Genomic DNA, 57671 nt, shown 5'->3' with positions numbered 1-57671 from the left:
GACAGTTTTCATCGTAAATCTATTTATCCGACATTGGAAAGAGCATCTGAGAGAAACCTTAGAGCCTTTGCTGTCAGGTTACTCTAGCGGCATGGAGACAGGAGATTTAGAATATGCAGGCTATTGTCTACTCCAGTACTCCTGTTTAGCTTACTTTAGCGGTAAAGAACTGACTGTCCTTGAAAGAGAGATAGCAAGAAACAGAGATGCTATTCATAAAATCAAGCAAGAAACAGCGCTTAATTATATAGAAATCTATTGGCAGGCTACCTTAAATCTACTTGGAAAAAGTGAAAATCCCTGCCTTATCAAGGGTGAAGCCTGCGATGAACAGATAAGGTTGCCACTGCACCAGCAAGCAAACGACAATGCGGGAGTTGGCTACATATATCTAAACAAATTTTTGCTTTGTTATTGGTTTGAAAATTACTCGGAAGCGATTGAGAATCTCGCTATAGCAGAGAAGTATTTAGATGCAGTGGTAGGAATGCCCTTTGTTCCTCTATTCAATTTTTACGATTCTTTAGTACGGCTAGCGGTGTATCCCAACACCCAAGAATCAGAGCAAAAGGCCATCCTCGATCGCGTTCAAGCTAATCAAGAAAAAATCCAAAAATGGGCGGATTATGCCCCAATGAATCATTTACACAAATTCTATTTGGTAGAGGCAGAACGGCATCGGGTTTTAGGCGAAAAAATCGAAGCGATCGAGATGTATGAAAAAGCGATCGCACTTGCCAAACAAAACGAGTATATCAACGAAGAAGCGATCGCACACGAACTCACAGCCAAATTTTATTTGTCATGGGGTAAAGAAACGATTGCTCAAATCTACATGACTAATGCCTACTACGCCTATAGCCATTGGGGTGCTGTTGCTAAAGTCAAAGATTTAGCAGCACGCTATCCGCAATTAATTTTGCGGTCAAACACAGAAAAACTAGAAACGAATTACCTGCACACTATTCAAACAAGCTCTACGACTACTGGAGGCGCTCACATTCTCGACTTCATGACAGTGATGAAAGCTGCACAGGTGCTGTCAGAAGAAATGGTGCTAACTCACCTGCTCGAAAAATTGATGAAGATTGTTATCGAAAATGCTGGCGCTCAACAAGGTTACTTTATTGCCAAGCACGAAAATAGATGGCTGCTAGAAGCAATGGGAATAGTTGTAGGTAAAGAGGTTAGTGTTGTTATTAATGCAGAGGAGAAAACCAATTCCCTCTTACTCCCAGTTGCCTTATTAAATTATGTCGAAAGAACCAGAAACAATCTGGTTTTAGACAATGCTGTTAAAGACTCTCGTTTTGCGGCTGATGCTTATATCACCACTTACCAATCCAAGTCAATTTTGTGTTTGCCGCTAATTCACTCTGGCAAGTTTACTGGTATTATTTACCTGGAAAATAATCTCATTTCTGGTGCTTTTACCCCAGAACGGGTAAATGTGCTGAGTCTGTTGATAGCACAAATTTCGATTGCGATCGACAACGCCCGTCTTTACACCAACCTGCAAGCTTACTCGCAACAACTAGAAGCCAAATCACAAGAACTCGAAGCTAAAAATGAAGCTTTCCAAGCATCCGAAAAGCGCGAACGAGAAAAAGCTGAACAACTTGCACAATCCCTGCACAAACTCCAACAAACCCAGGCTCAACTTGTGCAAACCGAAAAAATGTCAAGCTTAGGGCAACTGGTAGCTGGGGTTGCTCACGAAATCAACAATCCAGTCAATTTTATCTTTGGCAACCTAACTCATGCCAACACCTATACCCAAGAGGTGCTGAGACTGCTGGAACTTTATCAGAAGCATTACCCATCTCCCCATCCAGAGATTCAGGAAGAAGTAGAGGCGATGGATCTAAAATTTCTGCTGGAAGACTTGCCCAAGCTACTGTCTTCTATGCGGGTTGGGGCAGACCGAATTCGCCAAATTGTCGCTTCTCTGCGAACTTTCTCACGTATGGACGAAGCCGAAATTAAAGCCGTTAATATTCATGAGGGCATTGAAAGTACCCTGATGATTCTGCAACATCGCTTCAAAGCAAAGTCAGATCGTCCGGGTATTGAGCTTATTAAACACTACGGCAATCTGCCCCAAGTGGAATGCTATGCAGGACAGCTAAATCAAGTGTTTATGAATGTGTTGAGTAATGCGATTGATGCTTTAGAAGAGTCATTAACAGACAATCAAGGACAAATAAAAATTCCAACTATTACTATTCACACTGAACAAATTAATGCTCATCAAGTCGAAATTCGGATTGCAGACAATGGGATGAGTATACCAGAACCTGTTCGCCGACGCTTGTTCGATCCTTTCTTCACCACAAAACCTGTGGGTAAAGGAACAGGTATGGGCTTGTCGATTAGCTACCAAATTGTCACCGAAAAACATGGTGGTTCACTGTCTTGCACTTCAGAACCCGGCGAGGGAGCGGAGTTTCAAATCCGTATTCCAGTTTGCCAGGAAGTTAGTAACTTTCCCCGGTAGTTTGAACACTGATAGTTTTTTAGTTTTTCTTGAGCAAATATTAATTGGTTTCATCATTGTGGTGTGTTTTCAGCCCTATTAGATAGCTCTTTCTGTGGCTGGTTTGTTCGCAAATAGCTGTAACGCCAAACCCGCTTGGTGAAAATGTTTTGCCCTCACCCCCAGCCCCTCTCCCCAAGAGAGAGGGGAGCTAGACATTCAATTCCCCTTCTCCTTTGGGAGAAGGGGTTAGGGGATGAGGGCGTGAGGGATTTGCAAAACGCGTGTCTGATATAGTTTTCACCTTAAGTTAACACGTATGAGCAATGCTGTGCCCCTACGATAGATGTGGTTCAAATACATAAAGACTGCTGTAAAATAGGTGTTCATCAATTAGTTTGTGACAAATGAAAAAATAAAATTAGCGATTTCCATCAACGCATCTTAGTTGATAGTTTTAAAACCGATAGGGCAGCTAAACTTAGCTTGCTTGAAAACAGGTTTGGGAGGTTTATCTAAAGTCTGTTTTTCGGAACGGCACATTATTGAAACAGTAGTTTTGTTTGTTTTATCGGAAGCAACTACACCTACAAAGCTGTTAAAACCCTTTTTTGTCAGACCTAATTTCAATAAATCAGTTGGTAGCTCTTTTGTAGGCGTTGCATATATAAATGACTTATTCTTACCCATTTCTACAGAATATCGATAGTAGGTTGTAGCTGCTGGTGCATCTCCATCTCCAAGCTCTAACAAACTATACGATTGAGCAAAAACTGATTTTTCAGAAAAATATGCTTGTTGTGCCCTGATAAAACTTCCAATTGTATTTTTACTGCTATTACTACAGCCACAGCTTGGTGGAACTTGAATAAAAATAGTTAAAATCCCAAGCGGTAATCCTCCAAGTCCAACAAGTAACAAGATTCTTTTAAAGTTAATTTTGGTACGGTCATTTTGTTTAGTCATATCTGATATATACGACTTGAGAAGGAGTTGATATAGCGGTTCTCGGTTAAGTGAGGTACAAGAACCCCACCCCCAACCCCCTCCCCGCTCTTCGAGAGGGGGCTAAGATGTACCTCATGTGATTAGGAAACGCTATACTTCAAGTTAGCATTATCAAGCAAAGCGATCTCTGCTTTTTTCTGCCTAGTTTGCGTTCGTAGCCGAGCTTGCAATTCATTAATAGTGTCACTCTGAGGAGCGATTTTTACTACTGAATTTTGAGTAGTTGCGATCGCTCCCTCACAACCCCAAATTTAGCATTAGCCTTTGAAAAGGATGTCATAAAGTGACAGTAAAACCTCTACCACAATCAAAATCACCACATACCACTCTACTCGCTGACTACTGCTATGCTGCATGAACTCCAGCACCGTTTGGGCGGTTTGGGCAATTAGCTCTAGTTTACGTTCCAGGGCATGGTGACGCTCACGGATTTCGTATTCATCTTCCAAGCGCAGATATAAGTTTTCTAGCTGTGGAGATTCCCAGAGTAACTCCGGCTTATCGATAATCTCTACTTGACCTACAATCTTATGTTGAACTAATAGGGTAGTCCCTAGTTGACGCAGTAATTCTCGGCTTTGTTGTCTACTCCTGTTTTCACGCTGAAGACTAGCTGCAAACGGTTCAATTTGATCGAATACAGTCGCTAGGCTGGTTTCATAGTGAGACAGTACAACACTTTTGGCGAGAATATCAGCCACTATTTGCAAGCGTTCTATACTCAATTCATGCAGTAAAATTTTTCCTTCCTTAGCTCGTTCACTCTCACTAATACTGAGATGGACTTCCACCTCTTCTGTTTCCGGGTCGGTAAAAGGGCCGCTTATTTGAGAGGATAGTTTGGTCAAAAAGGCTACCTTTTCTACAGGCTCAAGATTAAACAGGACAACTGCACCATAGCCCAAGAGTACTGCGTAGCCTTCTTCACCGGCTTTAACCAATACTGGCATACTCGCCAAGCAAACGTAATTCTCCAGCGTCTGTAAATTAATACCTTTACCAAGGAATAGGGCCTGCGCTCTAAATCTATCTTTGTCATTAAAAAGGAGTTTTTGCATTGTTGCCCGGAAGCTATATTCTGCCTGCTTTACTGCTCTGGTAGCGATAGTAATTTATGCCTGTTGTCAGAAATAACTACAATCTCAGCTTACCATTTCGTCTTTCCCCTACATCCCATACCCTGTTTTAGATACTCTTGCGCCCTGAATAAATTACAGCGCTTTTCAAGTAATTGAACGACACTCCCTCCAAAATTGTTAGAGTAAATAAAGTTATGAGGACGCAAATATGACTGACAAAAATCGTTCTCAATGGGACTTAGGCAGGTTTATCGAAACCCTGACTTACTTTGAGGTAATTCCTTTCCTTAACTGGGTACAGCAATTAATCCAAGGTCGTCCTAAGGATAATCAATATAGACCCAATGGAGGAAGCAACGTGGGTGTAATATTAGTAGCAGGTGCAACAGGTGGTGTCGGTAAACGAGTCGTGCAGCGATCGCTCCAACAAGGTTATAAAGTTCGCGCCCTAGTTCGAGATATTGACAAAGCGCGGTCAATTCTTGGTAATGATATCGATTTAGTAGTTGCGGATATCACGCAACCAGAAACTTTAACTCCTTTAGTTCTTTCTGATATCCAAGCTGTAATTTGTTGTACGGCAGTACGCGTACAACCAGTTGAGGGAGACACAGCAGATAGAGCCAAATATTATCAAGGTGTCAAATTTTACCAACCAGAAATTGTTGGCGACACTCCCGAAAATGTAGAATATCAAGGAGTCAAAAACTTAGTCGAAGCGGCGGCAAAATATCTACCTCAAGCAAAAGAAAAACTAATATTTGATTTCACCAAGCCATCAGCAGAATTAAAGGATAACTGGGGAGCGCTGGATGATGTCGTCATGGGTGGCGTGAGTGCCAGTAATATCCAATTAGTAGAAAATACAGCTTTATTTGCGGGTAATGTCTCCACCGCTAACTCTGGCGGATTTGTTTCTATCAGAACGAAGAATTTTGATCCACCCTTCAACTTATCTAGTTATGAAGGGGTGAAATTGCGCGTTAAAGGTGATGGTCAACGCTATAAAATATTTCTACGGACAGATACAAAATGGGATGGTGTTGGCTACAGCTATTCTTTTGACACCGTAGCTAATACCTGGATAGATGTTCATATTCCCTTTGCAGATTTGATTCCCGTCTTTCGGGCAAAAACTGTCAAAGATGCGCCGCCAATTGAGCAAAGTAGAATTTGTTCATTCCAACTGATGTTGAGCAAATTTGAACATGATGGCGCTTTAAATCCGAAATTTTCCCCAGGTAGTTTTACTTTCCAGATGGAATCAATTAAAGCTTATGGGGGGGCAACTTTACCACAATTTATCCTCGTCAGTTCAGCAGGTGTGACTCGTCCCGGTCGTCCTGGCATTAATTTAGATGAAGAACCGCCAGCAGTGAAATTAAATGACCAATTGGGAGGAATTCTAACTTGGAAGTTGAAGGGAGAAGATAGTTTAAGAGAAAGCGGAATTCCTTATACAATTATTAGACCGTGTGCTTTAACTGAAGAGGCAGGTGGTAAGGAATTAATATTTGAGCAAGGTGACAATATTAGAGGCAAAATCAGCCGTGAGGATGTGGCAGAACTTTGCGTACAGGCGCTAAAACTAGGAAAAGCGTCTAACGTCACATTTGAGGTTAAACAGGGAGAAAATACTGTCAATATCGATTGGCAGAGTTTATTTTCTAACTTACAACCTGATGAAAGATGAAATATCTACAGATTTTTAGTCTGTAAATTATTTCAACCAAGTCCGGTTAGATAGACTGTTCTAACAAGTCAGCTATTGGTATGAAAAAAATCAAGGTGCTAGTAATCGCCGGGATTTTAGTAACAATTATCTGGGGCAGTTTTTTTTCTAAAACTGCCTCATCGCAGCAAGTAGAGTCCCGCATCTACAATCTGGAAGCGGATTTGAATCGTGTTGAGTCGCGGTTAAATCAGCTAGAGTCTCAGCTAGGTAAAACTCGGCAGTCTCCATCCTCAAGAACAACACTTACCCCACGACAATCAACTCGTTCTAGAGGTAACTTATCACAGCAAGATCCGATGTTTGATCGGCTTGCAACTTTGGTGGTTGAATTGAAGCAACAAGTTAATAAATTAGAGGAGCGAGTTGCTAAATTAGAATCACGCTAAATATTTAATCAAATTTCAAAAGGGTAGTATCGCAAGGCGGAATTAAAAATTAAAAACCAACACATTAAGGCAAGAGACGCGATGAATCGCCGTCTCTACAATAATCAGTCTTTCGTATTGACGGCAATTTTCAACTTCAATTCTTGTAAAAGTTCAGTGCTAATGGGTGATTTTGCCAGAATTGGATGTTTAATACCTCCCCAGACACTTCCAGTACGGATACAATGGGAAACTAATATTTCAGGAATTTGGCTAGAAATTAAAACCTCTGGTGGTGCGAGTTGACCGAGCGATCGCGCTCTCTTGTAATGATATGATTCTGATAGAGCCAGATCGAGTTGTTGAGCAATAATTTCTGGGATTTCTTTTGCCGAATCTAGTAATAGAATGTAGTGTGGAGGATCGGCAATTGGCATCAAACTTTTAAAGTTAGTTTCTTGCAAGTTCAACAGAGCAAGAGCATTATTTACAAAGGTTTCTTGCAACTTTTCGCCCACCAAATCGCTAATGGCTTGATGTCGTCCGAGAAACTCTAAACAAGGAGTGTGGCGATAGTAATGAGTTACCCGGATGCGATCGCCAATTCGATAACGATACAATCCTCCTTTCTGCGATAAAATAATCGTGTATTCCTTGCCAATGTTGAGTTCATGTAAACTATGCAGGGAACCAGTATCGTCCTCGAACTCGAAAAATACTTCATCAAGAATTGGCACACATCCCCCAGCGACAATCAAGGGAATCGTTATTGGGGCTTCGGTTGCTAGTAGTCCTTTACCTTGAATTAATGCATCTGGAAATTGCGATCTTAATCCCTGAGCTTGATCTGCTGCATTGGCACTATCCCAGCAAGAAATTAGCTTTAAGTTTGGCCAGAGTTGCATCCAGGGAATATTACTTTCGCTGAGAAGTTGCAGACGATTATGTGAAATCCGGTTGTGTAATTCTTTTCGCAATAAATCCTGATTTTCTTGAATATATTTTAAATGTACTTGTAGAAAACTAGGACTCCAAATAGAAATAATTTCTAGTTTTTCAGCCTCTAATAATGCCAAAGCCAGTTGATGTTTAAACAAGTTCGCATCATGCAGCCGATTAAATTTATTTGGCATCACCAACCAAGGACGCAAAAACCAACGCAACCACCCATCTAAATAATCTAAATCGTTCTGTAAAGTTTGGTTATCGGCTACATTTAATTGCGGCGAGATACAAGCATAAATCTTGCCTGTGGAAAATTTCGGGCCATGTACAATCAAATCATGCGCCCATACACAGAACATTTGATTAAACGATCGCCGCAAAGATTGAGTATAAGGAATCCATTTTACTGCCCCACTACTACCAGAGGTTTTTTCGTAGAACAAAATGGGTTCGGGAGTGAGGGAAATTTGTTTAGGTTTTTGATTTAACCAGGGTTCGAGTGCATCATAATCTACTATTGGTACACGCTGCCAATCGTCTACAGAATGAATCCCCAGAGTTTTACCATACTCACTCTTGATTAGGCGATCGCAAATTTCTTTTTGTACAGATGTCTGCATTAACTCTGGGTTATCCAAAGCTTGATGAAATCGCCTCGCCGTTGGTGCGAGAATTTGCCCAAAAAGCTGAATAATCGGACGCATTATTGCACCTTTTGATTAGGATAAAGGTTACTGACTGCTGGTACATAAGAACCATCACCAATGACTACACCAGCAGCAAGATTAGATCCAGCACCGACAAAAACATTGCTGCCAATCTTGACTTTTTTGACATACAACATTAAATTTTGCTTGCGTGGTTTAATGATGTGAGAATAGATACCGACACCATGTCCGATAACGACGCGATCGCCAATTTCTAATAAACTGCGATCGGCAATCTCCAATCTTGTTGTCCAGTATACATCTTGCCCCACTTTAGCACCCCACAATCGCAACCAACAAGAAAACACCCCCGGAATCAGTCGCAGCACTGCTTCTAACACCGGAATAGCAATATAAATTACCTGGATTTGATGACTACCCCACCAGGGATTATATTCTTTATTTTGTAAATAACTAATACCTTCCCGCACAGGATAAAACCGTTCATGCAAGCGGTAAACTAGCACTGGTAGCCCATAAATAGAAAGGAACACCGCCAGAATGCTGAAGATGTTGGGTGAATAGGCGAGGTAGACTATTGCTGCCCCAGTTAGCAATAATATAAAAGTGGGAAAAAAGGAAAGAATTTTACTTAGAACTGTCATGAAAATGGGAATAAAAGTTTTTGGAACAAGTTTAATGAGCTAGGAATTCCGATTAGAGATGGCAATTTTTTGCTTTCATAATATGTTCCATGTAACTTATCCCAAATTTTTAGATTAGCCCCATAGTTATAATTGTAGATTTCGCGGCAATGATGCCAAGCATGATCCTGTGGTAAAATTAGCCAAGAAGATAAAAATTGATAAAGCCAGCTACTTTCAGGAATTATCAAGCGGCTATGTCGCCATAAATCTAAGGCAGAAGTTAGACTTACTCCAAGTAAATAACCTGTTGGATCGGCTAACAGATAGAAAAATAAAGTGTGTATCCATAAATAAATAATTAACAAACTTGTCCAAAGTGTGTTGCGAGAAGTTCCTAATACATCCATCTGAGTAACAGTATGATGGACTTGGTGAACCTTCCACAACAATTTAGTATGTAATAAACGATGATTCCAATAATATAAATAATCAACTACAACAAAACTGATAATAAAAGTCGGAATTAATGATATTTTTAAATATCCTTGTTGATTTAGTAATAAATGTTGATAAATCCAATAAACTAAAGTAGCTTGTAGTAAAGGAATCAAAATTCCTTGAATCGTTAATCCTATAGCATCTAGCAGCCAATCTTCACGACTTTTAACTTTGAGTTGAGTTCGTCCAACCTGATTGCTAATAGTCCAACCAACTAATCCGATAAAAGAGCCAAAAATTAGTAGTTGTGAAAAGTTTTGTATTTCCACTTCTGATTGCTCACACTGATATTGATTAATTACGAATTACATCATGTCTGCTTGATTACTTATTAAACCCGAAGAACCCCACCCCGCCAAAGCTGTGCTTTGTCTCCCCTCCCCGCTTGCGGGGAGGGGATTAAGGGGTGGGGTGCAATAACTGTGGGAATCATAGCTAATTTATGCGGAGATGATATTTTTTTTTAAACCCAAAATGTAACTTTTACTGATTGATTTGGCAATAAACGCGGATCTTCTCCACGAGATATAGCTGCCATAATTGACTCTACAAATATATGAATTGTGTCCGCAGAGGTATTATAAAATTGTGTCCCGTATTTAGCGATCGCTTCCCCCTGAATACCCAAAATTTCCACGTCTTGGCGGATAATGTGTTGAGCAGTCCACCGCACAAAGGGACGTGCTAACTTATTCCAAATACCATAGTTATAGGTGACATCGGTGTAAACCAGAGTTGAATTATCGGTTTCTGGAATAGATTGACTGGTAATGAACAAATGGCGATTATGTGCTATCTTATACTCTACAGAGGTAATGTTTGGCATATAAAAGCGATCGCTATGTTTAATCTCTGCACCCTGCAAATTCAGAAAACGGCTGTACCATCCTAAATTACTGTTTTCGTTGCGATACTCCACCAAAACCGAACCATCACACCGTTCTACAGTCATCTCTAACTTTTGTTGGCGGGAAGTACGGAAAACACCAGGATGAACAAAAGCCGTATGGGGAATATCAATAAAGTTCTCCGCACAATTAGTAATATTATTAGCAAAACGGTTAATTACCCGCACCGTCTCCCATCCTATTTGTCCGTAGTGAGGCATAGAAAAGGGTTCAAAATTAAGACTTGGGGCAACACTTGGGCTATCGGCTAACCGCACATAAACATAGCCATCCTGTTCTTTGGTAGCGTAACACTTGGCTCGACGCTGTGGGGAAGGTTTGAAGTCATCTCCTTCGGCTGGAACAGCAATCACGTTTCCAACCGCGTCATATACCCAACCATGATAGGGACATTGTAAAGTACCGTTACAGATTTTACCTGATGATAGACGGCTATTGCGGTGTAAACAGCGATCGCGCAAAGCTACGGGTTGTCCATCTTCACCGCGAAATATCGCTAACCATTCTCCTAAAACGGTGCGTGGTAATACCTTGTTAGGTTGTAGCTGTTCGCTGAGTGCGACAATGTACCAGAAATCTGCAAATTGCATGGCGGGTGGGAGCGATCGTATTTAAATTATGGCAATGTCTTGGGTAGAACTGCATTGCTGTATCTATCGAATTGCAAAAGAGCTAATTTACAATTAAAAATGAGATAACCTGAGATGGGAAAAGGATCGTGACATTAGAACAATTACAAAAGCAGGTATTAGAGTTACCAATTAGCGATCGCTGGACATTAGTGCAGATCCTTTTGGAGTCGCTACAGCAAGAAACTAATTCTGAATTGAAAAAGGGTAACTTGTCTCGACTGCGAGGGATTGCAAAAGGTACAGAAATATCAACTGAAAATGTTGAAGTAGATTATATTAACTATCTGACTGAAAAATATCAATAATGCGAGTTTTAATTGATACAAATGTTGTGCTTGATTTTTTACAAGAGCGAGAACCTTTTGTAGAGGATGCGGCAAAACTGTTTGCAAAAATTGATGCTGGTGAAATCGAGGGATTTATTGCAGCAACAACAATTACTAACATCTATTACATTGTCCGCAAAGCAGCGGGTGCGATTGCTGCTCAAGATGCAATTGCACAAATTTTGACAGATTTACATATTTGTGCAGTCGATAGAGGAATTTTGGAACGAGCGATCGCACTTAATTTTCAAGATTTTGAGGATGCGGTGCAGTGTGCTTGTGGAATAGCACATGGGGTTGATGCGATCGTAACTCGTGATACGTCTGGATTTGTCAGTGCAGGAATTTTAGTAATTGCACCAGGGGAGTTAGAAAATATAGGTAGTGAGTAAGTGAAGCGATGTCTACGATGGGCTACGCCTACGCGCAAAGCTACGGGTTGTCCATCTTCACCGCGAAATATCGCTAACCATTCTCCTAAAACGGTTCGTGGTAATACCTTGTTAGGTTGTAGCTGTTCGCTGAGTGCGACAATGTACCAGAAATCTGCAAATTGCATGATGGGTGGGAGAGAGCGATTACATTTAAATTATGGCTATATCTTAAGCAAAAGCTCATTCTTTGTTGGTTGCTGAAAACTTGTTTTAGGTCAAGTTAGATGTTTTACCTTGTAGTATGATGTCCAGGGAATCTTAAATGAAAACAGCTTATAAACTCGCAGGTAGGCTACGATCTAAGAGTATGTGCAACCAAGGCACTAATCTACTTAGCATAAATGTATAAATAACTTATGAACTACGATATAGAAACAACCGAAAGTCCAAGGCTTGAAGTAGAGTATTACGGTGCTGACTTTCCTGTGGATACATTAGTGAAACGCCTGGAAGAAGAAGAATTTATTATTCCAGGGTTTCAGAGAAAGTATGTTTGGGAAGAAGAAGAAGCATCACGCTTTATTGAAACCTTGCTACTTGGCCTTCCTAGCCCTGCACTCTTTCTCGCTAAAGATAAGTTTTCCAAAAAATATCTTGTTATAGATGGACAGCAACGGCTGAAAACTTTGCAGTATTTCTTTCAAGAATCTTTTCCAAATGGGAAAGTATTTAAGCTTAAAGGTGTCGTCCCACAGTTAGAAGGCTTAACTTATTCCAAATTACCTCTATCGGAGCGTCGTGAGCTTAATAATGCAATAATCCACTGCATAATCATATCTGAAAATTATGATCCACGTGGAATATTTTATCTATTTGAACGACTTAATACTACTGGAACTGCCTTAAAACCACAGGAGATTCGGAATGCTCTCTATCATGGTTCTTTTAGTGAATTGCTTCAAGATTTATCAAAAAATGAAACCTGGAAAGAGCTTTATAGAAAGGATGATATTCGGGCTGATGAACAAGAGCATATATTAAGATTTTTATCTCTATATTTCGATGGAGAAAATTATTCAGGCAATATGACCAATTTTCTCAATCAATTTATGTTAAAAAACAAAGATTTGGATATAATTACCGAAACTGAGATAAAAAATATATTTTTAAATACAATATATTTTCTTAAAAATTGTATAGGCTCTAAAGTTTTTTATGAGAGAAAAAAATTCCAAATTATTTTTGATAGCGTGATGGTTATAACTGCTCAAGAGTTGGATAAAGGTTTGGAATGTTCAAAATTTAAAAAGTTTTATGAATTGCTGATTAATGACAAGCATTTCTGGTCATTTGCTCAACCCTCTACCACAAGTAGAAAAAATCTAATTACGAGGCTGGAGTATGTTGAAGAGCTTTATAGAAATACGCAGTTATGAATCAATCTATATTAGCTCATCGTCAGAAAATAGATAATCTCTTTAAAAAATTTGCTTCTTTCACAGAACCAGAGATTCAAAGTGAATGGTCAAAATATCTATGTATCTTGATATCAGGATTCATTGAAGAATCTTTGAGAGTTTTATTAGAAAAATATTGTGAAAACAAAGCTTCACCAAACATTCAAAAATTTGTTACAAAACAGATACAAGATATAACAAACTGTAAAACAAGTAGAATTACAGAAATATTAGGCAAATTTAGCCCTATTTGGGAAAGCGAATTCACTAACAAAATTCAAGCTGAGAGTAAAATTGTTGATGAAATAAAAAACTCTATAGATAGTGTGGTTATTAATCGTCACAAAATAGCTCATGGTAAAAGTGTCGGTATGAGCTACAATAATGTATCGACTTGGTATAAGAATGTCAAAAAAGCTGTAGAAATTTTGGAAGAAATAATAAAGTAACTTTTACAGTTTCTATGATTTTATTAAACTAAGTCTCTAAACTGAGTTTAACTAATTCATCCTTCCATCTTCCGAATTTCAACATTACCTGTAACATCAAGCTGACAAGCTAACCGCGCATGAGGATGATTAGCTGCTAATGTCTCCAGCATTTCCTGTTCATCAGGTTGAGGTGGAGGAATATCACCAATAACCTCAACCAAACAAGTGCCACAAATACCAGTGCGACAACCAAACAAAACAGGTGAATTCTGAATCGTGAGATGTTCAGACAAACTTTGATGACATTCCAGAGTGATAGGAACAAAATCACTTCCCGGAAAAGATATCTTACAGTAGTCAGGCATAATCCACAACAATTTTACCTAAACAACACTCTTCCATTCCTCTCTGTGCCTCTGCGTCTCTGCGTGAGATAAAAATAAATCCTCTCGGAGTTTAAAACCTTTAAAAGCCCTTTGCTGAGTTGCCAAATATCGAGAAATTGAATTAGTAGCCATCAGTGACATATCCCGATTACGTTGCCAAAGATAATCGAGTTTTTCAACATACATCTGATAAGATTTCATCGCCTCCTGATGAGTTGAAAAACTGCGTTGCAATCCTTCCGACTCCTCCGTAAAACAACGGCGCATCATTTCTTTAGCATCGCTGTCACCCATCTCAAAAATGCGCGATCGCAACACCTGATAAATCTTGCCATACAACGCCGGATCGTACCAAAAAATCCCATTAATTGCCGCAGAAAAATGAAAATGATCGCGCTGACATCCCAGCAACCCTAAATTAGCTACCAGTCGCTCATAAGCAGTCGGTGGCTTAAGGCAAGTGATAACATCGTGAGATATAATTGTCGAACTATTGAAGTGAAAACTTTCATCCATAAAGTGATAATAAGAGACTTTAGCAGGAATTGGAGCAGCTTCAGGATGGGGATGTTTTTGATAATAATTGCTGAGTTTGTGCTGTACTAACTTGCCGTTTAGTGTCCGCACTCCCCGAACAGTAAAATACTGACAAGCCAAAAATGTATTATTCGCAGAAATCAGCCCAAAGTATTGAAGTTGAATTTTTTTCCACCAAGTTTTTAGGGCATTGGTGTCAGCATAAACCATCGTTTCTGTAAAGGGGCCACGCATGGGGTAGGTAAAGATAAGTTCCCCAAACAATGCTTGTTCAACCTGTTTGGCAATTGTGCGGAAGGCGTTAATGTGCGATCGCTCTTGGGCGGATTCCAAATCTAATGTATCGCAGATTAAGCGAAAATCTTCTTGAGCGTAAAGTCCGGCTGCACTGGTTTGATTGAAAAAGATAGTTGCAATTTCAGCAGAAACAATTTGTGAGTAGTAAGCTACCCAGTAAAGTTGGTTCAAAATTATACGCTGATGCTGACTGGACTGTTCCCATAAAGGTGTACCGTATAGCAGGGAAAATTCCTCTGGGTTCCAATACTCGTTTTGGCAATCCTCATAGCGAAAATTGATAACTGCTTCATCCATTAAAGCAGTATGATCTTGCTGTTTGTTACGGGTGTGGTTAATTTGTAATTTGCGATGAATTGTTTTTTCCATATCCGTTTTTATTTCACGCAGAGATAAGATTGATATTTATTACACACATTGATGGGCGGGGAGTGGTTCAAAGGCTCCGCGTTCTTCTAAATTTTGCAGGATAGACTGGGCTGATGTTCCTCCCATGAGCGATCGCAATATTTGTAATCGCGTTCCGCTGTGAGTCTCTGTATCTAGTTCTTCTAAAATTTGGATTTTTTGCGATCGCGTCAGATGTCCTTTCACTTGTTCGACTGCTGTTAGTACGCTTTGCGGCCCCACCCGTACCATAAATAAAAACTGTGCCAACACATCGAGAATTGTTGTTTGACTCAATGCTGAAACAGTAATTTGATTAAACAAGGTGGTTCCCGTAGCGTGATGACGGGATTCAGATTGTAAAAAACTGGAAAAAAGTTCTTCTAAAACTGGATAGCGGCATTCCTTCGCTAAACGCCGATAATGGCTTAAACCCCATCCTTCTAAAACGACTTGCAGCACAAATAACAAAACTGTTTTATCTGCACTTTCAACCACTTCTGATAGTAAGCGCACGAACGGATCGCCCGTGCTATTTACTTCTATTTCTGGTAAAAAATGGCTAATTTGGTGAAGGTGGGTAGCTTCATCAGCCGTAAACAATCCATAAAGCATTCGTTCTTCAACTGTTTCTGCTAACAGTACCATTTTTGCCATGTAGCCAACACCTGCTTTTTCTATGAAATATGATTCTTCTAATAAACTGCGGTTAGCAAGTTCCAGAATAGCTGATTGTTCATTAATATTAGATTGCTGAAAAATTTTGACTTGATGTAAATTGAAAAATTCCGCATCCCAATAATTTAATTGCGGGTAAGCAGCACAATTATTCTGATTGGGTAATGCTGCTGTTAATATCCGTCGCAAACGGTCATCAGAATCTGTGTGTGGTAGGTCAAAACCGACAATGTTATATTTTGAATCCATGTTCAGGGCTAGGTGTTGATAGGGTTTGAATATTTGGATAATTAACAGTGTCCCAAGTTCCCCAGGTTAAAGCTTTTTGTTGATTAACGTGCTGAATAAATTCCAGAATAGATTGATCTGCTTTAGTAGGAGTTTTTAAATCAAACTGAATTGTTTGAAATACCTGTGTATCCCCTTTGGCGAAGTAATTACCAACCTGCTGAGTTAACCATAACAAACCACGATTTAAAACCCATCCCCAAAATCCCGGACGCTTGGGAGTCACAAGAATTGTTTGCCCTTCAGTTTTACCGCCTTCGATCATTCGCAGTGTAAATATAATGTAGAAATGCAGAAAATCCGGGCCTAGCGTCACAGTGCCAGTACTGCCATACCAGTAACACATACTATAAGTAACTTCGTTGCGATATAGAGGACGAATCAGGTGAATTAACCAGGAATCATCCCCTCCCCGTGTAGTGTTGCTGAAGGTAATAGCGTTAGGATTGAGGTCTTGAGAATCAAACACAATCTCTAAAGGCAAATTGTGTACTGTATTGAAGTGGTGAGCATCAATCGCATTAATTAGTAAGACATTGGGATGGCAGTTTTTGACAAATTTAGTCCCCAATATATAATCACAATCTGCCTGTTCTAATTCTGGTACAAAAAGCAGCGAGCTTGGCTTTTCTTCTCCCACCCAAACCCAAATCATGCCGTATTTTTCTGCCGTGTGCCAAGTTTTAATACACACAGGTAGCGGTTTTCCCAGAGAAGGAACATCTACACAAATTCCGCGACTGTCATACTTCCAATTATGAAAAAAGCAGCGAATTCCATCACCTTCTACCTTCCCTTCTGCTAAATGAGCGCCCATGTGTGGACAATAAGCATCTATAGCTATTACCTGACCACTAACTCCGCGATAAATTGCCAGATTTCTACCTAGTAAAGTTATAGCTTTTACTTTGCCAAGCTTTAATTTTTTTGATGGTAATGTCCAGTACCATCCTTCTATAAATTGTGTTGGGTTATTAAAGTTTAAGTGTGAGTGGGTAGATGGCATAAAAGTTAAACAAGAACACAATCTTGCACAAATTTTAAAGATGATTCTGACTTCCACATCCGTTGTCCAGAACGGGTGAGATTGTCATAATTAATTTCAGTTAAACAAACTAATTCATCCCCTAACCGATAATCGGGATTTTTTTCCTCAAAAAATTGGATATGGGGATTAGTTTGTCGTCCTGATGGAATTTCAATCAGCCCTTCCCGTAAAATTTGGGGATGCGGAAACCGGACAATACCAGTTGCTTCTTGGTATAAGTTACCATAATATTCCTGTGCCAAATTCCCCATTAGATTTTTAACATCAGCAGGTGTTGTGACATCATAACGCGGGTAGAAATTTTGCCAAAAGGTAGGGAGAAAACGATAAGTACGAAAACCAGAGCAAATTAGCAACCAGTAAAGTTTATTTTCTGCATAATGTTGACGCAGAAAATTGATGGCAGCAATCCAACTTCGTGGTAGTGTTGTACTCGACCAAGCACTAGGATCAACAATAGTGTCGCCGGAATATACCACACTAATTTTTTCTCCCAAAAAAGTCTTTTGGCATAACATCAAAGTTGAAAATCCTTTGAGTGTGTTGGATGTTTCATCTTTCAATAACAAAACCCAGTTTTTACGCTCTAGATCAATTTCAAACCCATCCCAGGTTATACCTTGAAAGTGATTTTGCAGCAGCGCATACATGGCGGTGCGATCGCTTTGTTGCAAATTTTCAACAGGAATCAGTAAACTCTTCATTGCGCGGAAATTACCTAAACTCGATTTGTATTATATTTAATTAAAACTTTATCGACCATTATGGTAAATTTACGGTGTAATGTGACAGATTTCAGAATGGTTATTTACGCTACAATTCCGTATTCACATCTTATACCTTCTCAATAAGGGTTGATGGAAATCGCCTACTCTACAAAATAATTAAGATGTATTTAGATTGAGAAACAAAAGGCAACATTACCAAACCTTTTGTTGAGTTACGCGATCGCTAATCCAACCTACTATTCTACACCCCTATTTTTTGACCATCGAGACGGTTTTAGCTGATTCACATACTCCATATATTCAGCTAATGGCCGATCGATACTAAGGAGTAAATTCTGATTAAAGCGAATATTATCGTAAATTTTGCCATCTTCATCTCTAAGCATATAGTAAGCCAAGCGAGTACAGAATAGCAAAAACTGACTAAGCAGATACCCTAGAATACCTTGACGTTTTTCAGTTACATAAATCGGTTGAATTATCGTTCTTCCAGGCGCAATTGGAGTATAAGCATATATCATAAACAGTGGCGGAAAAAGCCTAACATCTTTCATCATTGTTAACAAGCCAATGCAACCATGAGCATAACGCATTGAATATTGATATGTAGAACCAAGAAATCTTTGACCTAACTTCTCTCGAAATGTAGTTTTGGGAAATTGTCCCCGCATTGTAAAGTCAATTTGTGTTCCTAATTCGCTGCGATGTAGCGACAAATCCATTTTGATGTCTAAATGATGAATTGTTTTTAAATGTTGAGCATCAATCCCATTCATCATACAAATATGGTGATGGCAACTTCTTGCAAATGCAATATCAGCTTTTGCAACAATTTCTTTTCCCTTCAATTCATCAAAATCAGCTACTCCCTCTGGTGCTTTAGCATCTGGATAAATCCAGATAAATCCATACTTTTCTTCTGTTGCATAAGCTTGTAATTTGGCTTGATTAGGAATTTCTGATTGACAGGGAATATTTTGACAAAACCCTGTTTCATCAAATGCCCAATGATGAAATGCACAACGAATCCAATTACCATCAACCTTGCCAATTCCTAAATCTGTCCCCAAATGAGGGCAGTAAGCATCTAAAGCGCGTACTTGCCCATCTTCACCTCTAAAAATGGCAATTTTTTGACCGCATACGTCTACAGATTTTGCTGTTTTTTTAGGGATTTCATAAATACTACAGGCAATATACCAACCTTTAGCAATTACATTCCAATTATTGAATACTTGCATAATTGTTTGATAGATAATTATTTAATATTTCTTGTCGTAGACGAATGTCATCTCGATATTTACCCGTCAAAATTCTAAATAACATTTTACCTAAACAAGAAGAAGCCCGCCAGGAAAATACAGCATCTTGCAAATCAATATGGCTACGTTCAAATAAAAAATGTCCGGTTAATCCCAACAATTGAGTTAACGGTAAGCCCAAGAGTAACCAAAAGTTTTGCAATTTCCAAGTATAAAAAAGTAAACTGTAAAAAAAGAATATTCCCAGAATGTGTAAAATAATATTAATTGGATGCTGATGTTTAAGAATAAAAATATCCCAATAGTCTGTAAAAGGATGATCTAGAATTTGATTATTAATCCGATTTCTCAAACTTTGTTGAGGATTATAATTCATATCAAAACCTTAGCAAATTTCACCTCGCTACATCACAAATTTTACTCAGAGATAGTATGAGCTTGTAGCTTTACAAACAATGGATCGAGACTGCTATCTTCATCGGCATATACGGCATCTAACTGTTTAGTAATTTTATCCGGTTTATGCGATCGCAAGTATTCTTTAAGTGCTACAGCATAAAGCTGACTACGGGATAACCCCATAAGTTTTGCAAATTCTTCAGCAGCTTCAAAGAGAGGATCAGGAATGGAAATCGCGGTTTTCATAGATTGGTATAACTAATGTTATACCTCATGCTATCGATTTTTTGTAATGAGGGCAATTATACAATCCCCTACTCACAGCAGGTACAATGATTGGTTATGTATCTTCAAAGTCAGACCACTCAATTCCTAGTTGTTTTATAGCTGCTCGTAATGTTCCTAGTTTTAGATCGCGGCCACTCCAGTCAGGAAGTACAGTTGCTTTCTGCGTAATTGGATTAAACCACTTCCTATGCGAGCCTCCACCACGTCTGGGAATTTCTTCACATCCAAGCCTAGATAATTTCTTGGCAACTTCTCTATAATTCATTTGGTAGAGATAATTGTTTCTATCAAGGCTGGTGAGTTTTGATCTACAGATTGTAGGTTGTGAGGAAGCTCTTTACCTAAATCTTCATACACTTCAAGAACCGCTTCAAATGCATCTCTAGCATTCACTAAAACTTCATCCACAGAGTTACCCTCAGTTATCAGTTCTGGCAAAAGCGGAGAAGTTACCGTAAACCCACCCTCTGGCTGAGGTGTAAGTAGTAGTGGAATTTTGTAGAGCATAACTAGATTTGTTTATTTACTGATTTCAGGTTAACAGCATCATAGCATTGCCAAAATCGTCGGGTTGTGTAGTGCATCAGATTTCGTTGCTATACCCTGTTTGAAACTCAGCGATGTCTACGACGGGCTACGCCTACGCACTTTATCCACCGTAGGCATTGCTTTCATAAAAATAGTGCTTTATATTTCGTTAACATAGCCTACAAGAACAAAGAACGATATAATTTATACCTTAATAGTCATTGTCAGCCACACAAATACCTTTACATTTAATACCGTTCGTAGCAGTGCGCTGACAATGAGAACATAGAATTTTTTCGTTTTCTATTTCTTCATTTATTTTTATACTAGTGCCTTCCTGTAGCTTGTCTTCGTCTGTCTGAAGTTTTACATTCATAAGAATAAAGGAATTTTTCACAGTTTAAATTTTACAAGTCATTACTCATTGTTCATATTTTTTCGCTTTTTTCTGGCCATTATTAAGCAGAGGTTTGCACCGAATCATACGGCTGGATCAGAATCTCAGCCGGAATACCTAGCTCTTGATTTAACTTCCGAATCATCTCTAAGGTCAAGGAGCGTTTACGAGATAGTATCTCAGATACCCTAGCTCGACTGCCAAGACATGACTCCAAATCACGATGAGACCAGCCACGGGTATCCATGTAGTATTGAATTGCTTCGATAGGATCGGGTTTTTCAATAGGAAAATGTGCCTTTTCGTAAGCTTCTACTAAGGTACTCAGGACATCTAATCGATCGCATTCAGGTGTATTAGGGACGGCATCAAACAGCAACTCAATTTCTCGAAGAGCTTCCTGATAGTCAGCTTGGGTTCTAATTGGACGTAATTCCATACATCAACCTCTATTTAGATAGTTTCTGCATCTACCTTGTCATACTCGATATGAGTGCCAATAAACCGGATAAAAACAATACCGATATCATAACGAATTGCAACAACGAGCCGATAAGTATTGCCTTTGATGTTGAATACGACACGGTTCTTAGCAATAATACTGGCATTACCATGAGCGGCTTTAACATCAACTGGACTTTGCCAATCGGCGTGAGACGCTTCATAGTACCAAGTTTTTAGTGCTTCTTCAGCATCTGGATGAGATTCCCAGAAATTTCGCAGGGCGCTGCGGGATAAAATACGCATAGCATTTATGATAATTTGATCCCAAAATGGGATCAAGAGTCACTTGAAGAGATGCTAACTTTTATCCCGAATTAAGCTTAACATTCCTAATCAGCGATCGCACTTTTTACCAAATTTAGAACTATTGGTTATTTTCCAATAATTGTGCTGCACTATAAAACGGTTCTCCTTCAAAATTTAAGCACTCCAACTTTTTCAAAAGTAAATCTTTCAAATCCAAGTTATTATGTTCGACAAGAACACATCGTAAATCATAACCATCCATTAAAATAATTGATTTATCGTAGTTCTGCTTTAGTAATGGACATACATTTTTTGACCAACCATTAATTGACAGAAACAAGCCTAATGTCTGCTTACCTGATCGACTAATTTTACCATAAAGGCTATCAAGTTGCCGTATATCTGTTAAACTTTGAGTCCATTTGCATTCAACTAAGTAGTACCAGCTTTCAAGCTTAAATGCACCGTCTATTTGTTCACCACCTTCATTCCTCTTAAAGCTCTTTTGAGTTGGGATCTCATAAAGAGAAAAAATACGTTCTAGTAAATCTTCAAGCAAGAATCCTCGTTTCTTTTTATCTTCCGTATTTGTTAAACCTGCAAACTTATCGAATTCTGACAATAGCTTAGAGAGAAGCAAATAAAATTCCTCTTTCTTTAAATAATCTTCATCACATTGTCTTGCAATACCTTCTTTTAATCTTTCAGCAACTTTTTGACATTCGTCAAACAAGTTTTTATTTTCATAACTAACAATTTGATGATCTATTAAGTTCTTCGTACTCCAATATTCTAATAATTTTTCTAGTAACTGTCCTACTATAGGGTTAGGTTCTTCTTTCCAAAGTTTTCTTAATCGATTTGCCTTTGAGCCACTTTGATAATTATATTTTTCATCATATATATCGATGTTCAAGCTTTCTAAGATAAATTCCTGAAAGGTTCTGTTTGAAAAATCTAGTACATAACCACCACCCATTTCGAGCAGCTTTTCTAACTTAAGTTTTTCAATACTTGTTAAATCTGACATTTTGTATCGAATCTAAAAGTAAACATGAAAGTTATTTATCTGTCTGCCTATGCTTTGTTTTTACCGATATACCTCGAAAAAGTTTTTGTCGGGTAAGTTTTGATTAGGCTTTTTTCTTGCTCAATTGAACTATAACCTAATTATCGAACCAGAACTAAAATTTTTAGCATAATGCTAAACTCTTAAACTTATCTTTGCGCCTCTGGTCTGTGCGTGACATACTTCAACAAGGAAACAAAACACTTCCCAACTTTTCACGCCCCAAGCGATCGCTCACTTTCCCCCGACAAACAACCTGAACCCCATTAATATAAACCCCTTGCACAATCTCATCCGAACCGCGCTTAACCATCCGAGGTTCACCATCTAAAACTGGATCTGATATCTGCACCTGCGGGCTAATTGGCTGATTTAAAGCATTAGGATCGAGTAAAACTATATCGGCTTTCGCACCAACTTTGAGAACTCCCGTATCAAGACCAAACCAACCAGCAGGTTCTCCGGTAACTCGGCAAATTGCAGCTTCAGGTGAAAGGAACTTCGTTGCAACTGCTTGTTTGAGCAAAGACAAAGCTCCATCATAGTAGCCCAGATTACGCACGTGAGCGCCAGCATCGGTAAAACCAGGCAAAATATGAGGATGTTGCATCATCGCTAAACGGGGTTTTAGGCGATCGTTTGCTCCTGTGGCCACCCAGCGTAAATCTGTATCATATTTTTGTAATCCGTGGATAAATAAATCTAGTGGTTCTTGTTGCTTTTGACGAGCAATCTCTGCAAAACTTAACCCTTGCCAACTTGCTTCGGGACAGTGAATAACTTCCATCAAATCTAACTGACGATGGAATGATTTACGCCGTTTACTGAGCCATTCTTGGCGAAACTGACGACGAAAAATTTCTGATGCCCATAGTTGTTGCCTTTCTTCTCGTGACTGACAACCATTGAGTTGTGCGCCTGTGGAAAATTCTTCAAATAAGGGAGTCACAGATCCATCAGAGTAAATAGTGAAGGGTTCAGTTAGGGTTTGAAAGCGCACATTACCATTTAGAAGCCGATTCCAAATAAAAAGTAGGGGGGAAAATATTCGCCATAGGTTGCGATCGTGTACGGCATCTAAGGCTGAGAGGACAGTTAGCCGCAGTGGTTTTTGTCCAATCCCTGAACCCATACGCAGAATATCTACAAAGGAAGCGAGTCGTTGTAAATTGGGTGTGACTTGAAAAACCCGTTGGCTACGCCGACATAAATCCGCCAACATTGCATATTCATTAAATTTCGCGTGTTGAGAAGGAATTGTGCAGCCTTGCCATTCTCCACTCATCCGATGCCAAGGAAACATATCAATAGAAATGCCAATAAAGCCAGCATCTATTGCATCTGTGGCTATGCGCTGCATAAGTTTTAGTTCAAATTTTGTCGGCTGAACGGTTAAGCTGCGTTCTAATCCCATCACATAAGCGCGTAAAGCACTGTGTCCAAACATTGGGGCAACATTGGGGCCAAGGGGTAACTGTTGCAAATGCTGTAAATATTCTGCTGGTGTCTGCCAGGAAACCGACTTTTGTAGCCATTTTGCAATCAGCCGATGGGAAAGTGTCTCTACTCTCTGAAAAATATCAGCCAGGATTTGGGGTTCTGCGATCGCAACAGACAAGCTACAGTTACCAATAACCACGCTGGTAACACCATGACGCACTGATTCGCTCAATCCTGGTGCAATTTCTAACTCTAAATCGTAGTGGGTATGAATGTCGATGAATCCAGGTGTTACCCATAAGCCAGAAGCATCAACCACTTCACGCGCTGGGGTAGTTAAGGAGGGTGCAAGGGTGATAATGCGCCCGTTTTGAATGCCGATATCTCTGCGAAGAGGTGGAGAGCCTAAGCCATCGAAAATTAACCCGTTTTGAATCAGCAAATCCAACATGGTTCTTTGTTGCCTTTTGGTTGTTATTGGATCTGTTTAGGGTCATTATAGGCTGGGAATTTATTGGAAATGGCGTAGCCCCTCGTAGAAATTGCTTTCAGAGACTCTTGTTCCAATATTCCAAACCGGTTACAATTACATCTTCTAACCACTGCTTAAAACGCTCTGTTAGATTACCCTCTTCATCAGCATAAGAGAACTGGAACGGAGAATCTGTTAGGGCTTGAATGTCACTAATATTGCGCTCACCATCTTCTGCATTGTCTCTGTGGTATGCACATGCGGAACAGACAAGCAAGCCACGATACTCATGTCCAAGAACATGAAAAGAAAGCAAAATTGTTGTTGATATTCCTATATTAATAACTAATTGTATCCAACTATGATAGTTATGATTACGAAGATTAGCAAAGTATCTTAACTGTTTAGCCGTCTCTACAATTTGGTAGCGGTGGTAATATGAACGACTATCACCAACAGGCGCACTAATTATAAAAGCATCAGCATCATCAAATAAATTTTGTACGGATAATTTTATTTCATTGGCAACATCTTGTGAGCGATTAGAGGCTATCTCAAATAACTTTGAAGCAAAATATTCAACTTTTCGACTGCGCTCTTGAATAGATGCTGATTGGTTTTGCTTCAGCTTTTCAGCAATGGAAGCAATAATAACCTGAGTCCGTCGGGATTCTGATAAGACTTGTTCTGATAAGCCAAGACTGCGGATGAAAGCAAGCTTTTGGCTCTTGGCAAACAGAGCAATCAATTTTGACAAATTGCCTTGGTCTGCCTGCTCTAAAGCTGCAATGTAATCTGCACGATCATCACGAGTAAGAACTAGGGGAAACCAACCAGCTTGAATAAAAACTAAGCTGGCAATACATCGAGCAACTCGGCCATTTCCATCTTGAAATGGATGAATCTGTGTAAATCGATGATGCAACCAAGCTGATTCAACTTCAGGAGGAATTTGCTGATTTCGATGTTGATGATGCAATTCAATCAACCTATCCATTTCAGATGCCACTTGTTCTGGAGGGCAGTATTCGTCAATAATGCCATCTGGTCTCATCGGATTGTTAGGTAGACGCTTCCAGTCACCCATTATGAGAGAAACACGAACAATTTCCCCTGTCGATGGAACTAAAGCCTCTGTATATTGTTGGTTCTGGGTTAGAACCTGATGTAACTGCTTTATATAGGAGGTTGATAAATTTCTTTGCCCACCCACAAAATCAAACAGTCCTTCAATCGCAGTTTCCTGATCCCTGATTAAAGAAACTACTTGTTTTACAGGACGATCCGTAGCTCCATGAGGAATCAGAGCTTCGTTAATTCCTTGTTCAATTAAAAGGCGAGTTATTCCTCGATCTATGTTGTATAATCGCTCAATAATTCCAGTTTCAATGGCTATTTCGCGGCGTAGTCTTTCCATGAAGACTTTAAACTCACCAGATGCGCGAAGCCGCTCTGCTTGCTCATTCCAAACAGTGACTAAAGGCGGTAATTCCGAACTAGCTAAACTTTGCCAACTTGATGATATATCTTCTATCGGTTGCCATGCCATAAGTCATTACTATTTGATAATCCTGTTAAATTTTACTTTATTTATTTTCACAATCAGTGTCAGCATTTCCACCATGATGTTCAGTTTTTATCCAGCGCGTAGTTTACCGCCGTAGGCATCGCTAATTATTCCGATTTTCTCCGTTAAACTTATGCAATACCATATCCCGTATATTGCCTGACATTCTGCGGGTGAAATCCTAAGACAATTTTATCTTTAGGAATTCCGGCAGCTTCTAATTCGTAGGTAACACCATCTTCTGTGTCATCCCGTTGTACCCAGATTTTGCCATCAATAATGTCAATATGAACTAAGCAACCATGAATTCTTTTAACACCGTCCCAACCAAAAGTTATCAGCAAATAGCTGTCATTTTCGCTATCAAAGACTGTTTTACACTCAATAGCTGCGTAGGAATAAGGAATTTGTGTATAAGGTACTAATACCTCTTTGATGATGCGTCGATAGTTATCTAAGGTATCCATTGGATAATCCTCTCAGTTTCAGGATTAAAAACAAGTAAATTTAGATTTTCACTTTCTATTAAAAGTGTACCAATTGGTTCTTGAAATAAAGCTGTGAATACGCTGTCGCGTACTGCGAGGTATAATATTCTATCAGGTTCTACGCGACTGATAACAGCACGATACAAAATAAATCCACCGATGGCATTTTTGAGGTCTGCCATTTCTGAAGGACTGACAAAACTTTTAATTTCTACTGCTATTTTTTTAGTTCCTTGTTCTGCGGCTAAAAGTTGTTTTGCTCCTAAATCTACATACATATCTTTTTGACCCCATTTTAAATGTAGGGGGTCATCTGTAATTATCCAACCTTCTTGAATTAAGGAATTTTTAACAGCATCGTGATAGATATCTTTTGCAGGCATATTAAATGTTATTTTATTTTTTGCCAGAATCACTATAAGAATTTTGACCGCGATGCTCAGTTTTAATCCAGCGCGATCGCTCCCTTTGCACACACATTTTTAAAGTTGTTACAATCATCACAGGAATCCAATGCACCATGTATAATGACCCTTGAATTGTTGCCCAAAACAAAGACCATCCTCGTAAACTTTGAAATTGGTAAAGTCCAGCTATAAAGGCAATTGTCAGAATGATGCTGAGTAGTGTTTGGAGGGGAAACAAAACTGGATGATGGCTATAAAATATAGTCCAAAATAAATCGGGAATTAACCCAATTGGCAGAATAAATTGCAATAGAAAAAACAATAGTAAATCAATTTCTTTCGCCCAACCTAAAGTAAGAATTTGCGGAAAATAATCTAGGTAACGCTGATAGCCACCTTCAGCCCAACGACAGCGTTGATTCCAAAGTTTTTCCCAAGTAGTTACACCTTCTTCTTGAATTGATGGAACTGTAACAAACTCAATTTCTGCACCTGCTAAATAAAGCTTGAAGCAAAGATCCAAATCATCGGTGACAGTGTTCTCATTCCAACCTTGACACTTTTCTAACAATTGCCGACGAACTAACATCCCATTACCCCGCAGTTCAGACATTCCACCAATAGCAATGCGATGGGTTTGCAAAAAGCTATCACAGTTCATTTCCATCTGCTGGCAACGGGTTAAGAAATTGGTATTAGCATTAGAAATCGCTTTTCGCACTTGCACTGCACCGATCGCTTGCTTCTGAAACAGAGGTACTGTTTGCCGGAGAAAATTGGCAGGTAACTGAGCATCCGCATCGCAGACTAGAATAATTTCCCCTTGGGTAAAGGGAAACACTGCATTCAACGCACCTGATTTACCACCTTTTGATTCCCGTCGATGAACTTGTAAAGCTGGAAATTTAGTTTGTAATTCTTTCAAAACCTGGGGGGTTTCATCGATACTGCCGTCATCAACGACCCAAATATCTAGGGAATCGCTGGGATAATTCAATTGGCATAGGCTGTAAACTAGATTAGCCAACACTGGACTTTCATTTTTAGCCGGAACTAAAATCGAGACTGGCGGTAAATAAATCTCACTCTCCATCACCCCCGCCTCTGGTTTGGCTAACAGCATCCGTAATGTTTGCACAGTCAGAACTGCCGTTAATCCCAGCATCAACCATTGTGTTTCTGGTAGCCAGTGCAGCAAACTCACGCTACCCCAAACTAATAAAACTACTATGGTTGCTTTGAGACGGCGATGAAAGCTAATATTTTTACTGGGCTGATAGGTACTTTTTCCCACTTTATTTGCTATATCCTTTCGGTTCGTGGCTTAGTCCTGCGACGTAATAATAGCATCGTCACTGCTCCCAGAAGAAAACCGCCCACACCTCCTGCAACTGCTAGAATCCGCCCCAATTGTTGAGCAGCATTCAACACCGGGTTATCCAACAGATTGGAGGATAAATGTAGCGATTGAATCGTCCATTTATCTTGGAGTTTTTGCAGCACTGCTGTCCATCGCAACGCCATATCAGCTGCTTTACCATCTTTGAAAGAGAAAGATGCGATCGCTTCTCCAGAGGCAACATCTATTTCTGGAGTAAGAAATGTTCTGAGAGTATCTCCCTTGAGTTGCATTTTGATATCTTTAATGGAACTGGAAAACTGCTGATTCCAGTACTTTTCAAACTCAGGAACTTTGTGAAAAATCTGATTATCAACTGTTGTGATTGTGAAATTTGGGTGCAAATAAGGCTGTATTTTGGCAAAATCACGGGTGTTTAGGGCTTGCAGGGCAATATCCCGCGTGCGAATAATTGCATTTATCTCCTGTGAGTTGACATCTGCTAGAGCGTATTGGGGTAGATTCCAAATTACCAACACTAACAAAAAACTCCAAAGTAGCTGAGTGCATTTGTATATGCTTGTCCATCTGTGTTTCATCATCTAAAAAACCTGTAGATTGGGTGACGCTTACCGATAATTGTTTTAATCTTAATACCCACATTCTGCCACTTCTGTTGACTGGCGCTGATTAAAAGAATTTTTGCAAAGATGTTTCGACTACGCTCAACAACCAGGCAGGAAGCAGTGTTTCGACTACGCTCAACAACCAGGCAGAAGGTTTCCGCAGATCCCACCGCAAATCTGGTACACTATGTTTTAGTTGGCGCTGTCGCAAAATCTCAACTCCCGCGACTGTCGCCACTCTATAAATTTTTTCCATATACACAAGCTTTAATTTGGTAGGGTGCGTTATGGAATTTATTCCTAACTCACCGAAAATAACTGACGGTGCGTTACGCGGACACGATACACACCCTACAAAACTACAAAATGAGATTATCGAGTTAGGAGGCTGAGAAATCTAAACTTTGCCGAAAAGAGATCAGCAATTTATTCAATACAGCCATGTCAATTAAAAATGCATCGTGTCCGTGGGTTGAATTCAGCCACGCCAGTTGAGCATTAGGGATTAAATTTGCCAATTCTTGTTGTTCTACTGGAGGATAGAGGATGTCAGAATCAATTGCGACAACTAAAGTCGGTTGCTGGATGCTTTGCAGAATATATTCATAATCTGACAAATCAGGACTGGTGCGATCGCGTGCAACATTGTGACGATCCATTGCGTGGGTGAGGGTAATGTAAGTATTGGCATCAAACCGTTCTGTCAGCTTTTGACCCTGATGCTGTAAGTAACTGGCTATAGTAAACTGCTCAGATGCATCATACTCGCGTCCAAAGCGGCTTGTAAAACTATCCCAAGAACGGTAAGTAGACATCGCCATCATTCGCGCTACTGCTAGTCCTTGGTTTGGCGGCGCATTGAGGGTGTAGTTCCCTCCTTGCCAGTTTGGATCGGCATAAATTGCCTGTCTTTGGGCTTCACTCAATCCAATACACCAAGCTGAATGTCTGCCAGAAACAGCAATGGGTACAATTCCTTTCACTTGGTGCTGATTGCCAAGAATTGCGCTGCTTGCCCACTAGCGGTTGCTAATGCTGCTACACCTCCTTCTAAGGCAGCAATCCGCTTTTCAAATACATCCGTCGTCGGGTTCATGATGCGGGTGTAAATGTTGCCAAATTCCTGGAGAGCAAATAACCGCGCTCCGTGGTCGGTGTCGTCAAAAACGTAGGAAGTCGTTTGGTAAATCGGTACAGCACGAGCATTCGTTCCAGGAGCCGGCTCTTGTCCAGCATGAACTTGCAGGGTTTCAAAACGATATTGTTCTGACATAAGCAGTTATTTGAGTTTCCAATTATACAAACAAGTAATAATAATTGAGCCTTGTTTTGGATAAATCAACGGTAATTGGCAAGGCTTACCGTATTTTAACTGGTTGCGCCCAGGATTCCTCATCTTTAGCACAACAAGTTTGGTATAACTTACTCACTCAGTTTTTTATTTTTAAGCAGAACTAAGGAATAAGAATTAAATAACATACAATTCATATCCCTGGCTTACCTCACCCTCAATCCCTCTCCGATATATTGGAGAGGGAAGCTAGAGACAGGATGAAGTTTTGCATCTTATTTAATCCACGTTCCTAATTTAGCGATCGCCACAGTGACAAGATAATTCAAATGGCTCAAGGCTGAATAGTCTTCGCCGACTGGTTAAATAACAATTCTCGTAACTTATTTGGATCGAGCGCTTCAGTTTTGAATGCTTCTGCTTTTTCGTAGGCGCGAATTGTTGCTGGACGCGCTTTTATTGTCTCAAACCAGCGTTTAACATGAGGAAAATCCTCTAGGTTTTGACTTTGGAGTTCATGCGGCACAATCCAGGGATAAGCAGCAATATCGGCAATGGAATAATCGCCAGCCACAAATTCTTTATCTGCTAGTTGCTTATTTAGCACTGCATATAAGCGTCCCGTCTCATTCACATAGCGGTTAATCGCATATTCAATCTTTTCGGGAGCATAAGTACTAAAGTGATGATTTTGTCCCGCCATTGGCCCTAATCCTGCCATTTGCCAGAACAACCATTCTAAAACTTGAGTACGATTACGTAAATCTTGGGGGATTAATTTCTCGGTTTTTTCTGCCAAATATAGCAAGATTGCCCCAGACTCAAATACCGAAATTGGCGCACCTCCATCTGCTGGCTCGCGGTCAATGATCGCAGGCATACGATTGTTAGGAGATATCTTCAGAAATTCCGGCTTAAATTGATCTCCAGCCGCAATATTCACAGGAATTATGGTGTATGGTAAGCCGACTTCTTCCAAGAAAATTGTGATTTTATGACCGTTTGGAGTTGCCCAATAGTAAAGTTCAATCATGGTTCTTTTCCTAAAATTGCGCGATTTTTTTGTAGGTTAATAGTGTGTTACAGACATCTCTTAATTACGAATTACGAATTACGAATTAGATTGTGGTGCTTTTGCGATCGCAGCCCAAACTCTATGGTGAACCTGAAGAATTGGTGTAGGATATTGTGTTTCGAGCAATGTTGCCAATTCCTGGTCAAATACTTCTACTTTTTCTGGTGTCAAACTGGCTCCCACACCAGCACTCGCCCGAATTCGTCCCCGCCAATCTTCGTGTGTATAAGAGACAAATACATCATAAGAAAATGTGCGGATTTCTCGGAATCCTCCTTCGCCAATATCTTGTAACCACAGGGGATACAATCCATTACCGCCGTCCAAATTCCACACAGGATTGTGAGCTTTGATCAGTTGTTCCGTTGCTTGAACTACATTACCTTTTAAGGGTATCCAATCAAAATGTGCGATCGCGAGCAAGCCATTTACTCTCAATATACGAGTAATTTCCTGGACAGCACGTGGACGGTCAAGCCAATGCCAACACTGTCCAGCTGTCACCACATCCGCACTGGCGTCTGGTAACTCGGTATCCTCGGCAGTTGCGACTCGATAATCTACTTTCAGTTGGACAGCTTCGCTTAACAGTCTCGCTTGTTCTAAAAGTGAGGCTGATGGATCTATGCCAATTACATAAGCACCTCTATCGGTAAAGCCCCGCGCTAGTGTTCCTGTTCCTGTGCCGAGATCAACAATATTCTGCCCTGGTAAACCTATACCATATTCAGAGAGTTTGTTAAATAATGAACTAGGAAACCCAGCGCGGTGTTTTGCATAATCAGTAGCAGTTGCACCGAAATCAATTTTCATACCTACAAAACTATTTTTGTAACAATTGTCTAGGCTAGAAGCTCTCTACCCACGGACGTAGTTCTACTTCCCATGTCCAAGCACTGCGGGGTTGGCGGAGAATGCTGAGATAAGTTTGAGCGATCGCATCCGGGTCAAGAGTACTATCAGGATTATCTACTGGATCTTGGCGGTCTGCGGATCGGATTGCACCATCAATCACGAAATGCGCCACATGGATATTCTTTGGTGCTAATTCTCTAGCAATACTCTGAGCCAAACCGCGTAGTGCAAATTTACCCATTGCAAAGGGAGCGGACAGAGGATAACCCTTAACACTGGCTGAGGCTCCAGTAAAAAATATAGCACCGCCACCAAGTTGTAAAAACCTTTTGGTAGCAGCTTGAGCCACAAGAAAGCCACCATAAGCAGTGACATCTAGGGTTTTTGCCACTTCACCAGGGTCTAGATCGACAAGAGGCCCCCGCACCCGGAAACTGGGATTGTAAATGACAATATTCAAAGAACCGACTTTATTCTCAATATCAATAAATAACTGTTCTACTTCATCTGGTTTTGAGGCATCAGCGGCGAAACTAACTGCGCCAATTTCACTACTCAATTGAGTTAGTTTTTCAATTTGGCGAGCCGCTAAAGCTATGGTGAATCCTTCTTTGGCAAATAGGCGAGCTAAAGAAGCGCTCAGTCCATTACCTGCACCGACAATTAAAGCTGTTGTTGCCATAAATTCAATTCTCCTTATCCTGCAAAATTTTAGTTCCCCTTCTCCCCAAGGTAGAAGGGGTTAGGGGATGAGGGCTTGAGCAATGCTATGTAAAACTAACTCGATATTATTAAATATTTGCTCATTACTAAAGCGAATCACAGTAAATTGATTAGATTTTAACCAGTTTTCTCTGATAAAATCTTGAGCCTGTTGATTTGCATGAATACTACCATCTAATTCAATAATTAGTAATTTTTCGTGACAATAAAAATCAGTGATATATCTACCAATATTATGTTGTCTGCAAAATTTTGTATTTAAAAAACGTCTATTTCTTAAACATTCCCATAATATTTATTCTGCTGGTGTTTGTTTTTTTCTTAACTTGCGGGCGCGTTCTAATAATAGTTTGGGAATTTATCGGTTGCTACCAGCTAATTTAGCGATTTCCGCCCTCACCCCTAGCCCCTCTCCCTCTGGGAGAGGGGAACAAGATTTATCTTGTTGATATATATTCTCTTCTTTCTCTTCTTCTTGACTCTCTCTCCCTTTGGGAGAGCAGGGCTGTTTCATCCCCTAAAAGACTCTGATTTACAAGCGTTTCAAGCAAAAAAGTCAGGTGACTAAAAAATCTGATTGGGCAATAAAATCGCGATTGCACTTAAATTTACTCGTTGAGGTGGTAGCTTTTCTTTTTCCCAATCAAGCAAATTTCTGACTGATACTCTTGACAAAATCTTTAAGAGATCGAATGAAACAGCCCTGCTTTGGGAGAGGGTTGGGGTGAGGGCTGATATTCCATAATTCTGCACCTACAACAAACTCATCTGTCCCCTTATCTTTCCCCTTTTTTATCCAGACTTAGAGCGGTTGTAAGTTTTGGTTAATCTTTCAGACAATGCAAATTATCAAAAAGTTGCTGCACATCTACACCCATTTGCGATCGCAACTTAATTTCCATACCTTTTTTAAGGTAACGTATACGATGGACGGCTTCTACCGCCAGCAACGGAGGCAGTAACCCAATGAGCAGCATTTTCAGCCGGAGAAACAAGATTTGAAAAGGGTTGGGGCTTAAGTATGACACTAATCCCCTTAACCCTTACCCGTTCTTAAGCGTTAAGCGCTTCTTCTTGATGGGTTTCGATAACGCAATCAGAAGTAGCGTAGGCAACGCAGGTGAGAACCCATCCTTCGTCAATTTGATCGTTGTCTAGGAAATTCTGATCGTCTTGGTTAACTGTACCTGAAATCAGCTTGCCGGTGCAGGTAGAGCAAGAACCAGCGTTACAGGAATAAGGCAAGTCCAGATGATATTCCTCGTTAGCGACCTCTAGGATGTACTCATCATCAGGGACTTCAATTACGTGTTCACCTGCGTGATCACCTTCTGGGATACGTAATGTAACTTTGTAACTTGCCATATAAAAATTCCTAACTCAATATAAACTCCATTTTCGATACTACGGGTTTATGTGCAGCTAGTCTAGAGTAAAATCTGGTTGATTATTTTACATCTTGAGACGCTTAGTTTTAATCGGAAGTAAGAGTAAAAAATGCTGCGATCGCTTCAGCAAATCCCTCAAATGAACTATAATCCTCAGACACGATAGAAACAGTCATACCCAACTTTTGGGCATTAGCAGTTGTATAAGGGCCGAAACACGCAATAACACAATGTTCATAATCGCTTTGCGAGTTAACCATTGTCAAAAAGCTTTCTACTTCCGCTGTGCTACTAAAGGCAATTACATCAATAATTCCTTCACGCATCAAGTTTAATTCAATACTATAGATACTTTTGTCTAAACCTTGCGTAATATAAGTGGGTACGCGAGTTACTTCTATACCCAATTTCTGCAAATCTGTAATCAAATTGGGTACAACATCAGGCTCAGGCAAACCAACAACTTCTGGAGCAGGTATCAGCACTTTTTTCTCATGAATTTGCGGAATTTTCGCTAATTCAGCTACAATTCCGGCTGGGCTAGATTCTGTTGGCATTAAATCTACCTTGCCAGAAAAAGATAATAAACTTTCTGCATCTTTTCCTAAAGCACATAAGTGACATTTTTTCACTACAGATATCGGAATATTCAAATCATTTATGCGGTGAAAAAATGCTGTGATTCCGTTTCGACTTGTGAAGAGAATCCAATCAAATTCGTCTATGTGAGCTAAAGCGGCATCTAACTGAGTGTAGTTTGATAAATAGCAGGTTTCGATAGTAGGCATGAGAATAGGTAAACCACCTTTTTTGATGATTTGTTCGGATAACCTATAAGCATAATTTCTCGGTGCTGTTACTAAAATTCTCTTGCCATAGAGAGGTAAATTTCTTGATGGAGTCAGCAGGTTGATTTCTCTTGATTTGCTGTGCATTTGTTTCTCGAAACAGAATTCAGGAGTCAGGAGTCAGAATTCAGCATGAATTCTGTACGACGGCTAAATTGAGCGCTCACTCTAGCCGTCGTAAGCTGAATAATATAGCGCAATACAAGATGTAGAGACGCGATGAATCGCGTCTTGAAAGACCAATTATCTACACCAATAAGTACAAGAATTCAGCAACACCAAAAAGCTGATGTAAATCCTAGCCATTTTTCTAGGGTGAATTCTCCCCATTTTTCCGATGTCATCTGTGTTGATCAAACGGCACAATCTGAATATCTAAAAACGTTTGCACAAAAATCTTATGTCTTCATTACTGGCTTTGTCCAACAGTTTAGCTGACACCGTAGAACAAGCTGGAAGTGCTGTGGTTGCGGTAAATGGCGGTACACGTGTTTCCCCAAGTGGCATTCACTGGCGTAATGGCATCATTGTTACCTCTGATGAGTGCCTCCAGCGCTATGACGATATCACCATTACCTTATCAAATGGTAGTACTGCACCAGTAACACTCGTCGGTCATGACTCTAGCACCGATATAGCTGTTTTTAAACTAGAAAATGCAGAAATACCTGTGGCAAAAGTTGGCGATGCCAAAACGCTCAAAGTTGGTCATCTGGTACTAGGACTGGCAAGAGGTAGCGAAGGTGACTTAAGGGCGGCGATGGGTGCAGTGAGTGTGGTTAGCGGTGCTTGGCGGAGTATGAATGGCGGGAATATTGACCAATTTATCCGCCCAGACATCACCTTATACTCTGGCTTTGCAGGTGGGCCGCTCGTAGATGCGGCTGGTTTTGTGGTAGGTATGAATACATCGGGGCGGCGTGGTACTGCTCTAACTATTCCCACTGCTACAGTCGATCGCGTGGTTGACCAATTAGTAGCAAAAGGACGCATTTCTAAGGGCTACTTGGGTGTGGGAATGCAACCTGTACGTTTACCAAAGAATCTAAAAACTGCTCTCAATTTAAGTTCGGCAACTGGGGTAATTGTTGTCAATGTTGAGGCTGCGGGGCCTGCTGACAATGCAGGTGTGCTGCTTGGCGATGTTTTGGTAACGTTCGATGGCGTAACTGTAGGTGATACAGGTGATGTGCTGGCGCTACTCAATAGTAGCGATCGCATTGGTAAAACTATCAACCTGCAACTTGTCCGGGGTGGAGTGTTAATTGAGTTAGCGATCGCAGTTGGCGAACGACCTTTGTAATTCGTAATTCGTAATGACGCTCGCGGACTCGCTACCGCTACGCTAACGTAATTCGTAATTTGGAACTTCCACCTTTTTACTCGGACGTTGAGCCTCTGAACTCGGAACTTCCACCTTTTTACTCGAACGTTGAGCCTCTGAACTCGGAACTTCCACCTTTTTACTCGGACGTTGAGCCTCTGAACTCGGAACTTCCACCTTTTTACTCGGACGTTGAGCCTCTGAACTCGGAACTTCCACCTTTTTACTCAAACGTTGAGCCTCTGAACTCGGAACTTCCACCTTTTTACTCAAACGTTGAGCCTCTGAACTCGGAACTTCCACCTTTTTGCTCGAACGCTCAAGCTTTGAACTTGAAACTTCAACTTTTTTGCTGGAACGTTTTACTGATTTTACTTTGACACGCTCAAAAACTGTATAACATGGCAAACACAACATTAACTAACATCGCTGCTGAATTGACAGAGGTAGCTGCTAAATTACGCGATGTCTGCGACGGGCTACGCCTACGCACTGTCAAAGTAAAAAGCGGCTCTCTGGGAGTCGGTTCTGGCGTAATTTGGCAACCTGACGGACTAATTATCACTAATGCCCATGTGGCAACCAGCAACCGCGCAAGTGTGGAATTGGCAGATGGAAGGGTATTTGATGCAGTGCGTACCCAATTCGATCCACAGCAGGATTTAGCAGCCCTGAAAATTGTCGCCACTGATTTAACTGCTGCAACTATCGGCAATTCTGAAGCGCTACGAGTGGGTGAATTAGTCTTGGCGGTGGGTAATCCCTTTGCTGACAGTGGCGCTGTGACAACTGGAATTATCCATGCAAATAATCCACGAGCAGTTATGGCCGATTTGCGGCTGTATCCTGGTAATTCTGGAGGGCCACTTGCCGATTGTCAAGGCTTTGTCGTGGGAATTAATACGATGATTGTTAATGGTTTGGCTGTGGCAGTTCCCAGCAACACCGTTGAGCGTTTTTTACAGGGAAATAGTCGTCCGCAGCTGGGAGTTACACTGCAACCTGTGCTTTTAAGCAGGCGTAGCTTGGGTTTATTGGTGTTGTCAATTTTACCTGACAGTGCGGCGGAAACTGCTGGAGTACAAATCGGCGATGTTTTAATTGGAGTTTCGGGGCGATTATTCACTAGCATGAATGACTTAACCAAATATCTCCATGAAAGTAAAGGATCTGTGCCGCTACAACTCATACGCGGTGGGAAGCAATTCGTGATTTATGTTGCCGTGCAGTCCGATCAAACTGCTGTGGAGGCGACATGATTCGGGTGATGGTGGTTGCTACTTCCCCTGTGGTGCGGGCAGGGTTATCAACTGTGGTGACTACCAATCCTCGGTTGACGGTTGTGGGGAGTGCATCCGATTTGGATGTATTGGCGAGTGAAGTTGGGCAATTACAGCCGGATGTGGTGCTGGTAGATTTGAGTGGTAATTTTCAACAAGCGGTGTGGGAAAAATTGCTGGTTATTCAAGAACAGCAATACCCATTAGGAATAATCGTCATTGTTGAAGAACTCGACAGCATCGACTTAGAGACGGCGTTACGTTCTGGTATCCGGGGGATATTGCCCAGTACTAGCACAGAGTCAGAAATTGTCGCGGCTGTGGAAGCGATCGCTTTTGGTTTACTGGTGCTGCACCCGGATGCTGTAGAATTACTCTCTATCCGCGAAAAAGTAGTAACGAATCCTGTACAAACGTTGACACCACGGGAGATAGAGGTTTTAGGAATGCTTGGGTCAGGGTTGGGAAATAAAGCGATCGCAAAACGTTTACATATTTCTGAGCATACCGTCAAATTTCATCTCTCATCCATTTTTCAAAAGCTCACTGTCTCCAGCCGCACTGAGGCTGTTGCTGTAGGTGTGCGACTGGGTTTGATTATGCTTTAATCTTTAGACTTCTTGTATGAATTAAAAGCCCTCACCCTAAATCCCTCTCCCAAGCTTGGGAGAGGGACTTTGAAATTGGCTCCCCTTCTCCCAAAATTGGGAGAAGGGGTTGGGGGATGAGGGCGAATGTCTCGTTAAGAGTCTCCGCCTCCCTTGCTGGCGGCAGAGCCGCAATTGAAGTGCATTTCCAGCCCAGAGGCTGGAAACGAGATTTAATTTGAAAAGGCTTTCAGCTTAAGTTGACCGATTTATCGCGTCTTGAAAGACCAATAACCTTTAACACAAGCTTATATTTCCAAATGTTGAGCTTTATTTAGCCTTAGAGAAATTTTGGGCTGGCTGGGAATGCTAAATACAACACCTGATTGTCCTTTGATTTGACAGTTGTGGATAACGTTCATTAGCCTCATACCCAGTTCATCGTACTACTCCAGCCCTAGAAAAATGATACCTATCCTTCCCGGTTACAACTTTATTGAAGCTCTGCATGAAGGTGTGAATACCGTTATTTATCGCGCTTCTAAGCAGTTAGATCAAACCCTTGCGATCGTTAAAGCCCTTAAAGCCGAGTATCCCAGCCTCGAAGAACTAACCCGACTCAGACATGAATATAAAATTTCACAGAACCTAGTAGATATAGAAGGAATTGTCAAGTCCCTAGCGTTAGAAAATCATCATAACGGTCTAGCCCTAATTTTGGCAGACTTTGGTGCAGAATCTCTGAAAAAGTATATTAGCGATCGCCAATTATCATTAACCGAATTTCTCACAATAGCCATTCAGCTAGCATCCACTCTCACTCAACTGCATCAAGCCAAGATTATTCATAAAGATATTAAACCTGACAATATCGTTATTAACCCAAAAACCGGGCAAGTTAAAATTATCGACTTCAGTATTGCATCGCGGTTAGAAAAAGAAAATCAAAGCATTAGCAATCCCAATTTATTAGAAGGCACTCTCGCCTATATGTCACCGGAGCAAACCGGACGAATGAATCGGTCAATTGATTACCGTACCGACTTCTATTCTTTAGGCGTTACCTTTTATGAAATGCTGACAGGTTCGCTGCCTTTTAATGCGGCTGACCCTCTGGAATTTGTTCATTGCCATATCGCAAAAACACCAATAACGCCTCAAGAGTTCAATCCCAAAATTCCTTCAGCGGTTTCTGACATTGTAATGAAATTGTTAGCTAAAACTGCTGAAGATAGATATCAAAGCTCTCTCGGACTAAAAGCCGATTTAGAAACCTGTCTGACTCAGTTAGAGACGGATGGCGAGATTTCCCACTTTATTGTCGGTCAACTAGATTCATACAGCCAATTTTCCATCCCGCAAAAACTCTACGGACGGGAAACAGAAGTTGCTACTTTGTTAGAAGCATTCGAGCGCGTCAGTTCTGGTACTACGGAAATGATGCTAGTTTCTGGTTACTCAGGCATCGGTAAATCGTGCTTAGTTTCCGAAGTTCACAAACCGATTGTGCGCCAGCGGGGTTATTTTATCTCTGGTAAATTTGACCAGTTCAAGCGGAATATTCCTTTTGCTTCTCTAATTCAAGCATTCCAAGATTTGATGCGGCAATTGCTAACAGAAACCGATGAGCAAATAGCCGTTTGGAAATCAAAACTAATAGATGCCCTTGGCTCCAATGCTCAAGTGATTATAGACGTTATTCCCGAATTAGAACGGATTATTGGCCCGCAGCTAGCAGTTCCTCAATTAGGATCGTCAGAATCACAAAACCGATTTAATCGGGTGTTTCAACAATTCATTCATGTATTTAGTCAACCCGAACATCCGCTAGTTTTGTTTCTGGATGATTTACAGTGGGCAGATTCAGCTTCCCTGAAGCTTATCCAGTTAATTATGACCGACCCAGATAGCCAGTATCTATTGCTAATTGGTGCATATCGAGATAACGAAGTAAGTGCCACTCATCCCTTGATTCAGACCTTGGAGGAGATTCAAAAGACTGGTGCGATCGTAAATAACATTATCCTCCAGCTTTTGGATATCGCTCACGTCAACCAGTTAGTAGCCGATACTCTTCGTAGTGAGATTTTAAAGGTAAAGCCGCTAGCTGAGTTAGTTTTTACAAAAACCCAAGGCAACCCATTTTTCTTAACTCAGTTACTCAAATCTCTTTATCAAGATAACTTATTATCCTTTAACTTTGAGCGCGGTTTTTGGCAATGGAATATTGAGTTTATTCAAGGAGTTAATATAACTGATAACGTCGTTGAATTGATGGTCAGCCAAATTCAAAAACTATCTGAAAAAACACAGAATGTGTTAAAGTTTGCCGCCTGTATTGGAGACAAATTTGCTTTAGATATCTTGGCGATTATTAATAAAACATCTCAGTCAGAAACAGCAGCCGATTTGTGGGAAGCTCTGCAATCAGGTTTGGTTCTACCTCTCAACAATTCCTACAAAACACCGCTTGTTTTCGACTCAGAACAAATGGAGACTGAGAACAGGCGATCGCCCATTACTCATCACCCATCACCCATTACATATAAGTTCTTACACGACCGAGTGCAGCAAGCATCTTATTCTCTCATTCCAGATGACCAGAAAAAACAGACTCATCTAAAAATCGGTGAATTGTTACTAATACATACCTCAGAAACGGACATTGAAGAAAACATTTTTGAGATTGTCAACCAACTGAATGTTGGTGCTGAATTCATCACCCAACAGCCTCAAAAAGATAGACTAGCTCAACTCAATCTTATAGCTGGACAGAAAGCAAAAGCAGCAACAGCGTATGAATCATCTGTTAAATATTTAAATGTAGGTTTGGAACTTCTTGCAGCAGATAGTTGGCAGTGTCAGTATGACATGACACTCAACCTCTATGTAGAAACAGCAGCGGTAGAATTCCTCAATACTAATTTTGAGCGAGCAGAAATGCTTTCTGATGTAGTTTTGTCACAGGCAAAAACCCTGCTCGATCGAGTCCAGGTATACGAGACAAAAATGCAGTTTTATATTGCTAAAAACGAAATGCAAGCTGCGTTAAATACCGGATTGCAAGTGCTGAAAATGCTAGGGTTGCCTTTATCAGAAAAACCTCCAATGCGATTGACTAGATTGAATTTAGGAGGGAAACGAATTGAGGATTTAACAGAATTACCAGAAATGACTGATGTTTATAAATTAGCCGCACTGCGAGTTTTGATAAATCTGATTCCTCCGGTTTATATTGCAGCTCCCGAACTTTATCCCCAGGTCGTTTTTAAAATGACCAATCTCTGTCTCAAATATGGGAACTCTCCACTGTCAGCTTATACGTATGTACTTTATGGAATGTTCCTATGTGGCGCTTTTGAAGACATGGATTCTGGTTATCAATTCGGTCAGCTAGGCTTAAAGCTGTTAAATCAATTCAATGCTAAGGAGATGACGGCGAAAATATATGAAACATTTAATTATTTTATCAGGCATTGGAAAGAACCAGCTATTAATACTATAGAACCGTTAATTGAGGGTGTCCAAAGAGGGCTGGAAACAGGAGATTTAGAATATGCCTCTTATTCGGCTTGTTTTTATTGTACGCATTTGTTTTTTATCGGTGAAAATCTAGAAATAGCTCTTCAGAAACAGGCACATTATATTGCTTTGATGCAAAGAACCAAACAAGAATTTCAAATTATTTATGCTCAGATAGTTCGGCAAACAGGTTTGAATTTAATTAAACAAACTGCGGAACCATATCGATTAATTGGCGAAAGTTTTGATGAAAATAAAATGTTGCCAATTTTGATAAATAGCAATAATTATATGGCTATTTATCCGATCTATGTTTCTAAACTGATTCTGGGTTATTTATTTAAAAATTACGATCGCGCTGCTGAGGATGCCTTGCTGGCAGAAAAATATGAACAAGGTGGACGAGGGTTGATGTACAAAGCCGAACATAAGTTCTACTCCTCTTTGACTCTCCTAGCTTTGTATCCGAGTGCATCAAAAAGCGATGCCTACGGCGGCAAGCTACGCCAACAATATTTCAGGCAAGTGATAGCGCAGCAGAAAAAAATGAAGCAATGGGCGTTGCATTCTCCTGCCAACTATCAGCATAAATACGATCTAGTGGAAGCAGAAAAGGCGCGAGTATTGCAACAAGATGCCAAAGCGATCGCGTTTTACGATCGAGCAATAACTGGAGCCAGAGAACATGGATATATTCAGGAAGAAGCCCTAGCCTCGGAACTAGCAGCAGAGTTCTATTTTGCTTGTGGCAGAGAGAAAGTTGCTAATACCTATCTCAACGATGCCTACTATGGATATGGTTGCTGGGGAGCGAAGGCAAAAGTCAAAGACTTGGAAAAAAGATATCCTCAACTATTTCGGATATCAAAGCGAGAAACCGTCAGTACAAACGCGACTCGGATAATTAGCTCTACGGGTGACAATGCATCAGACTCGCTGGATTTAGCCACAGTTATGAAAGCATCTCAAGCTCTTTCTGGAGAAATAGTTTTGAGCAAGTTGTTAACTAAATTAATGACAATTGTGCTAGAAAATGCTGGCGCTCAAACAGGCTACTTAATTTTAGAAAAATCAGGAAACTTGCTAATAGAAGCATCAGGAGCAGTAGACAAAAACGATGTAACTGTGCTACAAGGAATTTCAGTATCAACCAGTCAGCAGCTACCAATTTCACTGATTAACTATGTAGCCCGAACTAAAGAAAATGTTGTTCTCAGCAATGCAACTCGTGAAGGAACATTTACCACAGATACATACATCGCCACCCATCAACCCAAATCGGTTTTATGTACACCGCTTATCCATCAAGGAAAACTTAGTGGCATTCTTTATTTAGAAAATAATCTCACCATTGGCGCATTTACATCAGATCGCTTAGAAGTATTACAACTGTTATCTTCTCAAGCGGCGATTTCCATTGAAAATGCTCGTCTTTATAAAGACTTGAAATTAGCCAACACTAACTTAGAAGCCAAAGTACAAGAGCGAACTTTAGAGTTACAAGAAAAAAATGTGCATCTGCAAAAAGCAGAAGAAATCGCCCAATCAGCTAACCGTGCTAAAAGCGATTTTCTTGCCAACATGAGCCATGAACTGAGAACACCACTTAATGGCATTTTGGGTTACGCCCAAATCCTCAAGCGTGAAAAAAGTTTAACTAACTCACAAAAAGATGGTGTAAATATTATTCATCAGTGTGGCGATCACCTCTTGAACCTGATCAATGACATTTTAGACCTCTCTAAAATTGAAGCGAGAAAAATGGAACTCCACCTAACGGATTTTCATTTTCCAGAATTTCTCGAAGGCATTGCCGAAATCTGCCGTATCCGCGCCGAACAAAAAGGTATTTGCTTAATTTTTGAACAGATTACTCAACTTCCTATAGGTGTCAAGGCTGATGAAAAACGGTTGCGGCAAGCTTTGATTAACTTACTTGGTAATGCCGTTAAGTTTACTGAAACTGGAGGCGTGGCTTTCAAAGTCGGCTATCAGGAAGGTAAAATTCGGTTTCAGGTGGAAGATACAGGAATTGGTATGGCACCAGAACAATTGGAAGAGATATTTTTGCCGTTCCAGCAGGTAGGAGATCACAATCGCAAAGCAGAAGGAACGGGATTGGGACTGGCAATTACCCGCCAATTAGTTCAGATGATGGGCGGCGAAATCCAGGTAAAGAGTAACTTAGGAAAAGGGAGTGTTTTCTTCTTTGATTTAGATTTGCCTGAAGTTTATAAATACGCTGATGTTATCAAAAAAGAGGAACGAAATATCCAAAGCTTTAAAGGCGATAAGCGGAAAGTTATCGTGGCAGATGACAGAATAGAAAATCGTGCAATTTTGGTGAAGATGCTGTCACCTTTAGGGTTTGAAATGATAGAAGCAGTAGATGGTCAAGATTGTCTCAATAAGGCATTTGAATTAAATCCAAATTGCATCTTAATGGACTTGATGATGCCTCAAATGAATGGTTTTGAAACTACCCGTCGCATTCGGCGATCGCCTGAACTAAAGAATGTAATAATAATTGGCACTTCTGCCAGCGTTTTTGATTTCGATCTCAACAAAAGTAGAGAGGCGGGTTGCAATGATTTTCTACCTAAGCCCATCCGCATAACAGAGCTTTTAGAAAAGTTACGGCATCACTTAGAACTGGAATGGATTTATGATGATGGGGAAACTCAAGTATCTAAAGGTAACAAAGAAGAAAATTCTCAGCAATCATTGGTAGCTCCCTCGGCAGACGAAATTGCGACTCTGTTGAATTTAGCAATGAAAGGCGATCTCAAAGGTATTGTAGAGCAAGTTACTCACTTGGAAGAAATGGATGTTAAATATGCACCTTTTTCTTTAGAGTTGCGTCAATTAGCTAAAGGTTTTCAAGTTAAAAAAATTCGTGAAATTCTAAAAAATGTAGGAGTAAATTAATGAGTATTTCCAACATTGAAAATGGCATTATCTTAATCGTTGATGATAATCCAACAAATTTAGGAGTGTTATTTGATTTCTTGGCTGATTCTGGCTTCCAAGTGTTGGTGGCGCAGGATGGCGAAGATGCAATTGAACAGGTCGAATATGCTCTCCCCGATCTAATTTTGTTAGATGTACTCATGCCTGGAATGGACGGGTTTGAAACTTGTGAACATTTGAAAGCTCAAGAATCAACTAAAGACATCCCCGTAATCTTTATGACGGCTCTTTCTGAGACTGTGGATAAGGTCAGAGGGTTGAATCTTGGAGCGGTGGATTATATCACTAAGCCGCTTCAGCATGAAGAGGTTTTAGCCCGTGTCAAAACCCATTTAAACATACGAAATCTTACTAAGAGACTGCAAGAACAAAATGTGCATCTAGAGCAGGAGATTCAAGAACGAACTAAGGCAGAGAACGCCCTTTTAAAACTCACATCTGAGTTAGAAGAACGGGTGGAAGAAAGGACAGCTGCACTTTTTCAATCTAATCAACTGCTGCAACAGGAAATCCAAGAGCGTATTTGTACAGAACAAGCATTGCAAGAATCAGAAGCACGCTATCGAGAACAAGCCAATCAGCTAGAACTTGCCTTTCGCCAACTTCAAGAAACTCAAAGCCAACTGGTTCATAGTGAGAAAATGTCCAGTCTGGGACAATTGGTGGCGGGTGTAGCCCATGAAATTAACAATCCTGTCAACTTTATCTATGGAAATCTGACTCACGCCTATCAATATACCCAAGGCTTGCTTGACCTCTTGAACCTCTATGCCAAGCACACTCCTTCACCGCTACCTGAAATTCAGAAGCTGACTGAGGCGATAGATTTAGAATTTTTGAGTGAAGACCTACCTAAATTGCTGAGTTCGATGAAGGTTGGAGCTGACCGCATCCGCGAAATCATTCAGTCGTTACGGATTTTTTCACACGTGGATGAAGCCCAAATGAAGCCGGTGGATATTCACGCTGGGCTAGATAGCACGCTGCTGATTTTGCACAATCGGTTTAAAGCCAGTTCTAACCAACTAGGTATTCAACTCGTTAAAGAGTATGGCGATCTACCGCTTGTGGAGTGTTATGCAGGACAACTCAACCAAGTGTTTATGAATCTACTGGCGAATGCAATTGATGCTTTGGAGGAGTACGATAAAGAGCGATCGCCCCAGGAAATTTACTTTTGCCGCAGTACAATTTGGATTTGTACTGAAGTAATTGACAATGAATTTGTGACTATTAGGATTAGGGATACTGGCCCCGGTATAAGAGAGGAAATACGCGATCGCCTATTTGACCCCTTCTTTACGACAAAACCCGTAGGTAGAGGCACAGGTTTAGGCTTGTCGATTAGCCAGGAAATTGTTGTCTCCAAACATGCTGGTCAGATAACGTGTCTTTCAGCACCTGGTCACGGAACAGAGTTTATGATTAAAATTCCGATGCGATTGCACCCTTTAGAATTGACTGTGGCTGCACCGTCCTATTTTGCCTAAACCAAAAACTTTTGAAAACGCTTATATGAACATTTTAATGCTATCTTCCACCTTTCCTTACCCACCAACGCGCGGAGGAACCCAAGTTAGAACATTTAATTTACTTAAGTACTTAAGTCAACGCCATACTGTCACCCTTGCGACTCAACGCGAGAGCGATGTTACAGACGCAGAAGTAGCAGGATTACGCGATTGTGTAGATCGTCTAGCTATTTTTGAACGCCCGCCAGATTCTCGAACCACCGGAATATTCAAGAAAATACAGCGATTTGGGAGATTTTTGCAGCAGGGAACACCGCCAAGTGTACTTAACCGCTACTCAGTTGAGATGCAAACATGGGTTAATAACTGGGTGGAAGCGGGAAAATGTGATGTAATTACTTGTGAACATAGCGTCAATGAGATTTATGTGCAGCCACATTTTCAGAAACAGCTAAAAACCATCGTTAATGTTCATAGTTCTGTTTATGCTAGCTGTCAGAACCAATTAGCAACAGGCATTTCCGAAAATTCACTCAGAGACAAAATTAATCTGCCACTTTTGCGCCGTTATGAGCAAAACTACTGCGCTAAATTTTCGGCAATTGTGGCGACAACAGAAGAAGATAAAATTCAACTACAACAATTTAACCCCAATAGTGAAATTACAGTTATTCCCAATGGCGTAGATTTAGTTTCTTTCCCTAACCGTACCACCGATCCAGGAGGACATCGCTTAATTTTTATTGGTGCAATGGATAATTTAGCAAATATTGATTCTGTCTGCTTTTTCAGTAATGAAGTTTTGCCGGAAATCCAAAAATTGTATCCCGATACAACTTTCGATATTGTCGGTTCTCATCCAGTGGCAGAAGTTTTAGCACTTGATAAAAAACCAGGAATTAATGTGCTAGGGCGTGTACCTTCGATGGCAGAATATTTACATCAAGCCACCATCTGCGTTGTACCGATGCGGACTGGATTTGGTATTAAAAATAAAACTTTAGAGGCAATGGCAGCTGGTATACCTGTAGTAGCCAGCGATCGCGGCTTAGAGGGATTAGCTGTAGATGCTGCTAGTCATCCATTACGGGCATTACGAGCCAATAAACCAGCAGAGTACGTCACCGCTATTAGTCAACTATTCGATCGTCCACATCTGCGTTCAGAATTGTCTCACAATGGCAGACAACTGGTAGAAAAAGAATTCACTTGGGATATTGCTGGTAAAAGCTATGAACAAGTTTGTCTTGGGAGAGAGTAATTCGTAATTCGTAATTCGTAATTCGTAATTCGTAGTTCGTAATTAGCACACATTAAAAATGCTTGTCTTCAAAAATCTCTCATCATTAACTCTAGATAATTACTAATTATTCTTTCTTGTCTCTGTGGGATAAATATGTGTAGAGACGTTGCAATACAACGTCTCTACATCGGTCGTACAAATGATCTTATCTAAATCGTATTGGTTTTTAGTTATTTCATGAATCAGCACATCAATTATTGTCAAATCTAGTCGAACAACCTAACACAAGTAATTTCTTCTGCTTACGCTTATTCTTATTCTTGAGAGTAATCAAATAATTATCAACGTAGCGAAAAGCAGCTGCACCGTCGTAATCAGCAATGGCTATAGCTTGTAAGAAAACCTTTGAGGGAATTTCAAACCCTAAAAATTTTTCTGTTAAGATTAATAAATCTTCGTCTGTAGCAGGAAAAGTAGTTTCTTCTGTATCTTCTGAATCAGAAAATATATCATCAATTAATGTTTTATACACTTTGTACCTCCCCAAAAGCATAAGATGCAAAGCCTGTAATGAAGTTTAGCTGCTGATCGCGAGTTTGTAAGTTAACAGGGAGTTCAGTACCAGCACATCCGATTTCCCGTAAAATTTCCAAACAATAAGCACCGAGTTGAGTGTATGGAGCTTGCTCCAATTCTTGAGCTACTTCTAGAGCCATCTCCAGATTGACTTGGATAACCGTCTTTACAGGGTTGGTCATAAATCCGCCCTAATAAACTGGATGCTCTAAGTTTTGATCACAAGCAGAAATAGCGTAACGGTGTTTTTGCGGAATTTATGAAGAGGGGAAATAAAAGTATCAGCGCATTTGCGGTAATGTACCCAAAGTTATGCAAACTAGTCCCAGAGTAGGCAATTTATATCTAAGTGCGATCGCCTGCCATAATACGTATAAATATGTACAAATATTTCAATATTATTGCCAATATACTTACTTTTGTGGGGTAAGCCGCAAAGCCTACCCCACAATATTAGATAATTTATTTGTTATAAATCCCTCATATCTCAATACTTGTCGGGTTTTGGGGAAAAGGGAAAGAAAAAACCTTTAACAGTATTCTTCCTGTAAGAAATGCCTTCTGCCTGGTTGTTGAGCGTAGTCGAAACACTCCTTAGTTGTTGAGCGTAGTCGAAACACTGCCTTCTTCACGCTTTAACCTTAGCTTTAGACCAGACACCATTATTATCTTCATCATATTGTTGGTGAATAGTCTCCCAAGCAGCTTGTTCGGCTGTGAACTCGTCACTTTTTTCATTGAGTACAGCATTATAGCGCTCAATAAATGTACTCTGAGCTTCATCAGAAAGATGAGCGCGAACTTCAGGAGACAAGTCTGCTGGACTGTTGCACTGTCCAGAACAAGAACGAGGCAGAGTTTTTTCAATCGTGTGAATTTCTTCGCCACCAGCACTTTCGAGCAGTAATTGAAACTCGCCAGTGCGATCGCTCGGAACTTCTACCATCACGAAAAATTCGCCAGCTTGTAAGCGAGTTTGGTAGATAGCCGCTTTATCTTCTGGCATCCCCAAAGTGGTTAGAACCGATACTAGACCTGCACCTGCACTACCTGCGATCGCTCCACTAGCCGCTCCCAACAACACTGCACTAATAGGCCCTGCTGCCACAATTGAGCCGACAAAGGGAATAAACAATAGGCCTACACCCGTAAGCAAGCTGAGAAAGGAACCAAACAAAGAACCAAAAACTGCTCCTGTTCTCAAACCTCCCACAATCACATCTTTTTTACTAATAAAGCCAGTGATTCTAGTTTCCGACTGGAAATTTCTGCCCATGACCGAAATATGATCTCTAGGCACACCCCTATCTAATAAACGTCGAATCAGATCATCAATCTGCTTCTGATCTTTGAATACAGCAGATATAGTACGTTCTGCTTTATATACTTCTGGCACTTAAATACTCCTGGTATTATGTTGTCTTGGCGGCGTTGCTGAATTCAGGTATGTAAATGATTTTGCGTGATTTCAAAACCTGTGTAGAGACGTTGCAATTCAACGTCTCTACACCAAGATTCATACATCTAATTTCAGCAACGCCGTTTTTGCAATGAATATGGTGAATGGGTAGATACAGGCAGATTGATTCTTTCACACACATCAGTTGAGGGAGGATTCATTCCTCACTCAACTAGTTGCACAGTCAGCCATCCTCAACTAAGACATTATGAGCTATACACCTACGGGAGTCTTAGCCCCTTCTGCTGGCTGTCTACCATCTGAGTCTAGTGCTTCCCCTTCAATAAATGAACGGAGCATCCAAGCTATCTCTTCATGCTGTTCGAGTAGTCCAGTTAAAAAGTCAGCAGTTCCCTGATCGTGGAACTTTTCACCAGACTGATCTACATGGTCTCTCAAATTACGAATAACCTGCTCGTGATCGTCCACTAGATTAGCTACCATCCCTGTTGCTGTGGGCACATTACCAGCATGTTCCTTGAGGGTAGCAAGCTTGAGAAATCCCTCCAATGTACCAACTGGATAACCGCCCAAGGCACGAGTCCGCTCTGCCAAAGCATCAATATTTAGAGTCAGCTTTTGGTAGTGTTCTTCCCAAAGCTGGTGCAAAGAGCGGAACTGAGGGCCAACGACATCCCAGTGGTACTTTTTGGTTTTCACCAACAGTAAATAGGCATCTGCCAAATCTTGATTCAACAGATTAATTACACCTTGACGCTGTTCTTCGGTCAAACCAATGTTTATCGCACGCATTATTTTCCATCCCTAAGCAAACTTATCTATTAATTTGCCAAATTTTCCACATCATCCACATCAACCAAAGGAAACATTATGAGTTTAGATTAATTCTTACATTACATAGTTATACCTATGCCTTAATAGGTAGTACTATTGGGTCGATAGATAGTTTATCAATATCAATTAGCCATATATCTATCCTTACTTTTTATCAGCTAAAAAAATAGGGATATTACTATAATAAATAATAATGGGTGATTGCTTTTACGCAATCACCCATTATTAATGAAGAATTACTAAGGTATTAACTCTGTTACTTACCTGTAATTTTCTCTAACAAATTCTTTGCTTTTTCTTCCACTGAGGTTGCACCCTGAGAATTTTCAGGACGCTTTTGCTTGTCAATATCAGCTGCTCCTTGAACCTCATTGAGTCCTTTATTAGACTCTTCTTGAACCTGTTTCAATCCTTGTGGCGGTTCTTTAGCGGCTTCGTCAGTTTTGCGCTGAATGTCAAGCAGTTGTGTAGTACCTTCGGTGGGGTTACTTTGGTAACTATCAATTGCAAAAGCAGGAAAAGCATTAGAGAATAATACTAGGGCGCAAGTAAAAGCCACTACTAGAAAACGTACTGGACGGAAAATAAATAAAACAGAAGCAATTGTCTTCATTTGAAATCCTTGATAACAGCTTTAACAACGCAGAATTTTACACTAAAACAGCGAAGCATATACCTTTACTTAACAATTTTAAGCAATAATCAAACTGGCAAGCTCCGCTTCAATTTAGAAGTTCTTTGAAAAACGAACCTGACGAAGAAATTTCTTTTGCCTTTCTGCATTGGATTAGTAAGGGATAATAAGCAAATACCACCTTAATTCTTTAGCAAAATCATTAGATTTTATAATTGAAATTCTTCGTTTCAGGTTCCCTGTTTACACTTTTACTTTGAAAAAGCTAGGGTCTGCATCAATCTCTAGAATGAAGTTTACTGCATCTTTAGTTGCAATAAAATCAGCCTCTAGGTATATCGACTTAATCTAGTTTTGGCAGGGTAATGGCTCTACTATTTATGTTCAGTTAGCTCGACTTTATCCAATTCAAAGGATTTTAATCACTATGCACCTGAGAGTAAATTTGTAAAGTATCAATTTATATAAAGATTCTCCTTAATCCCCTTTCATAAAAGGAGAAAAATAAATCTTTTCTTTAAACTTGATAAGTCTGCCTTATTACCTCTTCTATTGAACTTACCTGATGGAACATTTCTATTAATTCATGGGATCTTGTTTTTCGCTTTGCCAGTAGCAATTTTAATGGTGTCAAATAATGAACATCTGGATCATCTCCCAAAGCAACTTCGGCTGCTTGCAAGACTTTTGTGGCATTCTCAAAAATATCTTCGTTGTCAAATGCTTCTTTTGCGGAAAGTTGGTGTAAGGCTGCATCGGGTACAGTTGCTCTACTTGCCAAGGTTTTATCTAATACCAAACCTTTCAATAATGTCAGCAAAGCTGCGTAGATAAAAAAATCATCACAGCTATCACAAGCCTTAAATTCGATGCGTCCCACTTCCGCCGGAATGCGGGCGATTTTTGTTAAGGCAGGTATGCTATTAATCAGTTGTTCTTCTTTTGGAACAAAAACCAGAGTAGCTGGTCTTTTTCCAGTTCTGATAAATGTTCGTACCGATAGTCCATCCCATAAACCTCCATTATAAAAGGGAGAGCTATAACTAAAAGGAACGATATAGGGACTGTAATAAGTTAACTTTCTGCCAATATCAATCACATCTTCAGTTGACAAATCTGCCACTGAAATATTTAAATCTGGCCCATAAGATACCATGTGAATATTAGCAGTTTGTTCGTCAGGATAAGCTTCTAACTGTTTGATTTCATAATTGTTTAATGGGGGTTGAGGCTCAAAAGCTGGATTGTAAGGATTGAAACTAACCAAAACTGGTGATAAGCCAAAGTCAGCGGCAACCTTACGTAGCAAGTCAAAACTTTCTGATAATTCAGTAATAGCGCCTTGAATATTAGAATGGATAGTTGTTCTAATTTCAATACCTTTAACATGACAATCTATCACTTCATCAGAATCCGCAAATCTTTCAAATCCCTCAATGTACCATCTCTTCATCTTAATACCCGCATCGCCGACGCGGAGCTGAGGATAGTCACTGGGGTATGTAGGTAGCCTTGCAATAATTTGATTCAAATCAGCAAATTTTGTGTGTGAAAAATCAGCAAACTTTCCCTCATTGTTCAAGAAAGCGACTTCATGTTCAATGCCAAAGAAAAACATTATATATACCTTAATTTTTTAGAGTTAACCTAATTTAACTAATGCCAAGCGATCGCAATTCCATAGAGAAGCAATTAACATCAGTAAACGATTCATTAGAGAAAAGCGTCGGCGATATTTAGCTGGCAGGTTCGCATACTTAGAAAACTCCATCACTCTGTAGCGCAAATTACAGTCTTGAACCTTATAAATATTTGAGATACTCGAATCGAATTCACTTTAAGTAGAAAAATTCTCAATAACGGTACAAATGGATTTTACCTTAAGACCGACTGTTGCGATTTGAAAACTTCTCTGATTTATTTTTCTGTGTTGCTTCTACTATCTTCATAGTCACTGGTTAGGGTAGCGTAGTAGTGACTGAGGAAAGCTTGAGACGTGATGTTTATGACAAGTACCGTTCAATCCCCCTACAGCAACGAACAGATTGCCGCTTGGTTGCGTGGACTGCTTACTATTGCTTGGGCTGATGATAATTTTGATGACCAAGAACAGAAATTAATTGCCAGCATCACCGAAAATGAATTAGCTCCTAAGATTAAATTCGATTCACTAGAGGTAATTACTCCAGAGGAATTAGCCGCAGCGTTGGGTAAAGGTACACCAGCCGCAGAAAATTTCTTAAGAACAGCGATAATGGTAGCGATCGCAGATGGTACTTATTCTCCCAGCGAAGATGAGGTTTTGCAACACTTCTGTCAAGCCTTGGAACAGCCAGAGAAGTTACTCGAAGCCCTCCGCCACACTCTGGAACACCCACAGCAAATTACCCCCACTATTGCCAGCACTGGGCTGACAAAGCGTCAAATTAATGCCCTACACCCCCTGCAAGACTGGCTCGATGGGCTAGATATCCAAGACCCAAGAGTAGCCCGCTTTTTGTGTAAAATGATTCCCGCCCAGTGCCCCTTTGAGCGTGATGTCACCCTATTTGGACGCAAGATTGTGCATATACCACCGATGTGTAAAATTAACCCGTTATATGAGCAACTGGTAGGCTTACGTTTCCGCGCCCTCTCCTATTTAGCAGATAAATGCGGTGAAGATGTTTCACCATATATTTGAGTAGGAAGTGGGGATAGAGACGCGATTCATCGCGTCTGTACAAGATTAGGGAGTAGGGGACAAGGGAGAACAAAAAATTACTCTTTCTCCTCTGCCCCTTGCCTCTTCATCAATGCCCAATAAATAGTTCTGTAGTTGAGTGAAAAATCTGACTCTACTTTTGGGAATACTTGATTTATTCACCTGACTAATCTAGAACTCAGGCATCATCAATATGAAAGGGATTAAACCATCTCTATATTTTGTACCCTTTTCCTTACCTTTGTATTTGCTTTCTGGTTTAACAGCACAGGTACAAGCTCAGTCGTACCATCCCAAAAAAACTTGGCAAATAAGTCAAACATTTAAGCCACCACAGCGGGGAAAACCTCCTGCAAGTGCTGGTGGTTCTACCCGTGGTAGCTCTTGCCTAACAGGCAAAAAACTGATAATTCCCTTAATACCTCCAGATAAATTAGGGCTGACATTTACTCAACATCCAACATTTTTCTGGTATATACCTCCATCTCAACTCAAAACAGCCAAGTTTCTGCTCTTGACTGAAGACCAAAATATATTTTATGAAACCTCTTTTACACTTCCAAATAAACCGGGAATTATTAGCTTTAAACTTCCTGACAGTGCCCCTGCACTTGCTGTAGGTAAAACTTATCACTGGTATCTAACAATTGTTTGTAATACTCAAGACTCTAGTGAAAATCCGACTGTAGATGGTTGGGTAGAACGCACTCAGCCAGAAGCAACCTTGTCGCAAGCGTTAGCAAAGGCAAATTTGTACAAGTTGCCCACCATCTATGCAGAAGCTGGGATTTGGCATGAAGCGCTGACTAGTTTGGTGCAGCTACGCCAGACTGAGCCAAATAATTTCAAAGCAAGGCTGGATTGGAGACAATTTTTCAAGTCTGTAGGTTTGAATGCGATCGCTTCCGAACCATTGATTGATTGTTGCACATCTAAGAATTAACCACAAAATTAAAAAAGGCTATTGGGCATTGGGAAAATTCCTAACTCCTAACTCAGCACTCAGCACGGGCTAAACGCCCCGCTACCGCTAACAGCACTCAGCACTAAATATTATGTGGGCAAAGCTGAAACCGCACATCTGGCAATGGCGGGGTGTTTTACTTGCTGTTCCCAATATTACAGCCCTGGTGATTGCAATACGCTTGACTGGATTACTGCAATTGTTGGAATTGGCAGCACTAGATCAATTTTTTCTCCTCCGTCCACAAGAGCCGGCTGATACCCGCATTGTCATAGTTGAGATTAATGAGGCAGATATCCGCAAGCAGGGACAATGGCCTATGCCTGATAGAAAACTTGCTAGTTTGTTAGAGAAAATCAAACAGCAAAAACCTAGAGCGATTGGTTTAGATATTTATCGTGATTTACCCGTGAATCCCGGTTATCAAGATTTACTTAAGGTTTTTAAGTCTACTCCTAATTTGATTGGAGTCCAAAAAGTCTCTGATACGATTGATAGTTCGGCGGTTGATTCATCTCCAGAACTGAAGAAACTTAATCAAATTGGGTCGAATGATTTACCCATAGATGGAGATGGCAAAATTCGGCGAGCATTATTGTACGTAAATTTAAATAATGACGAGATTCTGGAAAGCTTTGGGCTAAAACTGGCATTGTTGTACTTGAAACCTGAAGGTATTACTGCCAAGCCATCGGCAACTAACTCTAATTACTTGCAGTTAAATCGGGGTGTTTTCCCAATTTTTGAAGCTAATGATGGAGGTTACATCCGAGCCGATGCGGGGAGTTATCAAGTGCTGTTGAATTACCGAGGACGGATACAGCAGTTTACTAAAGTCTCTCTTACCGAAGTGCAAGAAAACCGCATCCCACGAGATTTAATGCGAGACAAGGTGGTATTAATTGGTGCTACTGCTGAGAGTTTGAAGGATTTATTCTATACCCCTTATAGCAGTAATGTCTTGACTGACCCGGAACGAATGGCGGGTGTAACAATTCATGCTAATTTGATTAGTCAAATTTTAAGTGCGGCAATGGAAGGTCGTCCACCTATTAAGTGTTTACCTGAGCCGTTAGAATGGCTATCAATTTTGATTTGGTCAATTATTGGTGCTAGCTTGTGTTGGCTGCAACGCCACAGTAGCAACCAGAAAAACCTCATGGCTGTTAGCGTTTTGTTGGTAGGTGGCGGTTTAATTGGTGGCAGTTTTCTGGCGTTTTTGGCTGGTTGGTGGATTCCCGTTATACCTTCAATGCTGGCTTTTATTGGTTCTGCGATCGCACTTACTCAGTATATTGCTCAAAGTGCTACCGATATGCGAAAAACCCTCGGTCGCTATCTAACTGATGAAATCGTCGCCAATATCCTCGAAACTCCTTCTGGATTAAAGCTAGGAGGAGAACGCCGAAAAGTTACGGTTCTCGTGTCTGATTTAAGAGGATTCTCGGCTATTTCCGAACAATTGCCCCCAGAAGAAGTAGTAAAGATTTTGAATCTTTATTTGGGAACAATGACAGATGTGATTAACCAGTATAAAGGCACGATTAATGAGTTTATGGGTGATGGTATTTTTGTGATTTTTGGTGCGCCAATTAGTCGCAAAGATGATTCTGAACGAGCGATCGCTTGTGCTATTGCCATGCAATTGGCAATGCAGCAAGTGAATAAACAAAATCAGCAAATGAATTTCCCAATTCTCGAAATGGGAATCGGTATTAATACAGGCGAGGCTGTGGCGGGAAATGTTGGTTCTCAAAAGCGCGCTCAATATACAGTCATTGGCAGTCATGTTAATTTGGCTGCTCGAATTGAATCTTATACAGTGGGAGGACAGATTTTAATTTCCGAAAATACTTGTAAGGATGCCAATATTGACCTACAAATTGCTGGGCAATTACAAATAGAACCCAAGGGGATAAAACACCCTGTGACAATTTGTGAAATTCGTGGCATTGGCGGTAAATATAATTTATTCTTGCCTAAATATGATGAAGAAATGATCGTTCTCACTCAAAAAGTGCCTGTAGAATACTCCATTTTGCAGGGGAAACATACAGTAGGAACAGTATTTATGGGGGAATTGATTAGCCTCTCAGAAAAAGGAGCGCAGCTGCAATCACCACATTCTTTAGAACTCTTGAGTAATCTCAAACTCAAGTTATTGATTGAAGCAGTAATGGCTACAGAAGAAGATATCTATGCCAAGGTGATCGAACAGTCTCATGTTGATGAGCATCTTTTTCTGCTTCGGTTTACAGCAGTTCCCCCAAAAGCTAACGCAGTTCTCAATGCACTGCGTCAGATGGGGTGAGATTAAGGCATCAATCTTGAAATGGTAACAAATGGAGGTGTATGTAAATAGGGTAAACCGAAAAAGTAGGTAGTTTAGCTTTTTCTAAAACAGTAACAATTGTTGCTGATAGAACCAAGCGATCGCGGTAAGATTTTGGACTTAAGCCAGATCCAACTCCAATAACTCATAATTTTCAACGAATAATTAATAATTCGTAATTTCTGCTATGTAGCAACTCACTTGAGTTCTGGAGTTAAAAATATGATTTCTTCTAAAACTGAGATTCAATTACGTCCCAAGAACAAATGACAAACGGAAACAAATTTCAAAGATTAGTAGAACTTGCAAATGATTATGGAATTATTTGCGAACCAACACCAGAAGAATGTTTGATTGCATCCTTGCCTGGAGATGATGATTTCTTATTAGCTTTTACTTGGTCTGGTACTGTTGAGGGAGAGCCGCCAGAGCATGAATTAATTGCAATTAGCGTACAAGATATAGTCAAAGAAGTTACCGTTGCAGCTTGGCAGATTCCTTTTTATTTATTCGGAAACGTTTTAAGGCAAGCTCAGATGCTTGTCGCTGCTCATAAAGATTTTGTTAGCTAGTAGACAAGCCTTAGCTAAAAGGATGTTTGAGAAGTATCAAATATTTCTTGATCCCCCCTAATCCCCCCAGTCGCTCATGGCCCGAATTTCTCACGCATAGTGTAGGCTTCAGGGGAAGAGGAGTGTGGGGAGTGTGGGGAGTGTGGGG

At 40.3% G+C, this 57671-nt stretch carries 60 protein-coding genes and 2 pseudogenes (1 of these 62 only partly in view); 18 read left to right on the top strand and 44 right to left on the bottom strand.

Going from position 1 to position 57671, the window contains the following annotated elements; translation table 11 throughout:
• Positions 1–2497: pseudogene (locus CDG76_RS39790) on the top strand (trifunctional serine/threonine-protein kinase/ATP-binding protein/sensor histidine kinase) (it extends 2382 nt beyond the left edge of the window).
• Between the two features lie 423 nt (positions 2498–2920).
• On the opposite strand, the gene CDG76_RS32120 reads toward CDG76_RS39790, so the two are convergent.
• Complete coding sequence (locus tag CDG76_RS32120) at positions 2921–3442, bottom strand: type IV pilin-like G/H family protein (protein ID WP_094352893.1); 522 nt, start codon at positions 3440–3442, stop codon at positions 2921–2923.
• A 299-nt stretch (positions 3443–3741) separates the two neighbouring features.
• Positions 3742–4542: an RMD1 family protein gene (locus tag CDG76_RS32115; protein WP_094352892.1), complete on the bottom strand. Its 801-nt coding sequence runs from the start codon at positions 4540–4542 to the stop codon at positions 3742–3744.
• 229 nt (positions 4543–4771) lie between these two features.
• Here CDG76_RS32115 and CDG76_RS32110 point away from each other — a divergent pair, with 229 nt between their 5' ends.
• Positions 4772–6256, top strand: coding sequence for a CIA30 family protein (locus CDG76_RS32110; protein ID WP_094352891.1), 1485 nt, complete (start codon positions 4772–4774; stop codon positions 6254–6256).
• A gap of 80 nt (positions 6257–6336) precedes the next feature.
• Positions 6337–6684 carry a hypothetical protein gene (locus tag CDG76_RS32105; RefSeq protein WP_094352890.1) on the top strand — a complete coding sequence of 116 codons (348 nt, stop codon included), beginning with the start codon at positions 6337–6339 and terminating at the stop codon, positions 6682–6684.
• A gap of 104 nt (positions 6685–6788) precedes the next feature.
• Here CDG76_RS32105 and CDG76_RS32100 read toward each other — a convergent pair whose 3' ends face one another.
• From CDG76_RS32100 to CDG76_RS32085, 4 genes are all read right to left on the bottom strand, one after another.
• Entirely contained in the window at positions 6789–8312 is a 1524-nt protein-coding gene (locus CDG76_RS32100) for a GH3 family domain-containing protein (protein WP_094352889.1), read from the bottom strand.
• Positions 8312–8920, bottom strand: coding sequence for a DapH/DapD/GlmU-related protein (locus CDG76_RS32095; RefSeq protein WP_094352888.1), 609 nt, complete (start codon positions 8918–8920; stop codon positions 8312–8314). Before CDG76_RS32095 ends, CDG76_RS32100 begins: the two co-directional genes overlap by 1 nt.
• Entirely contained in the window at positions 8917–9669 is a 753-nt protein-coding gene (locus CDG76_RS32090) for a sterol desaturase family protein (protein WP_094352887.1), read from the bottom strand. The genes CDG76_RS32095 and CDG76_RS32090 overlap by 4 nt, the downstream gene beginning before the upstream one ends.
• Positions 9670–9863: 194 nt before the next feature.
• Positions 9864–10898 (bottom strand): aromatic ring-hydroxylating dioxygenase subunit alpha, encoded by a 1035-nt coding sequence (locus CDG76_RS32085; RefSeq protein WP_094352886.1) that lies wholly within the window; start codon positions 10896–10898, stop codon positions 9864–9866.
• 128 nt (positions 10899–11026) lie between these two features.
• Between CDG76_RS32085 and CDG76_RS32080 the strand changes: the two genes are divergently transcribed.
• Both CDG76_RS32080 and CDG76_RS32075 read left to right on the top strand, forming a co-directional pair.
• Positions 11027–11245 (top strand): hypothetical protein, encoded by a 219-nt coding sequence (locus CDG76_RS32080; RefSeq protein WP_094352885.1) that lies wholly within the window; start codon positions 11027–11029, stop codon positions 11243–11245.
• Positions 11245–11658 (top strand): type II toxin-antitoxin system VapC family toxin, encoded by a 414-nt coding sequence (locus tag CDG76_RS32075; RefSeq protein ID WP_094352884.1) that lies wholly within the window; start codon positions 11245–11247, stop codon positions 11656–11658. The genes CDG76_RS32080 and CDG76_RS32075 overlap by 1 nt, the downstream gene beginning before the upstream one ends.
• Before the next feature lie 20 nt (positions 11659–11678).
• On the opposite strand, the pseudogene CDG76_RS39530 reads toward CDG76_RS32075, so the two are convergent.
• A pseudogene (locus tag CDG76_RS39530) lies at positions 11679–11825 on the bottom strand (Rieske (2Fe-2S) protein); the annotation flags it as partial.
• A gap of 231 nt (positions 11826–12056) precedes the next feature.
• On the opposite strand from CDG76_RS39530, the gene CDG76_RS32070 reads away from it, so the two are divergent.
• Positions 12057–13076 (top strand): DUF262 domain-containing protein, encoded by a 1020-nt coding sequence (locus tag CDG76_RS32070; RefSeq protein WP_094352883.1) that lies wholly within the window; start codon positions 12057–12059, stop codon positions 13074–13076.
• The gene (locus CDG76_RS32065) at positions 13073–13546 is read left to right on the top strand and encodes a HEPN domain-containing protein (RefSeq protein ID WP_094352882.1); all 474 of its coding nucleotides are present in this window, start codon (positions 13073–13075) and stop codon (positions 13544–13546) included. Before CDG76_RS32070 ends, CDG76_RS32065 begins: the two co-directional genes overlap by 4 nt.
• Before the next feature lie 56 nt (positions 13547–13602).
• On the opposite strand, the gene CDG76_RS32060 is transcribed toward CDG76_RS32065, so the two are convergent.
• The 29 genes from CDG76_RS32060 to CDG76_RS31920 form a co-directional block, all read right to left on the bottom strand.
• Positions 13603–13893, bottom strand: a complete 291-nt coding sequence (locus CDG76_RS32060; RefSeq protein ID WP_190241045.1) for a 2Fe-2S iron-sulfur cluster-binding protein — start codon at positions 13891–13893, stop codon at positions 13603–13605.
• An 18-nt stretch (positions 13894–13911) separates the two neighbouring features.
• Positions 13912–15117 carry a P-aminobenzoate N-oxygenase AurF gene (locus CDG76_RS32055; RefSeq protein ID WP_094352881.1) on the bottom strand — a complete coding sequence of 402 codons (1206 nt, stop codon included), beginning with the start codon at positions 15115–15117 and terminating at the stop codon, positions 13912–13914.
• 39 nt (positions 15118–15156) lie between these two features.
• A complete protein-coding gene (locus tag CDG76_RS32050; protein ID WP_094352880.1) occupies positions 15157–16062 on the bottom strand; it encodes a ferritin-like domain-containing protein in 906 nt (301 codons plus the stop codon).
• Positions 16046–17107, bottom strand: a complete 1062-nt coding sequence (locus tag CDG76_RS32045; RefSeq protein WP_094352879.1) for an aromatic ring-hydroxylating dioxygenase subunit alpha — start codon at positions 17105–17107, stop codon at positions 16046–16048. The genes CDG76_RS32050 and CDG76_RS32045 overlap by 17 nt, the downstream gene beginning before the upstream one ends.
• Positions 17108–17112: 5 nt before the next feature.
• On the bottom strand, positions 17113–17853 hold the full coding sequence (locus tag CDG76_RS32040; RefSeq protein ID WP_094352878.1) for a hypothetical protein: 741 nt from the start codon (positions 17851–17853) through the stop codon (positions 17113–17115).
• Between the two features lie 260 nt (positions 17854–18113).
• Complete coding sequence (locus tag CDG76_RS32035) at positions 18114–19118, bottom strand: aromatic ring-hydroxylating oxygenase subunit alpha (RefSeq protein ID WP_094352877.1); 1005 nt, start codon at positions 19116–19118, stop codon at positions 18114–18116.
• Positions 19102–19515, bottom strand: coding sequence for an Mpo1-like protein (locus tag CDG76_RS32030; protein WP_094352876.1), 414 nt, complete (start codon positions 19513–19515; stop codon positions 19102–19104). Before CDG76_RS32030 ends, CDG76_RS32035 begins: the two co-directional genes overlap by 17 nt.
• Positions 19516–19556: 41 nt before the next feature.
• Positions 19557–19784, bottom strand: coding sequence for a ChpI protein (locus CDG76_RS32025; RefSeq protein WP_094352874.1), 228 nt, complete (start codon positions 19782–19784; stop codon positions 19557–19559).
• A 94-nt stretch (positions 19785–19878) separates the two neighbouring features.
• Entirely contained in the window at positions 19879–20091 is a 213-nt protein-coding gene (locus tag CDG76_RS32020) for a type II toxin-antitoxin system HicA family toxin (RefSeq protein WP_094352873.1), read from the bottom strand.
• The gene (locus tag CDG76_RS32015; protein WP_094352872.1) at positions 20088–20333 is read right to left on the bottom strand and encodes a type II toxin-antitoxin system HicB family antitoxin; all 246 of its coding nucleotides are present in this window, start codon (positions 20331–20333) and stop codon (positions 20088–20090) included. Before CDG76_RS32015 ends, CDG76_RS32020 begins: the two co-directional genes overlap by 4 nt.
• 479 nt (positions 20334–20812) lie before the next feature.
• The gene (locus CDG76_RS32010; RefSeq protein ID WP_094352871.1) at positions 20813–21190 is read right to left on the bottom strand and encodes a helix-turn-helix domain-containing protein; all 378 of its coding nucleotides are present in this window, start codon (positions 21188–21190) and stop codon (positions 20813–20815) included.
• Between the two features lie 14 nt (positions 21191–21204).
• A complete protein-coding gene (locus tag CDG76_RS32005) occupies positions 21205–21498 on the bottom strand; it encodes a type II toxin-antitoxin system HigB family toxin (RefSeq protein ID WP_094352870.1) in 294 nt (97 codons plus the stop codon).
• Between the two features lie 121 nt (positions 21499–21619).
• Entirely contained in the window at positions 21620–22531 is a 912-nt protein-coding gene (locus CDG76_RS32000) for a restriction endonuclease (RefSeq protein WP_094352869.1), read from the bottom strand.
• A gap of 223 nt (positions 22532–22754) precedes the next feature.
• Positions 22755–24461, bottom strand: coding sequence for an N-acyl-D-amino-acid deacylase family protein (locus CDG76_RS31995; RefSeq protein ID WP_094352868.1), 1707 nt, complete (start codon positions 24459–24461; stop codon positions 22755–22757).
• 97 nt (positions 24462–24558) lie between these two features.
• Positions 24559–26031, bottom strand: coding sequence for a Fic family protein (locus tag CDG76_RS31990; RefSeq protein WP_094352866.1), 1473 nt, complete (start codon positions 26029–26031; stop codon positions 24559–24561).
• A gap of 149 nt (positions 26032–26180) precedes the next feature.
• The gene (locus CDG76_RS31985; RefSeq protein WP_094352864.1) at positions 26181–26516 is read right to left on the bottom strand and encodes a XisI protein; all 336 of its coding nucleotides are present in this window, start codon (positions 26514–26516) and stop codon (positions 26181–26183) included.
• Positions 26504–26920, bottom strand: coding sequence for a XisH family protein (locus CDG76_RS31980; protein WP_094352863.1), 417 nt, complete (start codon positions 26918–26920; stop codon positions 26504–26506). Before CDG76_RS31980 ends, CDG76_RS31985 begins: the two co-directional genes overlap by 13 nt.
• 13 nt (positions 26921–26933) lie before the next feature.
• The gene (locus tag CDG76_RS31975) at positions 26934–28238 is read right to left on the bottom strand and encodes a glycosyltransferase (RefSeq protein WP_094352861.1); all 1305 of its coding nucleotides are present in this window, start codon (positions 28236–28238) and stop codon (positions 26934–26936) included.
• Between the two features lie 8 nt (positions 28239–28246).
• On the bottom strand, positions 28247–28885 hold the full coding sequence (locus CDG76_RS31970) for a YybH family protein (RefSeq protein WP_094352860.1): 639 nt from the start codon (positions 28883–28885) through the stop codon (positions 28247–28249).
• Positions 28886–28973: 88 nt separating this feature from the next.
• Positions 28974–29165 (bottom strand): hypothetical protein, encoded by a 192-nt coding sequence (locus tag CDG76_RS31965; RefSeq protein ID WP_094352859.1) that lies wholly within the window; start codon positions 29163–29165, stop codon positions 28974–28976.
• A 124-nt stretch (positions 29166–29289) separates the two neighbouring features.
• Positions 29290–29892 (bottom strand): alpha/beta fold hydrolase, encoded by a 603-nt coding sequence (locus tag CDG76_RS31960; protein WP_262984381.1) that lies wholly within the window; start codon positions 29890–29892, stop codon positions 29290–29292.
• Positions 29889–30182, bottom strand: coding sequence for a PLP-dependent transferase (locus tag CDG76_RS31955; protein WP_317616147.1), 294 nt, complete (start codon positions 30180–30182; stop codon positions 29889–29891). The genes CDG76_RS31960 and CDG76_RS31955 overlap by 4 nt, the downstream gene beginning before the upstream one ends.
• Before the next feature lie 352 nt (positions 30183–30534).
• Positions 30535–31233, bottom strand: a complete 699-nt coding sequence (locus CDG76_RS31950; RefSeq protein WP_094352858.1) for a glutathione binding-like protein — start codon at positions 31231–31233, stop codon at positions 30535–30537.
• A 78-nt stretch (positions 31234–31311) separates the two neighbouring features.
• Entirely contained in the window at positions 31312–32088 is a 777-nt protein-coding gene (locus CDG76_RS31945; protein ID WP_094352856.1) for a class I SAM-dependent methyltransferase, read from the bottom strand.
• Positions 32089–32122: 34 nt separating this feature from the next.
• Positions 32123–32812, bottom strand: a complete 690-nt coding sequence (locus tag CDG76_RS31940) for an SDR family NAD(P)-dependent oxidoreductase (RefSeq protein WP_094352855.1) — start codon at positions 32810–32812, stop codon at positions 32123–32125.
• 60 nt (positions 32813–32872) lie between these two features.
• Positions 32873–33148: an endonuclease domain-containing protein gene (locus tag CDG76_RS39785; RefSeq protein ID WP_223265479.1), complete on the bottom strand. Its 276-nt coding sequence runs from the start codon at positions 33146–33148 to the stop codon at positions 32873–32875.
• Between the two features lie 529 nt (positions 33149–33677).
• The gene (locus CDG76_RS36715) at positions 33678–33881 is read right to left on the bottom strand and encodes a hypothetical protein (protein ID WP_143854206.1); all 204 of its coding nucleotides are present in this window, start codon (positions 33879–33881) and stop codon (positions 33678–33680) included.
• Between the two features lie 25 nt (positions 33882–33906).
• Positions 33907–34218: a ferredoxin gene (locus CDG76_RS31925; protein WP_094352853.1), complete on the bottom strand. Its 312-nt coding sequence runs from the start codon at positions 34216–34218 to the stop codon at positions 33907–33909.
• Positions 34219–34327: 109 nt separating this feature from the next.
• Positions 34328–35176: a uroporphyrinogen-III synthase gene (locus CDG76_RS31920; RefSeq protein ID WP_094352852.1), complete on the bottom strand. Its 849-nt coding sequence runs from the start codon at positions 35174–35176 to the stop codon at positions 34328–34330.
• A gap of 132 nt (positions 35177–35308) precedes the next feature.
• On the opposite strand from CDG76_RS31920, the gene CDG76_RS36710 reads away from it, so the two are divergent.
• Positions 35309–35527 carry a hypothetical protein gene (locus CDG76_RS36710; RefSeq protein ID WP_143854205.1) on the top strand — a complete coding sequence of 73 codons (219 nt, stop codon included), beginning with the start codon at positions 35309–35311 and terminating at the stop codon, positions 35525–35527.
• Entirely contained in the window at positions 35490–36392 is a 903-nt protein-coding gene (locus CDG76_RS31915; protein WP_094352851.1) for a S1C family serine protease, read from the top strand. Before CDG76_RS36710 ends, CDG76_RS31915 begins: the two co-directional genes overlap by 38 nt.
• Positions 36393–36434: 42 nt before the next feature.
• On the opposite strand, the gene CDG76_RS31910 is transcribed toward CDG76_RS31915, so the two are convergent.
• Positions 36435–36716 (bottom strand): hypothetical protein, encoded by a 282-nt coding sequence (locus CDG76_RS31910; RefSeq protein WP_094352850.1) that lies wholly within the window; start codon positions 36714–36716, stop codon positions 36435–36437.
• A 98-nt stretch (positions 36717–36814) separates the two neighbouring features.
• Between CDG76_RS31910 and CDG76_RS31905 the strand changes: the two genes are divergently transcribed.
• The 5 genes from CDG76_RS31905 (at position 36815) to CDG76_RS31885 (ending at position 47505) form a co-directional block, all read left to right on the top strand.
• A complete protein-coding gene (locus tag CDG76_RS31905) occupies positions 36815–37672 on the top strand; it encodes a S1C family serine protease (RefSeq protein WP_094352849.1) in 858 nt (285 codons plus the stop codon).
• Positions 37669–38301, top strand: a complete 633-nt coding sequence (locus tag CDG76_RS31900; protein WP_094352848.1) for a response regulator transcription factor — start codon at positions 37669–37671, stop codon at positions 38299–38301. The genes CDG76_RS31905 and CDG76_RS31900 overlap by 4 nt, the downstream gene beginning before the upstream one ends.
• 444 nt (positions 38302–38745) lie before the next feature.
• Positions 38746–44730: a hybrid sensor histidine kinase/response regulator gene (locus CDG76_RS31895; protein ID WP_094352847.1), complete on the top strand. Its 5985-nt coding sequence runs from the start codon at positions 38746–38748 to the stop codon at positions 44728–44730.
• Positions 44730–46262, top strand: a complete 1533-nt coding sequence (locus CDG76_RS31890; protein ID WP_094352845.1) for a hybrid sensor histidine kinase/response regulator — start codon at positions 44730–44732, stop codon at positions 46260–46262. The genes CDG76_RS31895 and CDG76_RS31890 overlap by 1 nt, the downstream gene beginning before the upstream one ends.
• Positions 46263–46287: 25 nt before the next feature.
• On the top strand, positions 46288–47505 hold the full coding sequence (locus CDG76_RS31885) for a glycosyltransferase family 4 protein (protein ID WP_094352843.1): 1218 nt from the start codon (positions 46288–46290) through the stop codon (positions 47503–47505).
• Positions 47506–47737: 232 nt separating this feature from the next.
• Here CDG76_RS31885 and CDG76_RS31880 read toward each other — a convergent pair whose 3' ends face one another.
• The 7 genes from CDG76_RS31880 to CDG76_RS39285 form a co-directional block, all read right to left on the bottom strand.
• On the bottom strand, positions 47738–48019 hold the full coding sequence (locus tag CDG76_RS31880; RefSeq protein WP_094352842.1) for a hypothetical protein: 282 nt from the start codon (positions 48017–48019) through the stop codon (positions 47738–47740).
• Positions 48012–48245: a hypothetical protein gene (locus CDG76_RS31875; RefSeq protein ID WP_094352841.1), complete on the bottom strand. Its 234-nt coding sequence runs from the start codon at positions 48243–48245 to the stop codon at positions 48012–48014. The genes CDG76_RS31880 and CDG76_RS31875 overlap by 8 nt, the downstream gene beginning before the upstream one ends.
• A 446-nt stretch (positions 48246–48691) precedes the next feature.
• Complete coding sequence (locus tag CDG76_RS31870; RefSeq protein WP_094352840.1) at positions 48692–49459, bottom strand: ChaB family protein; 768 nt, start codon at positions 49457–49459, stop codon at positions 48692–48694.
• A gap of 276 nt (positions 49460–49735) precedes the next feature.
• Positions 49736–50275, bottom strand: a complete 540-nt coding sequence (locus CDG76_RS31865; protein ID WP_094352839.1) for a Dps family protein — start codon at positions 50273–50275, stop codon at positions 49736–49738.
• A 298-nt stretch (positions 50276–50573) separates the two neighbouring features.
• Positions 50574–50930, bottom strand: coding sequence for a hypothetical protein (locus CDG76_RS31860; RefSeq protein WP_094352838.1), 357 nt, complete (start codon positions 50928–50930; stop codon positions 50574–50576).
• A gap of 538 nt (positions 50931–51468) precedes the next feature.
• Positions 51469–52569, bottom strand: a complete 1101-nt coding sequence (locus CDG76_RS31855; RefSeq protein ID WP_190241043.1) for a glutamate-cysteine ligase family protein — start codon at positions 52567–52569, stop codon at positions 51469–51471.
• A gap of 24 nt (positions 52570–52593) precedes the next feature.
• Positions 52594–52722: a hypothetical protein gene (locus tag CDG76_RS39285; RefSeq protein ID WP_262984380.1), complete on the bottom strand. Its 129-nt coding sequence runs from the start codon at positions 52720–52722 to the stop codon at positions 52594–52596.
• A 234-nt stretch (positions 52723–52956) separates the two neighbouring features.
• Here CDG76_RS39285 and CDG76_RS31850 point away from each other — a divergent pair, with 234 nt between their 5' ends.
• From CDG76_RS31850 to CDG76_RS31835, 4 genes are all read left to right on the top strand, one after another.
• Positions 52957–53634 (top strand): Mo-dependent nitrogenase C-terminal domain-containing protein, encoded by a 678-nt coding sequence (locus CDG76_RS31850; protein ID WP_094352835.1) that lies wholly within the window; start codon positions 52957–52959, stop codon positions 53632–53634.
• A 214-nt stretch (positions 53635–53848) separates the two neighbouring features.
• Positions 53849–54598: a DUF928 domain-containing protein gene (locus tag CDG76_RS31845; protein WP_094352834.1), complete on the top strand. Its 750-nt coding sequence runs from the start codon at positions 53849–53851 to the stop codon at positions 54596–54598.
• Between the two features lie 112 nt (positions 54599–54710).
• Complete coding sequence (locus CDG76_RS31840; RefSeq protein WP_190241042.1) at positions 54711–56930, top strand: CHASE2 domain-containing protein; 2220 nt, start codon at positions 54711–54713, stop codon at positions 56928–56930.
• A 287-nt stretch (positions 56931–57217) separates the two neighbouring features.
• Complete coding sequence (locus CDG76_RS31835; protein ID WP_094352832.1) at positions 57218–57523, top strand: hypothetical protein; 306 nt, start codon at positions 57218–57220, stop codon at positions 57521–57523.
• The last annotated feature ends 148 nt before the right edge of the window (positions 57524–57671 follow it).

Source organism: Nostoc sp. 'Peltigera membranacea cyanobiont' 210A (assembly GCF_002246015.1).
Classification (GTDB): Bacteria; Cyanobacteriota; Cyanobacteriia; order Cyanobacteriales; family Nostocaceae; genus Nostoc.
The sequence above is the reverse complement of the archived record's forward strand: the minus strand, read 5'-3'. Positions and strand labels throughout refer to the sequence as shown.

Coding starts and splice junctions, on each gene's coding strand:
- CDG76_RS32115 (WP_094352892.1), bottom strand. CDS start 4,542: ATGCAAAAACTCCTTTTTAATGACAAAGATAGATTTAGAGCGCAGGCC.
- CDG76_RS31965 (WP_094352859.1), bottom strand. CDS start 29,165: ATGGAAAAAATTTATAGAGTGGCGACAGTCGCGGGAGTTGAGATTTTG.
- CDG76_RS32065 (WP_094352882.1), top strand. CDS start 13,073: ATGAATCAATCTATATTAGCTCATCGTCAGAAAATAGATAATCTCTTT.
- CDG76_RS32005 (WP_094352870.1), bottom strand. CDS start 21,498: ATGCGTATTTTATCCCGCAGCGCCCTGCGAAATTTCTGGGAATCTCAT.
- CDG76_RS31875 (WP_094352841.1), bottom strand. CDS start 48,245: ATGACCAACCCTGTAAAGACGGTTATCCAAGTCAATCTGGAGATGGCT.
- CDG76_RS32035 (WP_094352877.1), bottom strand. CDS start 19,118: ATGCAAGTATTCAATAATTGGAATGTAATTGCTAAAGGTTGGTATATT.
- CDG76_RS32100 (WP_094352889.1), bottom strand. CDS start 8,312: ATGCGTCCGATTATTCAGCTTTTTGGGCAAATTCTCGCACCAACGGCG.
- CDG76_RS32015 (WP_094352872.1), bottom strand. CDS start 20,333: ATGCTCTACAAAATTCCACTACTACTTACACCTCAGCCAGAGGGTGGG.
- CDG76_RS31860 (WP_094352838.1), bottom strand. CDS start 50,930: ATGAAGACAATTGCTTCTGTTTTATTTATTTTCCGTCCAGTACGTTTT.
- CDG76_RS32055 (WP_094352881.1), bottom strand. CDS start 15,117: ATGGAAAAAACAATTCATCGCAAATTACAAATTAACCACACCCGTAAC.
- CDG76_RS31850 (WP_094352835.1), top strand. CDS start 52,957: ATGACAAGTACCGTTCAATCCCCCTACAGCAACGAACAGATTGCCGCT.
- CDG76_RS31845 (WP_094352834.1), top strand. CDS start 53,849: ATGAAAGGGATTAAACCATCTCTATATTTTGTACCCTTTTCCTTACCT.
- CDG76_RS32095 (WP_094352888.1), bottom strand. CDS start 8,920: ATGACAGTTCTAAGTAAAATTCTTTCCTTTTTTCCCACTTTTATATTA.
- CDG76_RS39285 (WP_262984380.1), bottom strand. CDS start 52,722: ATGGAGTTTTCTAAGTATGCGAACCTGCCAGCTAAATATCGCCGACGC.
- CDG76_RS32040 (WP_094352878.1), bottom strand. CDS start 17,853: ATGAAGAGTTTACTGATTCCTGTTGAAAATTTGCAACAAAGCGATCGC.
- CDG76_RS32070 (WP_094352883.1), top strand. CDS start 12,057: ATGAACTACGATATAGAAACAACCGAAAGTCCAAGGCTTGAAGTAGAG.
- CDG76_RS31940 (WP_094352855.1), bottom strand. CDS start 32,812: ATGGCAACAACAGCTTTAATTGTCGGTGCAGGTAATGGACTGAGCGCT.
- CDG76_RS32000 (WP_094352869.1), bottom strand. CDS start 22,531: ATGTCAGATTTAACAAGTATTGAAAAACTTAAGTTAGAAAAGCTGCTC.
- CDG76_RS31995 (WP_094352868.1), bottom strand. CDS start 24,461: ATGTTGGATTTGCTGATTCAAAACGGGTTAATTTTCGATGGCTTAGGC.
- CDG76_RS31895 (WP_094352847.1), top strand. CDS start 38,746: ATGATACCTATCCTTCCCGGTTACAACTTTATTGAAGCTCTGCATGAA.
- CDG76_RS31865 (WP_094352839.1), bottom strand. CDS start 50,275: ATGCGTGCGATAAACATTGGTTTGACCGAAGAACAGCGTCAAGGTGTA.
- CDG76_RS31905 (WP_094352849.1), top strand. CDS start 36,815: ATGGCAAACACAACATTAACTAACATCGCTGCTGAATTGACAGAGGTA.
- CDG76_RS32045 (WP_094352879.1), bottom strand. CDS start 17,107: ATGCCATCTACCCACTCACACTTAAACTTTAATAACCCAACACAATTT.
- CDG76_RS31970 (WP_094352860.1), bottom strand. CDS start 28,885: ATGATGAAACACAGATGGACAAGCATATACAAATGCACTCAGCTACTT.
- CDG76_RS32030 (WP_094352876.1), bottom strand. CDS start 19,515: ATGAATTATAATCCTCAACAAAGTTTGAGAAATCGGATTAATAATCAA.
- CDG76_RS31920 (WP_094352852.1), bottom strand. CDS start 35,176: ATGCACAGCAAATCAAGAGAAATCAACCTGCTGACTCCATCAAGAAAT.
- CDG76_RS31950 (WP_094352858.1), bottom strand. CDS start 31,233: ATGATTGAACTTTACTATTGGGCAACTCCAAACGGTCATAAAATCACA.
- CDG76_RS32110 (WP_094352891.1), top strand. CDS start 4,772: ATGACTGACAAAAATCGTTCTCAATGGGACTTAGGCAGGTTTATCGAA.
- CDG76_RS32075 (WP_094352884.1), top strand. CDS start 11,245: ATGCGAGTTTTAATTGATACAAATGTTGTGCTTGATTTTTTACAAGAG.
- CDG76_RS31900 (WP_094352848.1), top strand. CDS start 37,669: ATGATTCGGGTGATGGTGGTTGCTACTTCCCCTGTGGTGCGGGCAGGG.
- CDG76_RS31985 (WP_094352864.1), bottom strand. CDS start 26,516: ATGGATACCTTAGATAACTATCGACGCATCATCAAAGAGGTATTAGTA.
- CDG76_RS31980 (WP_094352863.1), bottom strand. CDS start 26,920: ATGCCTGCAAAAGATATCTATCACGATGCTGTTAAAAATTCCTTAATT.
- CDG76_RS32025 (WP_094352874.1), bottom strand. CDS start 19,784: ATGAAAACCGCGATTTCCATTCCTGATCCTCTCTTTGAAGCTGCTGAA.
- CDG76_RS32020 (WP_094352873.1), bottom strand. CDS start 20,091: ATGAATTATAGAGAAGTTGCCAAGAAATTATCTAGGCTTGGATGTGAA.
- CDG76_RS31945 (WP_094352856.1), bottom strand. CDS start 32,088: ATGAAAATTGATTTCGGTGCAACTGCTACTGATTATGCAAAACACCGC.
- CDG76_RS32105 (WP_094352890.1), top strand. CDS start 6,337: ATGAAAAAAATCAAGGTGCTAGTAATCGCCGGGATTTTAGTAACAATT.
- CDG76_RS31955 (WP_317616147.1), bottom strand. CDS start 30,182: ATGTCAGAACAATATCGTTTTGAAACCCTGCAAGTTCATGCTGGACAA.
- CDG76_RS32050 (WP_094352880.1), bottom strand. CDS start 16,062: ATGGATTCAAAATATAACATTGTCGGTTTTGACCTACCACACACAGAT.
- CDG76_RS32060 (WP_190241045.1), bottom strand. CDS start 13,893: ATGCCTGACTACTGTAAGATATCTTTTCCGGGAAGTGATTTTGTTCCT.
- CDG76_RS31835 (WP_094352832.1), top strand. CDS start 57,218: ATGACAAACGGAAACAAATTTCAAAGATTAGTAGAACTTGCAAATGAT.
- CDG76_RS32120 (WP_094352893.1), bottom strand. CDS start 3,442: ATGACTAAACAAAATGACCGTACCAAAATTAACTTTAAAAGAATCTTG.
- CDG76_RS32010 (WP_094352871.1), bottom strand. CDS start 21,190: ATGGAATTACGTCCAATTAGAACCCAAGCTGACTATCAGGAAGCTCTT.
- CDG76_RS31890 (WP_094352845.1), top strand. CDS start 44,730: ATGAGTATTTCCAACATTGAAAATGGCATTATCTTAATCGTTGATGAT.
- CDG76_RS31925 (WP_094352853.1), bottom strand. CDS start 34,218: ATGGCAAGTTACAAAGTTACATTACGTATCCCAGAAGGTGATCACGCA.
- CDG76_RS36710 (WP_143854205.1), top strand. CDS start 35,309: ATGAATCGCGTCTTGAAAGACCAATTATCTACACCAATAAGTACAAGA.
- CDG76_RS31840 (WP_190241042.1), top strand. CDS start 54,711: ATGTGGGCAAAGCTGAAACCGCACATCTGGCAATGGCGGGGTGTTTTA.
- CDG76_RS31915 (WP_094352851.1), top strand. CDS start 35,490: ATGTCTTCATTACTGGCTTTGTCCAACAGTTTAGCTGACACCGTAGAA.
- CDG76_RS31885 (WP_094352843.1), top strand. CDS start 46,288: ATGAACATTTTAATGCTATCTTCCACCTTTCCTTACCCACCAACGCGC.
- CDG76_RS32085 (WP_094352886.1), bottom strand. CDS start 10,898: ATGCAATTTGCAGATTTCTGGTACATTGTCGCACTCAGCGAACAGCTA.
- CDG76_RS31855 (WP_190241043.1), bottom strand. CDS start 52,569: ATGTTTTTCTTTGGCATTGAACATGAAGTCGCTTTCTTGAACAATGAG.
- CDG76_RS31990 (WP_094352866.1), bottom strand. CDS start 26,031: ATGGCATGGCAACCGATAGAAGATATATCATCAAGTTGGCAAAGTTTA.